Origin of the sequence: Mesorhizobium sp. CA7 (assembly GCF_020165015.1) — a bacterium.
Classification (GTDB): domain Bacteria; phylum Pseudomonadota; class Alphaproteobacteria; order Rhizobiales; family Rhizobiaceae; genus Mesorhizobium.
The window spans coordinates 109,982-165,257 of the sequence record NZ_JAIUHH010000008.1; the positions used below are offsets into that span (position 1 = coordinate 109,982).

At 63.8% G+C, this 55,276-nt stretch carries 58 protein-coding genes (2 of these 58 cut by a window edge); 21 read left to right on the forward strand and 37 right to left on the reverse strand.

The genetic code is table 11. From position 1 onward, the window contains the following. Nucleotides 1-99: the 5' portion of a YceD family protein gene (locus LB552_RS16795; protein ID WP_224608409.1), read on the reverse strand. 450 nt of this gene lie to the left of the window's left edge; only the first 99 of its 549 coding nucleotides appear in the window; it begins with the start codon at nucleotides 97-99; the stop codon falls past the left edge of the window. Nucleotides 100-110: 11 nt separating this feature from the next. Continuing rightward, nucleotides 111-653 carry a ubiquinol-cytochrome C chaperone family protein gene (locus LB552_RS16800; RefSeq protein ID WP_140541296.1) on the reverse strand — a complete coding sequence of 181 codons (543 nt, stop codon included), beginning with the start codon at nucleotides 651-653 and terminating at the stop codon, nucleotides 111-113. A gap of 117 nt (nucleotides 654-770) precedes the next feature. On the opposite strand from LB552_RS16800, the gene LB552_RS16805 reads away from it, so the two are divergent. The 3 genes from LB552_RS16805 to LB552_RS16815 all read left to right on the forward strand — a co-directional run bounded on the left by LB552_RS16805 (nucleotide 771) and on the right by LB552_RS16815 (nucleotide 2,970). Further along, on the forward strand, nucleotides 771-1,295 hold the full coding sequence (locus tag LB552_RS16805; protein ID WP_095767674.1) for an outer membrane protein assembly factor BamE: 525 nt from the start codon (nucleotides 771-773) through the stop codon (nucleotides 1,293-1,295). Nucleotides 1,296-1,433: 138 nt separating this feature from the next. Continuing rightward, nucleotides 1,434-1,979 (forward strand): dTDP-4-dehydrorhamnose 3,5-epimerase family protein, encoded by a 546-nt coding sequence (locus LB552_RS16810; RefSeq protein WP_224608413.1) that lies wholly within the window; start codon nucleotides 1,434-1,436, stop codon nucleotides 1,977-1,979. Between the two features lies 1 nt (nucleotide 1,980). Next, on the forward strand, nucleotides 1,981-2,970 hold the full coding sequence (locus LB552_RS16815; protein ID WP_224608416.1) for a glycosyltransferase family 2 protein: 990 nt from the start codon (nucleotides 1,981-1,983) through the stop codon (nucleotides 2,968-2,970). A gap of 82 nt (nucleotides 2,971-3,052) precedes the next feature. Here the strand turns inward: LB552_RS16815 and LB552_RS16820 are convergent, their stop codons facing one another. The 5 genes from LB552_RS16820 to LB552_RS16840 form a co-directional block, all read right to left on the reverse strand. Then, entirely contained in the window at nucleotides 3,053-5,194 is a 2,142-nt protein-coding gene (locus LB552_RS16820; RefSeq protein ID WP_224608419.1) for a sodium-translocating pyrophosphatase, read from the reverse strand. Nucleotides 5,195-5,437: 243 nt separating this feature from the next. Then, on the reverse strand, nucleotides 5,438-6,187 hold the full coding sequence (locus tag LB552_RS16825; RefSeq protein ID WP_224608422.1) for an ABC transporter permease: 750 nt from the start codon (nucleotides 6,185-6,187) through the stop codon (nucleotides 5,438-5,440). Next, nucleotides 6,184-7,122: an ABC transporter ATP-binding protein gene (locus LB552_RS16830; protein WP_224608424.1), complete on the reverse strand. Its 939-nt coding sequence runs from the start codon at nucleotides 7,120-7,122 to the stop codon at nucleotides 6,184-6,186. The genes LB552_RS16825 and LB552_RS16830 overlap by 4 nt, the downstream gene beginning before the upstream one ends. Continuing rightward, a complete protein-coding gene (locus tag LB552_RS16835; RefSeq protein WP_224608427.1) occupies nucleotides 7,119-8,282 on the reverse strand; it encodes an ABC transporter permease in 1,164 nt (387 codons plus the stop codon). The genes LB552_RS16830 and LB552_RS16835 overlap by 4 nt, the downstream gene beginning before the upstream one ends. 215 nt (nucleotides 8,283-8,497) lie before the next feature. Next, a complete protein-coding gene (locus LB552_RS16840) occupies nucleotides 8,498-9,409 on the reverse strand; it encodes an ABC transporter substrate-binding protein (protein ID WP_224608430.1) in 912 nt (303 codons plus the stop codon). 237 nt (nucleotides 9,410-9,646) lie between these two features. Here LB552_RS16840 and LB552_RS16845 point away from each other — a divergent pair, with 237 nt between their 5' ends. After that, on the forward strand, nucleotides 9,647-10,219 hold the full coding sequence (locus LB552_RS16845) for an NADPH-dependent FMN reductase (RefSeq protein WP_095767682.1): 573 nt from the start codon (nucleotides 9,647-9,649) through the stop codon (nucleotides 10,217-10,219). 57 nt (nucleotides 10,220-10,276) lie between these two features. On the opposite strand, the gene LB552_RS16850 is transcribed toward LB552_RS16845, so the two are convergent. The 13 genes from LB552_RS16850 to LB552_RS16910 form a co-directional block, all read right to left on the reverse strand. Next, a complete protein-coding gene (locus LB552_RS16850; RefSeq protein ID WP_224608433.1) occupies nucleotides 10,277-11,497 on the reverse strand; it encodes an MFS transporter in 1,221 nt (406 codons plus the stop codon). After that, complete coding sequence (nusB, locus tag LB552_RS16855; RefSeq protein WP_224608436.1) at nucleotides 11,494-11,976, reverse strand: transcription antitermination factor NusB; 483 nt, start codon at nucleotides 11,974-11,976, stop codon at nucleotides 11,494-11,496. The genes LB552_RS16850 and nusB overlap by 4 nt, the downstream gene beginning before the upstream one ends. Continuing rightward, entirely contained in the window at nucleotides 11,973-12,467 is a 495-nt protein-coding gene (locus LB552_RS16860; RefSeq protein WP_224608439.1) for a 6,7-dimethyl-8-ribityllumazine synthase, read from the reverse strand. The genes nusB and LB552_RS16860 overlap by 4 nt, the downstream gene beginning before the upstream one ends. Before the next feature lie 85 nt (nucleotides 12,468-12,552). After that, on the reverse strand, nucleotides 12,553-12,714 hold the full coding sequence (locus LB552_RS16865) for a hypothetical protein (protein WP_224608442.1): 162 nt from the start codon (nucleotides 12,712-12,714) through the stop codon (nucleotides 12,553-12,555). Next, nucleotides 12,714-13,331 (reverse strand): riboflavin synthase, encoded by a 618-nt coding sequence (locus tag LB552_RS16870; protein WP_224608445.1) that lies wholly within the window; start codon nucleotides 13,329-13,331, stop codon nucleotides 12,714-12,716. The genes LB552_RS16865 and LB552_RS16870 overlap by 1 nt, the downstream gene beginning before the upstream one ends. Before the next feature lie 61 nt (nucleotides 13,332-13,392). Next, nucleotides 13,393-14,520: a bifunctional diaminohydroxyphosphoribosylaminopyrimidine deaminase/5-amino-6-(5-phosphoribosylamino)uracil reductase RibD gene (gene ribD / locus LB552_RS16875; protein WP_224608447.1), complete on the reverse strand. Its 1,128-nt coding sequence runs from the start codon at nucleotides 14,518-14,520 to the stop codon at nucleotides 13,393-13,395. Between the two features lie 2 nt (nucleotides 14,521-14,522). Next, nucleotides 14,523-15,002, reverse strand: coding sequence for a transcriptional regulator NrdR (gene nrdR / locus LB552_RS16880; protein ID WP_059184872.1), 480 nt, complete (start codon nucleotides 15,000-15,002; stop codon nucleotides 14,523-14,525). Between the two features lie 139 nt (nucleotides 15,003-15,141). Then, a complete protein-coding gene (locus LB552_RS16885) occupies nucleotides 15,142-15,729 on the reverse strand; it encodes a hypothetical protein (RefSeq protein ID WP_411966191.1) in 588 nt (195 codons plus the stop codon). Between the two features lie 76 nt (nucleotides 15,730-15,805). Then, entirely contained in the window at nucleotides 15,806-17,119 is a 1,314-nt protein-coding gene (gene glyA, locus LB552_RS16890) for a serine hydroxymethyltransferase (protein ID WP_224608453.1), read from the reverse strand. Between the two features lie 361 nt (nucleotides 17,120-17,480). Continuing rightward, complete coding sequence (locus tag LB552_RS16895; protein ID WP_224608456.1) at nucleotides 17,481-18,734, reverse strand: murein L,D-transpeptidase; 1,254 nt, start codon at nucleotides 18,732-18,734, stop codon at nucleotides 17,481-17,483. Between the two features lie 478 nt (nucleotides 18,735-19,212). Next, complete coding sequence (ldtR, locus tag LB552_RS16900) at nucleotides 19,213-19,728, reverse strand: transcriptional regulator LdtR (RefSeq protein ID WP_040983294.1); 516 nt, start codon at nucleotides 19,726-19,728, stop codon at nucleotides 19,213-19,215. 301 nt (nucleotides 19,729-20,029) lie between these two features. After that, nucleotides 20,030-20,452 carry a DUF6163 family protein gene (locus tag LB552_RS16905; RefSeq protein WP_095767691.1) on the reverse strand — a complete coding sequence of 141 codons (423 nt, stop codon included), beginning with the start codon at nucleotides 20,450-20,452 and terminating at the stop codon, nucleotides 20,030-20,032. Then, nucleotides 20,449-21,492 carry an enoyl-CoA hydratase/isomerase family protein gene (locus tag LB552_RS16910; protein ID WP_224608458.1) on the reverse strand — a complete coding sequence of 348 codons (1,044 nt, stop codon included), beginning with the start codon at nucleotides 21,490-21,492 and terminating at the stop codon, nucleotides 20,449-20,451. Before LB552_RS16910 ends, LB552_RS16905 begins: the two co-directional genes overlap by 4 nt. 177 nt (nucleotides 21,493-21,669) lie before the next feature. Here LB552_RS16910 and LB552_RS16915 point away from each other — a divergent pair, with 177 nt between their 5' ends. Then, a complete protein-coding gene (locus LB552_RS16915; RefSeq protein WP_224608461.1) occupies nucleotides 21,670-22,482 on the forward strand; it encodes a DUF2066 domain-containing protein in 813 nt (270 codons plus the stop codon). Between the two features lie 218 nt (nucleotides 22,483-22,700). Beyond that, a complete protein-coding gene (hemB, locus tag LB552_RS16920; RefSeq protein WP_224608465.1) occupies nucleotides 22,701-23,732 on the forward strand; it encodes a porphobilinogen synthase in 1,032 nt (343 codons plus the stop codon). Here hemB and LB552_RS16925 read toward each other — a convergent pair. Then, complete coding sequence (locus LB552_RS16925) at nucleotides 23,689-24,324, reverse strand: GNAT family N-acetyltransferase (RefSeq protein ID WP_224530715.1); 636 nt, start codon at nucleotides 24,322-24,324, stop codon at nucleotides 23,689-23,691. The genes hemB and LB552_RS16925 overlap by 44 nt on opposite strands. Nucleotides 24,325-24,509: 185 nt before the next feature. Here LB552_RS16925 and LB552_RS16930 point away from each other — a divergent pair, with 185 nt between their 5' ends. Beyond that, entirely contained in the window at nucleotides 24,510-25,154 is a 645-nt protein-coding gene (locus tag LB552_RS16930) for a dihydrofolate reductase family protein (protein ID WP_224608469.1), read from the forward strand. A 179-nt stretch (nucleotides 25,155-25,333) separates the two neighbouring features. Here LB552_RS16930 and ppk2 read toward each other — a convergent pair whose 3' ends face one another. Continuing rightward, entirely contained in the window at nucleotides 25,334-26,254 is a 921-nt protein-coding gene (ppk2, locus tag LB552_RS16935; RefSeq protein WP_224608472.1) for a polyphosphate kinase 2, read from the reverse strand. A gap of 250 nt (nucleotides 26,255-26,504) precedes the next feature. On the opposite strand from ppk2, the gene LB552_RS16940 reads away from it, so the two are divergent. Further along, nucleotides 26,505-27,548, forward strand: a complete 1,044-nt coding sequence (locus LB552_RS16940) for an aldo/keto reductase (protein ID WP_224608475.1) — start codon at nucleotides 26,505-26,507, stop codon at nucleotides 27,546-27,548. A gap of 5 nt (nucleotides 27,549-27,553) precedes the next feature. Here LB552_RS16940 and LB552_RS16945 read toward each other — a convergent pair whose 3' ends face one another. Then, nucleotides 27,554-28,525: a glycosyl transferase family 90 gene (locus LB552_RS16945; protein ID WP_224608479.1), complete on the reverse strand. Its 972-nt coding sequence runs from the start codon at nucleotides 28,523-28,525 to the stop codon at nucleotides 27,554-27,556. A gap of 99 nt (nucleotides 28,526-28,624) precedes the next feature. Beyond that, entirely contained in the window at nucleotides 28,625-29,290 is a 666-nt protein-coding gene (locus LB552_RS16950) for a GntR family transcriptional regulator (protein WP_224608480.1), read from the reverse strand. Between the two features lie 130 nt (nucleotides 29,291-29,420). Between LB552_RS16950 and LB552_RS16955 the strand changes: the two genes are divergently transcribed. Both LB552_RS16955 and LB552_RS16960 read left to right on the forward strand, forming a co-directional pair. Beyond that, nucleotides 29,421-30,668, forward strand: coding sequence for an MFS transporter (locus LB552_RS16955; protein ID WP_224608483.1), 1,248 nt, complete (start codon nucleotides 29,421-29,423; stop codon nucleotides 30,666-30,668). A 38-nt stretch (nucleotides 30,669-30,706) separates the two neighbouring features. Beyond that, nucleotides 30,707-31,081 carry a DUF423 domain-containing protein gene (locus tag LB552_RS16960; RefSeq protein ID WP_224608486.1) on the forward strand — a complete coding sequence of 125 codons (375 nt, stop codon included), beginning with the start codon at nucleotides 30,707-30,709 and terminating at the stop codon, nucleotides 31,079-31,081. Nucleotides 31,082-31,100: 19 nt separating this feature from the next. Here the strand turns inward: LB552_RS16960 and LB552_RS29660 are convergent, their stop codons facing one another. Next, nucleotides 31,101-31,232: a hypothetical protein gene (locus LB552_RS29660; protein ID WP_263481655.1), complete on the reverse strand. Its 132-nt coding sequence runs from the start codon at nucleotides 31,230-31,232 to the stop codon at nucleotides 31,101-31,103. Nucleotides 31,233-31,289: 57 nt separating this feature from the next. Then, nucleotides 31,290-31,433 (reverse strand): hypothetical protein, encoded by a 144-nt coding sequence (locus LB552_RS16965; RefSeq protein WP_224608489.1) that lies wholly within the window; start codon nucleotides 31,431-31,433, stop codon nucleotides 31,290-31,292. Between the two features lie 178 nt (nucleotides 31,434-31,611). Here LB552_RS16965 and LB552_RS16970 point away from each other — a divergent pair, with 178 nt between their 5' ends. Further along, nucleotides 31,612-32,691: a LacI family DNA-binding transcriptional regulator gene (locus LB552_RS16970; protein WP_224608492.1), complete on the forward strand. Its 1,080-nt coding sequence runs from the start codon at nucleotides 31,612-31,614 to the stop codon at nucleotides 32,689-32,691. A 49-nt stretch (nucleotides 32,692-32,740) separates the two neighbouring features. On the opposite strand, the gene LB552_RS16975 is transcribed toward LB552_RS16970, so the two are convergent. Continuing rightward, nucleotides 32,741-33,976 carry an OpgC family protein gene (locus LB552_RS16975; RefSeq protein WP_224608495.1) on the reverse strand — a complete coding sequence of 412 codons (1,236 nt, stop codon included), beginning with the start codon at nucleotides 33,974-33,976 and terminating at the stop codon, nucleotides 32,741-32,743. 200 nt (nucleotides 33,977-34,176) lie between these two features. Here LB552_RS16975 and LB552_RS16980 point away from each other — a divergent pair, with 200 nt between their 5' ends. Then, nucleotides 34,177-34,842, forward strand: coding sequence for an alpha/beta hydrolase (locus LB552_RS16980; RefSeq protein WP_224608497.1), 666 nt, complete (start codon nucleotides 34,177-34,179; stop codon nucleotides 34,840-34,842). 116 nt (nucleotides 34,843-34,958) lie between these two features. Here LB552_RS16980 and sthA read toward each other — a convergent pair whose 3' ends face one another. Then, entirely contained in the window at nucleotides 34,959-36,347 is a 1,389-nt protein-coding gene (gene sthA / locus LB552_RS16985) for a Si-specific NAD(P)(+) transhydrogenase (protein WP_224608500.1), read from the reverse strand. 179 nt (nucleotides 36,348-36,526) lie between these two features. On the opposite strand from sthA, the gene LB552_RS16990 reads away from it, so the two are divergent. From LB552_RS16990 to LB552_RS17005, 4 genes are all read left to right on the forward strand, one after another. Further along, on the forward strand, nucleotides 36,527-37,210 hold the full coding sequence (locus LB552_RS16990; protein WP_224608504.1) for a methyltransferase family protein: 684 nt from the start codon (nucleotides 36,527-36,529) through the stop codon (nucleotides 37,208-37,210). 106 nt (nucleotides 37,211-37,316) lie between these two features. After that, the gene (locus LB552_RS16995; RefSeq protein ID WP_073989170.1) at nucleotides 37,317-37,787 is read left to right on the forward strand and encodes an RDD family protein; all 471 of its coding nucleotides are present in this window, start codon (nucleotides 37,317-37,319) and stop codon (nucleotides 37,785-37,787) included. 147 nt (nucleotides 37,788-37,934) lie between these two features. After that, entirely contained in the window at nucleotides 37,935-38,699 is a 765-nt protein-coding gene (locus LB552_RS17000) for an arginyltransferase (protein WP_095767708.1), read from the forward strand. Nucleotides 38,700-38,822: 123 nt separating this feature from the next. Continuing rightward, nucleotides 38,823-39,719 carry a DMT family transporter gene (locus LB552_RS17005; protein ID WP_224608507.1) on the forward strand — a complete coding sequence of 299 codons (897 nt, stop codon included), beginning with the start codon at nucleotides 38,823-38,825 and terminating at the stop codon, nucleotides 39,717-39,719. Here LB552_RS17005 and LB552_RS17010 read toward each other — a convergent pair. Both LB552_RS17010 and parC read right to left on the reverse strand, forming a co-directional pair. Beyond that, the gene (locus LB552_RS17010; RefSeq protein WP_224608510.1) at nucleotides 39,707-40,957 is read right to left on the reverse strand and encodes an AI-2E family transporter; all 1,251 of its coding nucleotides are present in this window, start codon (nucleotides 40,955-40,957) and stop codon (nucleotides 39,707-39,709) included. The genes LB552_RS17005 and LB552_RS17010 overlap by 13 nt on opposite strands. Nucleotides 40,958-41,177: 220 nt before the next feature. Beyond that, nucleotides 41,178-43,433 (reverse strand): DNA topoisomerase IV subunit A, encoded by a 2,256-nt coding sequence (gene parC, locus LB552_RS17015; protein WP_224608513.1) that lies wholly within the window; start codon nucleotides 43,431-43,433, stop codon nucleotides 41,178-41,180. Nucleotides 43,434-43,596: 163 nt separating this feature from the next. Here parC and LB552_RS17020 point away from each other — a divergent pair, with 163 nt between their 5' ends. Both LB552_RS17020 and LB552_RS17025 read left to right on the forward strand, forming a co-directional pair. Then, complete coding sequence (locus LB552_RS17020) at nucleotides 43,597-43,827, forward strand: hypothetical protein (protein ID WP_224530754.1); 231 nt, start codon at nucleotides 43,597-43,599, stop codon at nucleotides 43,825-43,827. Nucleotides 43,828-43,850: 23 nt separating this feature from the next. After that, nucleotides 43,851-45,041, forward strand: a complete 1,191-nt coding sequence (locus LB552_RS17025) for a hypothetical protein (RefSeq protein ID WP_140842644.1) — start codon at nucleotides 43,851-43,853, stop codon at nucleotides 45,039-45,041. A gap of 97 nt (nucleotides 45,042-45,138) precedes the next feature. Here the strand turns inward: LB552_RS17025 and aspS are convergent, their stop codons facing one another. Together aspS and LB552_RS17035 are read right to left on the reverse strand one after the other, a co-directional pair. Next, a complete protein-coding gene (gene aspS / locus LB552_RS17030) occupies nucleotides 45,139-46,929 on the reverse strand; it encodes an aspartate--tRNA ligase (protein WP_224547037.1) in 1,791 nt (596 codons plus the stop codon). A gap of 121 nt (nucleotides 46,930-47,050) precedes the next feature. After that, a complete protein-coding gene (locus LB552_RS17035; protein WP_224608516.1) occupies nucleotides 47,051-47,809 on the reverse strand; it encodes a DeoR/GlpR family DNA-binding transcription regulator in 759 nt (252 codons plus the stop codon). A gap of 112 nt (nucleotides 47,810-47,921) precedes the next feature. On the opposite strand from LB552_RS17035, the gene LB552_RS17040 reads away from it, so the two are divergent. Together LB552_RS17040 and rnd are read left to right on the forward strand one after the other, a co-directional pair. Next, nucleotides 47,922-49,130: an MFS transporter gene (locus LB552_RS17040; protein WP_224608519.1), complete on the forward strand. Its 1,209-nt coding sequence runs from the start codon at nucleotides 47,922-47,924 to the stop codon at nucleotides 49,128-49,130. 129 nt (nucleotides 49,131-49,259) lie between these two features. Next, a complete protein-coding gene (rnd, locus tag LB552_RS17045) occupies nucleotides 49,260-50,411 on the forward strand; it encodes a ribonuclease D (protein ID WP_224608522.1) in 1,152 nt (383 codons plus the stop codon). A gap of 204 nt (nucleotides 50,412-50,615) precedes the next feature. Here the strand turns inward: rnd and LB552_RS17050 are convergent, their stop codons facing one another. From LB552_RS17050 to LB552_RS17070, 5 genes are all read right to left on the reverse strand, one after another. Further along, the gene (locus LB552_RS17050; RefSeq protein WP_095767715.1) at nucleotides 50,616-51,035 is read right to left on the reverse strand and encodes an MAPEG family protein; all 420 of its coding nucleotides are present in this window, start codon (nucleotides 51,033-51,035) and stop codon (nucleotides 50,616-50,618) included. Between the two features lie 10 nt (nucleotides 51,036-51,045). After that, nucleotides 51,046-51,591 (reverse strand): hypothetical protein, encoded by a 546-nt coding sequence (locus LB552_RS17055; RefSeq protein WP_224530762.1) that lies wholly within the window; start codon nucleotides 51,589-51,591, stop codon nucleotides 51,046-51,048. A 46-nt stretch (nucleotides 51,592-51,637) separates the two neighbouring features. Then, complete coding sequence (gene guaB, locus LB552_RS17060; RefSeq protein ID WP_224530766.1) at nucleotides 51,638-53,140, reverse strand: IMP dehydrogenase; 1,503 nt, start codon at nucleotides 53,138-53,140, stop codon at nucleotides 51,638-51,640. A gap of 132 nt (nucleotides 53,141-53,272) precedes the next feature. Continuing rightward, entirely contained in the window at nucleotides 53,273-53,722 is a 450-nt protein-coding gene (locus LB552_RS17065; RefSeq protein ID WP_224608525.1) for a PIN domain-containing protein, read from the reverse strand. After that, a complete protein-coding gene (locus tag LB552_RS17070) occupies nucleotides 53,719-53,964 on the reverse strand; it encodes a type II toxin-antitoxin system Phd/YefM family antitoxin (protein WP_095767718.1) in 246 nt (81 codons plus the stop codon). Before LB552_RS17070 ends, LB552_RS17065 begins: the two co-directional genes overlap by 4 nt. Nucleotides 53,965-54,175: 211 nt before the next feature. Between LB552_RS17070 and LB552_RS17075 the strand changes: the two genes are divergently transcribed. Beyond that, on the forward strand, nucleotides 54,176-55,276 hold the 5' portion of the coding sequence (locus LB552_RS17075) for an MFS transporter (RefSeq protein WP_224530771.1). The gene runs 321 nt beyond the window's last position; only the first 1,101 of its 1,422 coding nucleotides appear in the window; it begins with the start codon at nucleotides 54,176-54,178; its stop codon lies off the right edge, out of view.

A 55,276-nucleotide genomic window follows, 5' to 3' on the forward strand; every position in this document is an offset into this window, starting at 1 on the left:
GCGCTCATCGGCCTCGACAAGGACCGGCAGGCCCTTTTGCGGCAGGCGCGCGACATTGGCGACGAAGGATACCGGGCTGCGCAGTTCGGCGTCTTTCATGCCGGCCTCCTTCACGCTGCCCCGGCCGCCGGGAACGCGGCGGTGCCGGCGGCGATCGATTCGGTCGGCTGGGCGGCAAGCTTGTGCGAGGCCTCGCAGACATAGTCCGCCAGCAGCGGCGCCTGCGGCCAGGGGCCGGAGTCCGGCCTGACGTTGCGGGCGAGCGCCGCCGCAAGCGCCACCCGATCGTCTTCCTTGAGCGCTTCGTCATAGGCAGCCGTACGGCCGTAAAACATCTTTGCCAGCTTCTTCATGCGTTTGGGCACGCCGACATCGCCAATGCCAAGTTCGCGCAGCGAATGCTCGACATCGAGGAAGAACTCGTCGATCAGCACTTGCGCGACCTCGGCGGCCACGCCTTGCCCGCCATGCAGCCGGTGCTGGACAAGATACATATGCAGCGACAGCATCTCGAAGCGGCCGAGCGGCGTATCCGGCACATTCCAGTCGGAATAAAACACCGTTTGCCGCGCCGCCGCCACGATTTGTGCGTAGAGCGCGTCGGTGATAGCGCGGTTGGCATTGCGTTCGCGGCCAAAAAGGCGCTGGAACATTGAGGGCGGTCTCCCGGGGACCTGTTGTTTGATTTGGCCTTGTTGCATCGGCATGCAAGCTGGTTTACCGGTTTTGCGGCCCAGCGCAAGTTGCGGGGATGTGATGGAGATTTGTTGTTGGGTGCGCTGAAATTCAAGTCGTTCTTTGCGCCCGCCCCAGTGGGCGCGGCTTCGCTGCTGGTAATGGTGTCAGCGCTTTCCGCCTGCAATTCGTCCAAGATGTTCGGAGATCTCCATCCGAGCGAGACGCTGACGAAAGGCTACGTCATCGACCAGCAGGCGATCGATTCGGTGCCGGTCGGATCGAGCCGCGAGCAGGTGCTTCTGGCGCTGGGCACGCCGTCGACGACGGCGACCTTCGACAACGAGGCCTTCTACTACATCTCGCAAACGCGCAAGCGCTATGTCGCCTTCGACAACCCGCGCATCATCGACCAGCACGTGCTGGCGGTCTATTTCGGCGCTGACGGCCGCGTCACCCAGATCGCCAATTACGGTCTCAAGGACGGCAAGGTCTTCGACTTCATCTCGCGGACGACGCCGACCGGCGGCAAGGACCAGAACTTCCTGAGCCAGGTCATCAGCGGCGCCAGCAAGCTGGCGCCTGGCATTCCCGGCGGCGGTAGCGGCGGTACGCCCTGAGTTCGCTCGCCCGGCAACCTGACTGAACGAAAGACTTCGATCGACGGTCTTTCGTCGCCTGCCGGCGACCGTCCGACTGCGCTTGCCTATGCCCGTATAGCCACGTATGACGCTTTGGCGATTTCCGGGGGGCTGGATATGAGCAACAACGATCGTACCGTACCGCAGGGCTGGATGGCGACCGGCACGCCTGACCAACAGACGGTGACGCCGGACTGGCTTGCCGTCGATGCGCCGCCGATCGAGGGCGTCACATTCAAGGAAATCAGACCCGTCGCGACTTCCAACGGCTACCTGACCGAGGTCTTTCGCGAGGAATGGGCTCTCGATCAATCGCCGGTCGGGCAAGTGTTCCAGCGCACCATGTATCCGGGCGCAGTGACGGGCTGGCACGCACATGCGGCGACCCTCGACCGCCTGTTCTGCTGCGCCGGCAGCGTGCGGATATCGCTTTTCGACGGGCGCAAGGCCTCGCCCAGCTTCGGCACGGTCTGGCACAAGATCGTCGGCGCCCTGCGACCGGCAATCATCACCATTCCGCCCGGCGTCTGGCACGGTGTCGTGACCCTCGGACCGGAGACAGCGTTGCTGCTCAACCTTGTCGACAAGGCTTACGCCTATGACGCGCCCGACCATTGGCGCCTGCCGCCCGATACGGAACAAATCCCCTACAAGCTGGTGTAGTGTGGAAAAGGGCGGTCAAGGCGCGCCAATCGGACCGATCGAACCGCTGGTCTCGATCGTGATGGCGACGCACAATCGTCCGGCGGTGCTGCATCAAGCCCTGAAGAGCCTCATTGGTCAGACCCTGCAGGACTGGGAGGCCATAGTCATCGGCGATGCGTGCCGCCCTGACACCGCGGCCACGGTCGCTGCATTCGAAGACGCCCGCATCTGCTATATCCATCTTCCCGTGAACTTCGGCGAGCAGTCGGGTCCGAACAATATCGGCTTTGCCCGGGCCCGCGGCCGCTTCATCGCCATCTTGAACCATGACGATCTGTGGTTTCCCGACCATCTGGCGTCCATGTGCGGCTGGATCGACGCCACCGGAGCCGATGTGGTGATCGCCCGAGGTGCAGTCATCGAGTCGTCCGCAAGCAAAGGCTCCAGGCATATGATCCTCGGGATGGGCCGGGACGGCTTCTACGACCCGGTTACCACTGTCGGATTCGGCTCCGCGCAAATGATCCGGCGCGCGTCGCTGCCAAGGCTTGGGCCATGGCGCCCGGCCAGCCAGTGCGTTTGCGAGAGTTCCCAGGACTGGCTGTTCCGTGCCTGGCGCAAGGGTGCGGTGATTGCGACAATGCCCCATCTAACCGTGCTCATGCTGCATTCGGGCAAGCGCGAAGGCAGCTATGCGCGAGATACGGCGCGGGAGCAGGAAGAACTGATGGACGCGATGGATGCGCCAGACGCGTTGCGGGTCAGGATTCTCGGCAACGCCGAGGAGCCTGCCCCCCTCAAGCGGTCCCGCTATCTCAAACGCAGGCTTCTGGCCATGTTTGGCATACATCCGCGGGCGCGGTCCTTCCGTCGCCAATATCGCCGCGGCGCGTTCATTGCCATGTTGCGCCGGACACGCGGCTTGCCGCCGATGCCCGAACGAGAACCAGACGCCAACGCGTTGCTGGCCCGCTATCGCCGTGACGGCGAAAGGCCGGAAGCCGGTTGAGTGCCCCGGAATGCATGATGTCATGCCGAAACACAAAGCCCGCGGGATCACTCCCGCGGGCTTTGTCGTGGAATAGCCGCAATCAGCCGTGCGCGAGCACGGCGAGCAGAAGCAGCGCGACGATGTTGGTGATCTTGATCGCCGGGTTGACGGCCGGGCCGGCGGTGTCCTTGTAGGGATCGCCAACGGTGTCGCCGGTGACCGAGGCCTTGTGCGCTTCCGAACCCTTCAGGTGCTTGACGCCGTCCTTGTCGGTAAAGCCGTCCTCGAACGACTTCTTGGCGTTGTCCCAGGCGCCGCCTCCGGAGGTCATCGAGATGGCGACGAAGAGGCCGTTGACGATGACACCGAGCAGCGAGGCGCCGAGCGCCGCGAAGGCCGAGGCCTTCGAGCCCGAGATCAGCAGCACGCCGAAATAGACGACGAGCGGCGCCAGCACCGGGAGCAGCGACGGGATGATCATTTCCCGGATCGCCGCCCTGGTCAGGATGTCGACGGCGCGCGCATAGTTCGGCTTCGAGGTGCCGGCCATGATGCCCTTGTCCTCGCGGAACTGCTTGCGCACTTCCTCGACGATCGAGCCGGCGGCGCGACCGACGGCGGTCATCGCGATACCGCCGAACAGATAGGGAATCAGGCCGCCGAAGATGAGGCCGGCGACGACATACGGGTTGGAGAGATCGAACGAGATCTCGCCCATGCCCTGGAAGTAGGGGTACTTATCGCCATTGGCGGCAAAGAACCTGAGATCATTCGAGTAGGCGGCGAACAGCACCAGCGCGCCGAGGCCGGCCGAGCCGATGGCATAGCCCTTGGTGACGGCCTTGGTGGTGTTGCCGACGGCGTCGAGCGCATCGGTCGAGTGGCGCACTTCCTTCGGCAGGCCGGCCATTTCGGCGATGCCGCCGGCATTGTCGGTGACCGGGCCGAAGGCGTCGAGCGCCACGATCATGCCGGCAAGGCCGAGCATGGTGGTGACGGCGATCGCGGTGCCGAACAGACCGCCGAGCTGGTAGGTGGCGATGATGCCGCCGACGATGACGATGGCCGGCAGCGCCGTCGATTCCAGCGAGACCGCGAGGCCCTGGATGACGTTGGTGCCGTGGCCGGTCACCGACGCCTGAGCGATCGAGTTCACCGGACGCTTGTTGGTGCCGGTGTAGTATTCCGTGATCACGACGATCAAGCCAGTCACAGCCAAGCCGATCAGGCCGCAGATGAACAGGTTCTTGCCGGTGATGACGATGCCGGCGACGGTGCCGACCTCGCCCCAGCCGAGCGTGGCCGAGGTAGCGGCGGCGAGGCCGACGATCGACAGCAGGCCGGTGACGATCAGGCCCTTATAGAGCGCGCCCATGATCGAGCCGTTGGAACCCAGCTTGACGAAGAAGGTGCCGACGATCGAGGTCAGGATGCAGGCGCCGCAGATGGCCAGCGGATAGAGCATCGCCGCCCCCAGCACCGCGGTGCCGCCGAAGAAGATGGCGGCGAGCACCATGGTGGCGACGACGGTCACCGCATAGGTCTCGAACAGATCGGCGGCCATGCCGGCGCAGTCGCCGACATTGTCGCCGACATTGTCGGCGATGGTGGCCGGGTTGCGCGGATCGTCTTCGGGGATACCGGCCTCGACCTTGCCGACGAGATCGCCGCCGACGTCGGCGCCCTTGGTGAAGATGCCGCCGCCGAGACGGGCGAAGATCGAGATCAGCGAGGCGCCGAAGCCGAGCGCGACGAGCGAGTCGATGACGACGCGGTCGTTCGGCTGCAGGCCCATCGGGCCGGTCAGGATGAAGTAGTAGATCGAGACGCCAAGCAGCGCCAGGCCCGCGACCAGCATGCCGGTGATGGCGCCTGACTTGAAGGCGATGTCGAGGCCGGCGGCAAGGCTGTTGGAAGCGGCTTGCGCGGTTCGCACATTGGCGCGCACCGAGACATGCATGCCGATGAAACCGGCGGCGCCCGAGAGCACCGCGCCGATCAGAAAGCCGATGGCGGCGGTGATCGAAAGCAGCCACCAGGCAAGCAGGAGAACGACGATGCCGACGATCGCGATGGTCGTGTACTGGCGCGCCAGGTAAGCCTGGGCGCCTTCGCGGATGGCGGCGGAGATTTCCTGCATGCGCTGATTGCCCTGATCGGACGCAAGGACCGAACGTGTCGCCCAGATGGCGTACAGAACTGACAGCAAGCCGCAGGCGATGACGGCGGTAATGATGGTCATTGCCGGATTTTCCTCGATTGATGGCCCAAAAGAACCCCTCCCTGGACCGTTGGAACGGAGATGGATGCCGCATGCGGAATCCACCCCTTGGCTGGGGTGTATGCGAAACAGGGCTTGGAACGTCAAGATATTGTTCGGTTTTTGCCCGGCTTTCGCCCAAAAGACGATGGTGCCAATAGCTGTGTCGGCGCAGGCTTCGAATTAGATCGATTGAAATGACGCCGGGTATTGCCGACCAACCAGCTACTCCGCCCCCTGTCCCATACGCCGCGCGGCGTAGCGTTCGATCGCCGACAGGCCGTCATAGATCAGCACGGCAAGCGCCGCGACGATCAGGCCGCCCTGCAGCACGAAGGCAAGGTTGTTCGAGATCAGGCCGGCAATTATCACCTCGCCCAGCGTCTTGGCGGCAACCGTCGAGCCGATGGTCGCGGTGGCGAGGCTGATGACCACCGAGAGCCGGATGCCGCCGAGGATCACCGGGGCGCTCAGCGGCAGCTCGACCTTCATCAGCCTTTGCCAGCCGGTCATGCCTGCGCCGCGCGCCGCTTCCATCACGTTGCCGGGCAGCGTGGTGAGCGCCGTCAGCGCATTCTCGAAGATCGGCAGCAGGCCGTAGAGGAAGAGCGCGATCAGCGTCGGCTTCTCGCCGAAGCCGACGGCCGGCACGGCAAGCGCCAGCACCGCAACCGGCGGGAAGGTCTGGCCGATATTGACCAGGCTGCGCGACAAGGGCAGGAACTCGGCGCCGGCCGGCCTGGTGACCAGGATGGCTAAAGCCACGGCCACGATCGTCGCCGCCACTGTCGCCATCAGCACGATCCGCAGATGCTGCAATGTCAGCGTCAGCAGGCTGCCCTGGTTGTAGATCGCCGGCGCGCCATTCTCGGTCAGCGGTTTCAGCAGCGGCTCGAACCAGTTCGGGCTGGTGATGAAGACCGCCAGCAGCAAGAGAACAGCCAGCCTCAGCAGCGCAGGCAGCCAGGCTTTCATTGCGGCCTCGCCGCACGTTTGACCAGGCCTTCGACGGTGACGCGGCCGAGCAGCTTGCCGTCGGCGCCTTTCACCGGCAGCGCCGGGCGGCCCGACCACAACAACTCGGCCAGGGCGTCGCGCTGCGTGGCTTCGCCGGGGATCGCCTCGCCTTCGGCACCGCCCGGCTCCACCGCATCGCGCACTGGCCCCAGCGACAGCAGCCGGAACGGCCTTTCGCTGGGGCCGACCAGTGTCTCGACAAAGCCGTTTGCCGGTCTGGCCAGAATCTCCGCCGGTCTTGCGTATTGCACCAGCTTGCCGGCATCCATGACGGCTATTTTGTCGCCCAGATGCACGGCTTCTTCCATGTCGTGGGTGACGAGGATGATGGTGGTGCCGAAGCGCTTCTGGATCGCCAGCAGATCCTCCTGCGCCTTGGTGCGAATGATCGGGTCGAGCGCGCCGAAGGGTTCATCCATCAAAAGCACGTTGGGCTCGGCGGCTAAAGCGCGGGCAACGCCGACGCGCTGCTGCTGGCCGCCGGAAAGCTCGTGCGGGTAACGCGGCCCGTAAGCCTGCGGGTCGAGCTGGTAGAGCGTCATCAACTCGTCGACGCGCGCCTTGATGCGGTCTCGGTCCCAACCGAGCAGCAACGGCACGGTGGCGATGTTCTGCGCTACCGTGCGGTGCGGAAACAGGCCATGCCCCTGGATGGCGTAGCCGATGCTGCGGCGCAGCTGATAGCCGGGCAGCGAGCGGTTGTCGGCGCCGTCGAGCTTGATCACGCCCGCGGTCGGCTCGACCAGCCGGTTGATCATCCTGAGCAGCGTCGTCTTGCCGGATCCCGACGTGCCGACGATGGTCGCGATGGTTCGGGGCTCGATGACCATCGAAACATCATCGACCACAGTCGTACTGTCATAGCGCTTGGTGATGCCTTCGATCTCGATCATGCCGTTTCGACCCTGCGCTTGGTGGCTGTCATCTCGACGACCGCGTCGAGGATGATCGCCGCAGCGAAGGCCATCGCCACGGTGGGCAACGCGCCGAGCAGCACGAGGTCCATCGCCGTCTGGCCGACACCTTGGAAAACGAACACGCCGAAGCCGCCGCCGCCGATCAGCGCGGCAATGGTGGCAAGGCCGATATTCTGCACCAGCACGATGCGGATGCCGGTCAGGATCACCGGAAAGGCGAGCGGAAACTCGACATCGAACAGGCGCTGGCGGTCGGTCATACCCATGCCGCGCGCGGCGTCGTTGGCCGCGCGTGGGACGCCGGCAAGGCCGACCACGGTGTTGGCTACCACCGGCAGCAGCGAATAGAGGAAGAGCGCGACGAAGGCCGGCGCAGTGCCGATGCCTCTGATGCCGACCGCGGCGGCACCCGGCACGTGCACGGCGACCCAGCCGAGCGGCGCGATCAGCAGGCCAAAGAGCGCGATCGACGGAATGGTCTGGATGATGTTGAGCACGTTCAGCACCCCTGCCCGCAGCTTCTCGACACGATGGCACAAGATGCCGAGCGGTATCCCGACCGCGACCGCGCCGGCCAGCGAGCCAAGCGCCAGCGTGACGTGCTTGGAAGCTTCGGCCCAGAAACTGTCGGCGCGGCCTGCATATTCCTTGAGGATGGAAAGACTGTCCCAACGTCCCGAAACGAGCAGCGCGGCAATGGCCAAAGCGGCAAGCACGAGCACGCCGACGCGCGCTCTGGGCGACAGGTTCAGCCTGGTCAGCACATCGGCGAGGAGCAAGGTGAAGGCAAAGATCAGCAGCCAGAAACCCGAAGCCGGCGAGACGCGAGCGAAAGTGTTGCCGGCGGGCGTCAGAAAACCGCCGGCAACACCGATCAGGACCGAGAGCGCGACCAGCGCCACGACGCCGGCGATCAGCCTGAGCAAAAGCGGCGTCCTGAGCAGGGCGACGATCGCAGCCGCTATCATTATCGCCAGCAATAGCATGCCTAGCATGGACGGCAGCGCTTCCAGGATCGAGCGCGCCTGCCCCGGCACGATACGGTTGGCGCGGAACGTGGCGAACGGGGCGAGGAACGCGGCGTAGGCCACGATCGCGGCAATGACGACGCCGAGCTTGTCGAGGCGGATGGTCATGACGCGCGTTTGCGCGAGGCGCCCCCCTCTGGCCTACCGGCCATCTCCCCCTCTAGGGGGGAGATCAGATGTCGCGAGGGCCTTCGCCAATCACCAAGGCCGGAGAAGGGAGCGAGGCGCAGCAACAGCCAATCTCCCCCCTTGAGGGGGAGATGTCCGGCAGGACAGAGGGGGGCGCCTCGCAACGACTTCTCGCTTTTCAAGGCGGGCTTATCTTACTTCAAAAACCCGTTCTTCTTAAGGAAATCCTCCGCGACCCCCTTCGCCGGCTCGCCGCCCAGCTGAACGCGGCCGTTGAGCCCCTGCAACGTGACGAGATCGAGCTTGGCGAAGACCGGCTTCAGCAGCGTCTCGATCTCGGGATGCTGCTTCAGGACCTCTTCCCGGATGATCGGTGCGGGCTGATAGACGGGCTGCACAGCCTTGTCGTCCTCGAGCACGACGAGGCCGGAAGGCTGGATGCCGCCATCGGTACCATAGACCATGGCGGCGTTGGCGCCGTTGGTCTGGTTGGCGGCGGCTGCGATGGTCGCCGCGGTATCGCCACCGGAGAGCGTGATCAGCTGGTCCGGCTTCAGCGTGAAGCCGTATGTCGTCTGGAAGGCCGGGAGCGCCGCCGCCGAATTGACGAACTCGGCGGAGGCCGCCAGCACAACCTTGCCGCCGCCCGCGACGTATTTGCCGAAGTCGGTCAAGGTGACGAGCTTGTTCTCGTCGGCCACTTCCTTGCGCAGCGCGATCGCCCAGGTGTTGTTGGCCGGCGACGGCGATAGCCAGACGATCTTGTTGGCATCATAGTCGAGCTTCTTGGCGGTTTCGTAGCCCTTGGCGGCGTCCTTCCAGACCGGATCGTCGGCCTTCTGGAAGAAGAAGGCGGCATTGCCGGTATATTCGGGATAGATGTCGATCTCGCCAGCGGTGATCGCCTTGCGCACCACGGGCGTCGCGCCGAGTTGGATCCGGTCGGTCGTCTTGATGTTGTTGGCGTTGAGCACGAGCTGGATGATATTGCCCAGCACCCCGCCTTCGGTATCGATCTTCGAGGAGACGACCACCTGGGCGCTGGCCGAGGCAGTGGCAAGGCCGAGCGCAATGGCTGCTACGGCGAGCTTTCCGATTGAAAACATTGTGAAATCCCTTGCTGTGAACCGATTAATCGGTGGCTGTATATGAGCACGGCTATGACGGGCAGTCGGGGTACACGGTTTCATAACTTGGGGGACAGGCGCAATAATTTTGTTCGATCCGACAAAAGCACTGTTCCACCCGACATAGCGCGATGCCGACCTGAGGCCGGCTGGCGGCTTACCCTGTTTTGCGAAATATTGGGAAAGGCGGGTCGGCGGCCAAAACAGGAGTGTGTCATGGCCAAGCACAAAGTCGGCTACCTCATCGGCAGCCTCGCCAAGGGTTCCATCAACCGCAAGCTTGCGAAGGCTCTCGTCAAACTGGCGCCGCCGGAACTTGAGATGACGGAAATCCCCTTCAAGGACTTGCCGCTCTACAGCTACGACTATGACGCCGCCTTCCCGCCTGTCGCCCTGGAGTTCAAGAAAGCCATCGCATCCGTCCAGGCGGTGCTTTTCGTCACGCCGGAGTACAACCGATCGATCCCCGGCGGCCTGAAGAATGCAATCGACTGGGCCAGCCGGCCCTACGGCAAGAACTCCTTTGCCCGCAAACCGACTGCCGTCATCGGAACATCGCCGGGCGCGATCGCAACCGCGGTCGCCCAACAGAGCCTGCGCAGCGTGCTCAGCTTCTGCAACGCGCCCCAGATGAACTCGCCCGAAGCCTACATTCAGTTCACCCCGGGGCTGATCACCGACGATGGCGAGGTGACGGTGGCGTCAACAGAGACATTCCTGCGCAACTATATGCAGGAGTTCCACATGTTCATCGCGCGGGTCCTGCAGGTGCTCCCCCCGGATGCCTGACGCCGGTCGTTCAGGCAGGTTGTTCAAGAGGCCGGAAGAGCTGGTCGGGCGCCTTCTTCAAGATTTGGGAGCGCCCACCAACTTCAACGTGCCGAGCGCGGCAAAGCAGAGCGCGACGACCGGGAAGACGATCCAGTTCAGCATGGTCCAGCCCCAGGCGTTGTAGATCGCGCCCGACATCAGCGAAGCGAATGCGACGGAGCCGAACAGGGCAAAGTCGTGGAAACCCTGGACCTTGCTCTTCTCGGAAGGCCGGTAGCTGGCGGCGACCATTGCGGTGGCACCGATGAAAGCGAAATTCCAGCCGAGCCCGAGCAAGATCAGCGCCGTCCAGAACTGCCACAGCGCCAGGCCGGAAAGCGCCACGGCAGCACAGCCGATCAGCAGGACAAGGCCAGTGGCGACGATGCGCTCGGCGCCGAAGCGATGGATCAGCGTACCGGTGAAGAAGCTTGGCCCGAACATGGCCATGACGTGCCAGGAGATGCCAAGCGTGGCATTGTCTTCCGACAGGCCGCAGCCGACCATGGCGAGCGGCGCGCCGGTCATGACGAAGCTCATCAGCGCGTAGCTGCCGACGGTGCAGAAAAGTGCTGCGACGAAGCGCGGCTGGGTGACGATCTCGATCAGCGGTCGGGCATCGCTTGCGGCGGCTTCGGTCACGGCGTTCGCATGTGCGGAAACCCGCAGGAACGACAGGATGAGCGCGCCGACCGCCGCCAGCGGCAGGATCGAGGCGAAGGATCCTGCGAACATCACCGGGGCCAGCAATTCGCGCGTGTAGATGACGATCTGGGGCCCGAGAATTGCGGTAATGATGCCGCCCGCCAGCACGAAGGAGATGGCGCGCGCCTTGAACTCCGGCGGCGCATTGTCGGCAGCCGCGAAGCGGAATTGCTGGACGAAAGCGCCACCGACGCCAATGACGCAGAGGCCGAAGGCGAACAGCCAGAAGCTTGCCTGGAAGAGCGCGAGCGTCGCGACCAGGCCACCGAGCGCGGTGACGATAGTGCCTGTCATGAAGCCGCCGCGATGGCCGAGCCGGCGGATGATGGCAGCGGCCGGCAAGGCTCCCAGCGCCACGCCGATATTGAAACCGGTGACCGGCGCCGTCGCGAGCGACTTGTCTGGACCGAGCAGATATTGCCCGGCGAGCGCGCCCAGCGAAATGGCGATCGGCGCGGCCGAACCGACGATCGCCTGCGCTGCGGCAAGCAGCACCGCCGTGCGACGCCCTTCCCTGCCGGTCTCGGCGAACGCGGCCGTTGCGGTCGTCACGAAGCGTCCTCGCCGCGAACCCGGCGCGAAACGCGATCCAGCACGGCGTTCACCAGCTTCGGCTCGTCTTCCTCGTAAAATGCCTTGGCGATGTCGACATATTCGGAGACGATGACGGCCACCGGCACGTCCTCGCGCTTCATCAGTTCGTAGACGCCGGCGCGAAGGATGGCGCGTAGCGTCGAATCCAGCCGCGACAGCGGCCAGTCCTCGGTGAGCGCCTGGCGGATGACGGGATCGATGGTCTTCTGGTTCTCGACGACGCCGGTCAGGATGGCGCGGAACCATTGCGCGTCGGCCTCGCGATAGAGCGCGCCGTCGACTTCCTTGCCGAGGCGGAAGGCTTCGTATTCGGCCGTGATCTCGAAGACGCCGCTGCCGGCCACATCCATCTGATAGAGCGCCTGGACGGCGGCAAGACGAGCGGCACCACGCTTGTTGGCGTGGCGCACCGCACCGGTCGAGGCGGGATCAGTCACGATTGGGCTCCGAATTTCTCTTTGAGCGCGATCATGGTCAGCGCCGCGCGCGCAGCGAAGCCGCCCTTGTCGCCTTCCGTCTTGCGTGCGCGCGCCCATGCCTGGGCGTCGTTCTCGGTGGTCAGAATGCCGTTGCCGATCGCGATCGCCTCCTGCACCGAAAGGTCCATCAGCGCGCGGCTCGATTCATTGGCGACGATGTCGAAATGATAGGTGTCGCCACGGACGACGGTGCCGAGCGCAACAAAACCGTCGTAATGCGTGCCGCCTTCGGCCGCTCCATCGAGCGCGAAGATTATAACGGCCGGTATTTCGAGTGAGCCGGGAACCGTCACCACGTCATAAGTGGCGCCGGCTTCGTCGAGCGCGCCTGTCGCGCCTTCGAGCAGGGCGTCGGCGAGATCGTCGTGAAAGCGCGCTTCGACAATGAGCAGATGCACCTTCGCCTTCGGGCGAATGAACGCTTTGCCGTGTTGGGATGTGCCAGCCATAAAAGTCTCCGGGGGGTTGCCGGTGACTTAGGCCGAAGCCGGGTTGACCGCAAGCGGAAGATGCTGCGGCGCGACGTTCTGTGACCTATTCAGGCTGACGCGTTGCGAGATCCGCGCGATCCACCAGGCTTTTGACCCAAGCCTCGACTTCCTGGTGTTTTATCACTCTGCCGGCATCGACATCCGCCAACGCGTCGAGAGTCATCTGCCGGCGCTCGACGGTCTCTTCAGCTCCTTTGGGATCCATCACAGCCCCTCTTTCGCGGCCTCGGCCAGGCGCGCGGCATAGCGGGCCATGGTGTCGATCTCGATGTTGACGCGGTCGCCGGCCTGGCGCTCGCCCCAGGTGGTGACGCTCAGCGAGTGATGGATGAGGAGCACGTCGAAGCGGGTCGCTTCGACCTTGTTGACGGTAAGCGAGGTGCCGTCGAGCGCGACCGACCCTTTGGGCGCGATGAACTTCGCCAGATGGCGCGGCGCCTCCAGCGTGAAGCGCACGGCATCGCCCTCTTCCTTGCGCTCGACGATTTCGGCGGTGCCGTCGACATGACCGGAGACGATGTGGCCGCCGAGCTCGTCGCCGATCTTCAGCGCGCGTTCGAGATTTATCCTGGTGCCGGGCTTCCAACTTGACGCGGTGGTCAGTCTGAGCGCTTCCTCCCAGGCCTCGACCTCGAACCAGCGCGCATTCGAGCCGTGCTCGGGCAGCGCCGTGACGGTCAAGCAGACGCCGCCGCAGGAAATCGAAGCGCCGATCGCAATGGTCTCGGGGTCGTAGGCGGTGTCGATGCGCAGGCCGATGCCTTGGGCGAGCGGCTTCACGCTCGCAACCGTACCAACATCAGTCACAATTCCCGTAAACATCAGAGAGCGTCTTTCGTATTGACCGTGATCTTATCCAAAAACCGGTTCCCACTTTTTGGGCTCATGGTCTTACCCACTCGGCGTAACTGTCCTCGCCGAAGCGCATGTCGCGCAGCTTGCGAAATCCAGCCGGGATGTGGTCGGCGTCGATGGGCGATGCAATGCCGTCCTCGCCAATGGCGTCCGGGCCTTGGAAGAGGACAATGCGGTCGACAAGATCCTCCTCGAGGAAGGCCTTGGCCACCGTGGCGCCGCCTTCGACCAAAACGCTCGCCATGCCGAGTGCCGCCAGATCCTCCAGCAACTCCGGCAAGGCTATCTCGCTTTCATAGGTTTCCGTGCCGATGAAGTGCACGCCTGCGCGTTCGAGCGACGCCCGCCGGTGCGCGTCGGCCTCTGGGCAAGCAGCGACATAGAGCGGCACGCGGTCGACGCCCGAGACCAGCTTCGACGTCTCCGGCAACCGGATCTGGCGATCGAGGACGATGCGCGCCGGCGAGCGGTTCTCCAGTCCCGGCAGGCGCACGGTCAGCGCCGGATCATCCTCCAGCACGGTGCCGATGCCGACCAGGATGGCGTCGGACTCGGCGCGCATCAGATAGACATCGCGCCGTGCGACCTCGCCGGTGATGGCAACCTGGCCGGCGCCTTTGCGACCGATCTTGCCGTCGCTCGAAAGCGCAAGCTTCAGCGTCACTTCCGGACGTTTTTTCAGGGAACGAGTCAGGTAGCCGGCCATCTGCTCGGCGGCCTCGGCGGCCAGCACCTTCTCCACCACCTCGACACCGGCGGTGCGCAGGATGGCGTAGCCTTTGCCGGAGACGCGCGGATCGGGATCGCTCGCCGCACCGACGACGCGGGCGATGCCGGCATTGACCAGCGCGTTGGCGCAGGGCGGCGTGCGGCCGTGATGGGCGCAGGGCTCCAAAGTCACGTAAGCTGTAGCGCCGCGCGCAAGCTCGCCGGCCTCGGCAAGCGCTTCGGTCTCGGCATGGGGGCGGCCGCCCACGGCCGTCACGCCGGTGCCGACGATCATCGGACCGGCGCCGTCGTCGCGCACGATGATGGTACCGACAGAAGGGTTGGTCGAGGTGCGGCCGGCATTCCGCCGCGACAGCCTGATGGCCGCGGCCATGAAACGGCGATCAAGGGCCGCCCGCGCGGCCTCGTCCAGTCGCTGTCCCGCCATGATCAGCCGGCGTCCTCTTCGGTCTTCTCCTCGTCGCCCTTCAATTCGCCCAGCAGCTCGTGAAAATCCTTGGCCTCGCGGAAATTGCGGTAGACCGAGGCGAAGCGGACATAGGCAACGTCATCGAGCGATTTCAGCGCCTCCATGACCAGCCGGCCGACCTCGCCCGAGGCAACCTCGGTTTCGCCGGAGCTTTCGAGCTGGCGCACGATGCCGGTGACGGCGCGGTCGATGCGCTCGGGATCGACATTGCGCTTACGCACCGCGATCTCGACCGAGCGCAGCAGCTTGTCGCGGTCGAACGGCACCTTGCGCCCGGACTTCTTGATAACCACGAGGTCACGCAATTGCACGCGCTCGAAGGTGGTAAAACGACCACCGCAATCAGGGCAGACGCGGCGTCTGCGGATGGCGGCGCCATCCTCGGCCGGACGCGAATCCTTCACCTGCGTATCTTCGGACTGGCAATAGGGACAGCGCATGGGAAGCTTTCGGTTTGGCGATTCTGTAGGATGCCGGAAGGCTTAGTTTGTTTTGCCGCTATGGCAAAGCGCGGAGCCCTCCTATCAGAGATAGCGAGGCGCAAGCACAATTGCCAGCGCCCTGCCAAGGCCGGCAACGTCAGGGCGCGACGTCCGTGGTCGAAAACCCGCAGGACGTGCCGAGATTGCGATAAGCCTTGGTGAAGCCATCCATCGGAATGCTGGCGACGGCCTGTTTGCCGAAAGTCACATCGAGCGAGGTGACCTTGCGCATGGCGCGCAGCAAGGCCAGGCTGGTCTTGGCCTGGTTGTCGACCAACCAGCTCGGGCGGCCGCCGGCGGCGGCGTTGGAGGTGACCGTCGCGGCGACCTTCACGCCGGGGTCGCCGAAGGTCGCGGCGATCTTGTCGCCGGTCGGCAAGGTCTTGTTGTCGACGATGAACATGATGGCCGGATAGGCATCCGGCGGCAGCGCGTCGCCGGTCGAGATCGACAGCGTCAGGGAGCCTGCGTTACCGGCGCCGTCGAGGAAGGCCGTCGAGGCGGCGCAGGTCTTGTGCGCGTCCTGCCCGGTATCGAGCGTATCGATGATGGTGGTCCACCTGCCGAAAGTATTGGTGGCGGGCAGATCAGTATTCGGCTTGGTTTCGTCCTGAGCCATCGCGGCGGAGGCGGCGAAGGCGGCAAGCGGGCCAAGCAAAGCCGCGGCGAGACGGGAAGTACGCATCATCGGATCTCCAGTAAGCCGCGCCGCCCAGAGGAGCGGCGCAAGCGCAGGATAAAAGATGACGCGCGGCGCCCGGTCAACCGAGATAGGGATAGAGCGGGAAGCGGTCGGTCAGCGCCGTGACCTTGGCCTTCACAGCGGCCTCGACCGCCGCGTTGCCTTCATCGGAATTCGCCGCCTTCAGCCCGTCCAGCACCTCGGCGATCAGCTTGCCGATCTCGCGGAACTCGGCCTGGCCGAAGCCGCGCGTGGTGCCGGCCGGCGTGCCGAGGCGCACGCCAGAGGTGACGAACGGCTTTTCCGGATCGAATGGGATGCCGTTCTTGTTGCAGGTGATGTTGGCGCGGCCAAGGGCTGCCTCCGCGCGCTTGCCGGTGGCGTTCTTCGGACGAAGGTCGACCAGCATCAGGTGATTGTCGGTGCCGCCCGAGACGATGTCGAGGCCAGTCTCCTGCAAGCTGGAGGCCAGCGCCTTGGCGTTCGCGACGATGCTTTCGGCATAGGCCTTGAAGCTCGGCTTCAGCGCTTCGCCGAGCGCCACCGCCTTGGCGGCGATGACATGCATCAGCGGCCCGCCCTGCAGGCCCGGGAACACCGCCGAGTTCATCTTCTTGGCGATTTCCTCGTCATTGCACAGGATCATGCCGCCGCGCGGGCCGCGCAGCGACTTGTGGGTCGTCGTGGTCACGACATGGGCGTGGGGCAGCGGCGACGGATGCATGCCGCCGGCGACGAGACCGGCGATATGCGCCATGTCGACCATGAGATAGGCGCCGATCGAATCGGCGATCTCGCGGAAACGCTTCCAGTTCCAGATGCGCGAATAGGCGGTGCCGCCGGCGAGGATCAGCTTCGGCTTCGTCTCATGCGCGGTCTTCTCGATCGCGTCCATGTCGAGCAGGTGATCGTCCTTGCGCACGCCGTAGGAGACGACCTTGAACCACTTGCCGCTCATGTTGACCGGCGAGCCGTGAGTGAGATGGCCGCCCGAATTCAGGTCGAGACCCATGAAAGTGTCGCCGGGCTGCAGCAGCGCCAGGAACACTGCCTGGTTCATCTGGCTGCCCGAATTCGGCTGGACATTGGCGAAGTTGCAGCCGAACAGCTTCTTCGCGCGCTCGATGGCCAGTTCCTCGGCCACGTCGACGAACTGGCAGCCGCCATAGTAGCGCTTGCCTGGATAGCCCTCGGCATATTTGTTGGTCATGATCGAGCCTTGCGCCTCGAGCACGGCGCGCGACACGATGTTTTCGGAAGCGATCAGCTCGATCTCATGGCGCTGGCGGCCGAGCTCATTGCGGATGGAGCCGAAGATTTCCGGATCGGCATCGGCAAGCGTGGTCTCGAAGAAGGATTCGAATTTGGTGGAGGCTGCCGCGGCATTTGACATGGCTTGCTTTCCCTTGGGGCCGGAGGTCTGCGAGGTCGCCGCGCATTAACACAGTTGTTTTCGGCCCGCCACGTTTGGGGCGCGAAATTTGCTGGCCGGTTTGCGCCAAGACAAGCGCACCCGGTTCTAATCCCGCGGTTCGCCGCCCTTGAGGTCGTTTCGGAGAAGGTGATCTCGGTGAACAGCTTGCACGCCGTGTGGTCGTTGATGCCACCAGGACGAAGCATGGCCTGCAGTTCGGCGCGCTCAGCCTCGATGCCCGCCAGTCTGAAGCCGAGTTCGATCCCTGATCAAACCCTGCGGCTGGCCTGAACAAAAAAGACCGCTACGAGAGCGGCCTTTTTCTTCTTAGATCGAATGCTTAAAGCGCGGAGCTGATCTGCAGCTCGCTGGCGCCGTCGAGGCCGTAGATGTCGTCGCGGAATTGCACGACGCCCGGGGCGGTCGACCACGCCGACAGATAGAGGAAGTGAACCGGCACCGGGTTGACCACATTTATCGGGGTGTTCTCGCCGGTCTTGATCGCTGCCTCGAAATGCTGGCGGTCCCAGCCGGGCGTGTCGCGCAGGATCCAGGTGACGAGGTCGCGCACGTTCTGGACACGCACACAGCCGGAGGAATCGAAGCGCATCAGCTTGCCGAACAGGCTCTGCTGCGGCGTGTCGTGCATGTAGACGCCGTCCGGGCTCGGGAAGTTGATCTTGACCGAGGCCATGGCGTTGCCGGCGCCGGGATCCTGGCGGAAACGGTATTTCGCGGCGTCGTCCGTCGACCAGTCGATGGTCATCGGATCGACCTCGCTGCCATCCGGCGCGAACAGGCGGATGTGGCTGTCCTTGAGGTAGTTCGGGTCCTTCCGCATCAGCGGAATGATGTCCTTGCGCACGATCGAGACCGGCGCATTCCAGTATGGGTTGACGATGATCTCGTTGATCTTCGAGTTCACGATCGGCGTCTGGCGGTCGATCTTGCCGACGATCGCGGTGTGGCGCAGCACGACGCGGTCGTTCTCGACCGCTTCGACCTGGGCGCCCGGAATGTCGACCAGCACGTAACGGTCGCCCAGCGTGCCGGCCTTTTCCTTCAGGCGCTGCAGGTTGGTCTGCAACTGGCCGAGCCGGATCTGCGCCGAGACATTCATTGCCGTATAAGTGTATTTGCCCATGGCACCGTCGGCCGGCAGGCCATGACGGAGCTGGAAGCGCTTTACCGCCGAGTCGACATAGGAATCGAAGGCCGTCGAAATGCCGGCGCTCTGCGGCAGGTCGCCCGAGACCATCAGGCGCTTGCGCAACGGCACGACATCCGGATCGTCGTCGCCAAGCTGCAATTTCTTGGTGGCCGGAACCTGCTCCCAGCCGCCCTGGGAGACGATGTTCTGGTACTGCGCCACCGCCTGCTCGGTGAAGGCCACCGTCTGCAGGCTGAAGATCGGCAGCGTCGAAGCGACCTTGTTGGTGTCGGTGCCGCGGGCGTCGAACTGGTCGTCCCAGTTGCCGCGGGTCGAGGATTTCAGGATGTCCCCGATCACGTCCTGGGCGCTCGCTTGGCCGGCGACCATTGCGGCGGCAAGCGCGGAGGCTCCGGTGAGGAAGAAACGGCGGCTGGTTCTCATGGCAGACATTCTTGGCTATTCGCTCTCGCTCAATCGCTTGCCGGGCGGCTTGTCCGCACTCTAGGGGTGGCAAACTTAACAATTCGCCAACCATGACCCGCATCGGTCGGCCGCCAGAAACGCGCTGCCGCAACGCAGGTTCCAAGGAGCGCAAGGTACAGGCCCGCAGCGTCACTCACAAACCGCATTGACCGCGATTATGGCGGCAACGTGGCCTTGGCCCGCGATTTGCATGCGGCGGCAAGGTGAAAGGAAGGGCGGCGATGCTTTTTTGCATCGCGCGAGCTGGCGCGTCCTTGCGAAGTAAGCACCCTGCCCTTCAGGCGCGGAGCTTCAATGCGCAGAGCGACGGTCAAACTCCCGCAGATGCCCGCCTTCGCCAAAAGGATAGGACCGGTGCGCTTCAAGCACCGATCCCCTACTCTTCTCCCGGTCGCGCTTCTTCGGCGCGGCTTTCCCGTCCCCAATTGCGAAGCGCTCACATCCGGTAAGCGATCGTATCGTTCCAGAAGCGGTCGAGCCGCTGCAGCGCGCGGTTCATCTGCTTGAACTCGTCGGTGTTGATGCCGCCGACCGCCTCGATCGAGCCGACATGGCGCTCGTAGAGGCCGGCGACGACGTCGGCCACCTCGTTGCCTTTCGGCGTCAGCGAGACGCGGACCGAACGGCGGTCGATGCGCGAGCGCTGGTGGTTGATGAAGCCGAGGTCGACCAGCTTCTTCAGATTGTAGGAGACGTTGGAGCCGAGATAGTAGCCACGCGAGCGCAGCTCGCCGGCGGTCAGCTCCGAATTGCCGATGTTGAAGAGCAGCAGCGCCTGGATGGCGTTGATGTCGGAGCGGCCGTTGCGGTCGAACTCGTCCTTGATCACGTCAAGCAGGCGGCGGTGCAGACGCTCCACCAGCTGCAGCGATTCCATGTAAAGCGAGCGGATAGCCTCGCGGCGATCGTCGGATACGTTTGCGGTCTTCGCCGCCGGACGCGAATTGATCATTGTCTTTGCCTCTCGTTTGTCGCCTTGGTGATTTTTTGTTTTTCACCTTGATCGCGACACTATCGAATACTCATAAAATTCGACTTAAACGCCAGGGCTAACAAGAGCTTACCGGTAAGAGGTTTCGGAAGACGCTTAACGATCGGTCACCCGAGCAAGAACAATTAACCTAAAGATTTAGCCAATTGATTTTCCAGTGAAACGGGGCCGCGAAATCGGCCCCGAAGGCCGGCCCTCGGCCGGCTTTATGGGTGGAGCATGATATCGTCCGAAAACCGCTTCACACTTTTCGGCATCATGCTCATTGGCGGAGCCGGCGCTTCTGCAGCCAGATGGTGACGCGAAAGACGATGTAGAGCAAGGCCACGCAGGCGTGCGATACGACAATCAGCAGCCGGTGGCCGAAGAGATCGGGGAAACCGGCATACATCACCGTCTCGGTCGCGGCGCAGATGAACCAGATCACCGGCCCCCACGATGCCAGCATCCAGAGGCCGGCGGCGGCGAAGGGAAAGAACACCGCGAGCATAGCCGCCGCCACCTGCCAGTGCACCGGCATCAGGTCGAAGCGCCACATCTCGCCCGGATAAATGCCGATGAGGCGGATCCAATAGAGGATGCCGAACAACAGGCAGTAGCCGGCGATGACGCGCTGGAACCAGGCGAAGATGACCTCGGTGGTCGAGGGCTGCAGCACCACGCGCCTGGAGGTGACCTCGCTCACAGGACAAGCTCCTTGTCCCCGAGCGGCGCGAAATAGGCGTCGATGTCGGCCGTCCGGACCTCATCCAGGCGTGCGGGCCGCCACTCGGGCTTCGAGCCTTTTTCGATGATGGCGGCGCGGATGCCTTCATAGAAATCATGGCCGGCAAGCATGCGGTTGAGGATGCGGAACTCCATCTTCATGCATTCGTCCATCGACAGTGTCGAGCCGGCGCTGATCTCGCGCCAGGCGACGTTTAGGCTGGTCGGCGAACGGGTCTTGATCATGGCAAGCGTCCTGGCGGCGAAAGCATCGCCGGCGGCGGCCTCCTCGAGGCTGGCGATGATATCGGCAAGCGAGCTTTGCGAAAAATGGCGTGCGATCGAATCCAGGTCCTGCTGCTCCGTCTCGCGTTTTGCCGGGACGGAGAAATTGCGCAGCTCGGCATCCGGATCGTCGCTGGTCGCCAGCTCGTCGAGCAAGCCCACCTGGTCCTGCGCCTTGATGGTGTGTGTGGCCAACCCCGACCACAGCGCATCGCCGTAGCGGATGCGATTTCCGGTCAGCCCGAGATACATGCCGAAGGAGCCGCCGAGATCCGGCAGCAAATGGCTGGCGCCGACATCCGGGAAAAAGCCGATGCCGACCTCCGGCATGGCGAACTGCGCGTTTTCGGTCAGCACGCGATGCGAGCCATGGAAGGAAATGCCGACGCCGCCGCCCATGACGATGCCGTCGATCAAAGCGATATAAGGTTTTTTGAAGCGCGCGATGCGGGCGTTGAGCCGGTACTCGTCGGCGAAGAAATCGACCGGAGGTTCGCCGGCGCGGCCGGCCTCGTAAATATGCAGGATGTCGCCGCCGGCGGAAAACGCCCTGCCCTTGGCCTTGACGACGACGACATCGACGCCCGTGTCCTGCTCCCAGGCGTCGAGCGCCCTGCCGAGCGCCTTGACCATGTTGTGCGTGACGGCGTTGAGAGCCTTGGGGCGGGTCAAAGTGACCACACCCGCTCTGCCCAGCCGCTCGAAGCGGATCTCGTCGCCTCCGCCAAAATCCATCACCAGAGAATCCCTCTCTCCGCCCGCCGGGGGAGAGAAGTGCTAAAGGCGGCATGGAGACGCGTCAATGGCGGCGGTTACTGGGGGGCGCTCCTTGCGCTGGCGGGCGGCAGCGCCAGATGTTAGGTAACCGGCAAAGCACTGTGCCCGCGCCCGACAGGTTTCGAGCAGATCGACATGCCTGGAATTTCCCGCTTCGCGGTTGGATTGGTCGGTCTCCTATGTCTGGGACTGCCCGTCCGCGCCGCGACAATCGCCGAGCTCTACCAGGCGCAGGCGATCGTCACCGGCACCGGCGAGGCAAATCGCGAGATCGGCTTCAAGGATTGCCTCGACAAGGTGCTGGTCAAGGTCTCGGGCGACCAGCGCCTGACGCAGAAGACGGAGATGCTGGCTCTGCGCGACAAGGCGGCCGACTTCGTGCAGTCCTTCCGCTATCACGACCGCCTCGAAGGCATCCCGATCCATGACGAGCAAGGCACGCATGACAGGCCGCATGATCTCACCTGCCTCTACAAGCCAGCTGTCATCGACAAGCTGCTGGCGCAGCTCGGCAGCAGGGCCTGGCTCGGCGAGCGGCCGCCTATCGCCGTCTTCATGACCGCCGAGCAGGGCTCGCGGCATTTCGTGCTGACGGCGGATGAGGACCTGGGCAAGACCATGAGGGAATCCTTCGCCAACGCCACAAGTCCACTGCTGATGCGCATTGTCTTTCCAAAGGCCAGCCAGCTTGGCGGCCTGGACGAAAGGGCGCTCGCGGCCGCCGATATGGCAAAGCTCGACAAGCTCGCGAAGAAAGCGGGAGCGGCCCGGGCGCTCGCCGGCAGCATCGTGTGGAGCGACAAGGAGCTTGGCTGGATCGCCGACTGGCGGCTGGCCGATCGCGGCAGGACCTATCGCTGGCAGGCGCGCGGCGTCAGCTTCGACGAGGCGTTCCGTGTGGCGATCAGGGGCGCGGCGCAGATCTTGTCGGGGCACGGGCAGCCGTGAGGGTTCCTCGCCCCACGCAGTGGGGAGAGGTGGCTCGGCGAAGCCGAGACGGAGAGGGGAGCGCCCTACGAAGGCCCCCTCTCCGTCCGCTTCGCGGCCACCTCTCCCCCGCCTTTGGCAGGGGCGAGGAACTCGCGCTTCGACGCTGGCACAATCGCGTCGCATTGGTCAGCAGCGGAGACGCGTGGTAAAAGCCGGCGCAAAAGAGAGTTTCGGCGATGAACAAATTCACTCCCGCAAAGCCCGCCGGCGCGCGCAGCGTCGATGAGATCACCGGCAGCCGGCGGCTGCGGCGCATGCGCAAGGCCGACTGGTCGCGACGGCTGGTGCAGGAGAACCAGCTTTCGGTGGACGACCTGATCTGGCCGATCTTCGTCATCGACGGCAAGAACACGCGCGAGCCGATCGCCGCGATGCCGGACGTCTATCGCCTGTCCCTCGACCTCGCGGTGAAGGAAGCCGAGCGCGCGGCCAAGCTGGGCATCCCGGCCATCGCCACCTTCCCCAATGTCGAGCTTGCGCTGCGCGACCAGACCGGATCGCACATCCTCGACCCCGACAATGTCATCAACCGCGCCACGCGCGCCATCAAGGACGCGGTGCCGGAGATCGGCATCATCACCGATGCGGCGCTCGACCCGTTCACCAGCCACGGCCATGACGGCATCCTGCGCGACGGCATCATCGTCAATGACGAGACGGTGGAGCAGGTCGCCGCGGCTGCCGTCATTCAGGCCGCCTCGGGCGCCGATATCATCGCTCCGTCCGACATGATGGACGGCCGCGTCGGCGCCATCCGCGACGCGCTCGACGCCAACGGCTTCCAGGACGTGGCGATCATGTCCTATGCGACGAAGTTCGCCTCGGCCTTCTACGGACCCTATCGCGAGGCGGTCGGCACGGCCGGCCTGCTCAAGGGCGACAAGAAGACCTACTATATCGACCACGCCAATTCCGACGAGGCCGTGCGCGAGGCCGAGCAGGACCTCGCCGAGGGCGCCGACATGCTGATGGTCAAGCCCGGCCTGCCCTATCTCGACATCATCCGCCGGCTGAAGGACGAGCTGCGGATGCCGACCTTCGCCTATCAAGTGTCGGGCGAATATTCGATGATCAAGGCAGCGGCCGCCAATGGCTGGATCGACGGCGAAAAGGCGATGCTGGAATCGCTGCTTGCGCTGAAGCGGGCGGGCTGTGACGGCGTGCTCACCTATTTCGCGCCGGTGGTGGCGGAGATGCTGAGGGGCTAGCCTCGAACGCCCGCTCGGTTTTCGTGCGGGTAAGCCGCATGATTGGCCGTTCCCTCGTTGGAGACGGCACGCGGACGAAACCCATGCGCTCGAAGGTCGAGACATAGCCGCTGCTTGACGCACTGGGCGACAGCTCCGCGTCTATCGGATAGGCCTCCACGGCTGGCGCGCCGCTCTTGAACGCAAGCGCCACCGCGCCTTCGATCAATGCGGTGGCGATCCCTCGCCTGCGATAGCCGATGCGAATATAGAGACAAGACAGCGACCATACCGGCACATCGTCGCCAGCCCTCAGCCGCCAGACCCTGCCCAGATGCGGCAAGGCACTGCGCGGCGTTATCTGACACCAGCCGACGGCCTTTTCCCTTTCGAATGCAAGCAAACCTGGCGGCGGTCCTCTTTCCACCACCGTCTTGAACGCCGACCGGTTGCGATCAGCCGGTTGCTTGCGGTAGCCGGCGCCGATGCGCCAGTACATGCACCAGCATCCCGCCGCCGCGCCCTTTTCGCCGAACAGGTCCTCGAGCGCGGGCCACAACTGCGGTGTGAGCACCCGTATGGCAAACTTCTGATCCTGGGGTCGAGCGGTCATCGCGCAGGCATAACGTTACCCTGACCGGAGAAACGCTGTCACAGATCGCCTCGAGGAACAACCGGGTCGGCAGGATGGCCCATCTGAAAGTCGTCAGCCTGCTGGAATAAAACTGCTTGCAATACGCAATCAGTTAAGCTATCCCAAAGACTGATTTCGAATTACAACTGGTTTAGGAGGCAGCCATGTCCAAGTTGCGTGTCAACGCTTTCACCTTGTCGCTCGACGGTTACGGCGCCGGTCCCGACCAAAGCCTCGACACGCCGCTGGGCGTCGGTGGCGAAAATCTGCACAAATGGATGATCAAGACCCGCTCTTTCCACCAGATGATCGGCAAAGATAGCGGGACCACGGATACCGACAACGATTTTGCGGTCCGCAGCTTCGAGAATGTCGGCGCGTGGATCCTCGGCCGCAACATGTTCGCGCCGAGCCGCGGCGAATGGCCGGACGACAAATGGAAAGGCTGGTGGGGCGACAACCCGCCCTATCATGTACCGACTTTCGTGCTGACGCACTACAAACGCGCACCGATCGAGATGGAAGGTGGCACGACTTTTTACTTCGTTACTGACGGCATCCATTCGGCGCTCGAACAGGCAAAGGCAGCGGCCGGCGGCAAGGATGTGCGGGTCGGCGGCGGCGTCTCGACCGTTCGGCAGTATCTGCAGGAGAGCTTGATCGACGAGATGCATCTGGCCATCTCGCCTGTCCTGCTCGGCTCGGGCGAGCATCTGTTCGCCGGGCTCGATATGCTGAAGCTGGGGTATCAGTGCATGGAACAGGTTGCCACGGCGGATGCCACGCATGTGATGATCGGGCGGGCGTAGGCCAGGCTTCTCCTTCTCCCCTTGTGGGAGAAGGTGGCCTCGCGAAGCGAGGTCGGATGAGGGGTGCTCCAGCTTGGCAACGAACTGGAAATCGTCACCGCCTCATTCCAACACCCCTCATCCGTCTCGGCGCTGCGCGCCGATCCACCTTCTCCCACAAGGGGAGAAGGAAAGACTCTTCAATACTTCTCCGGCACGTAGAGTTCGCGCGGCAGGACCTGGCGCTCATATTCTGGATTGAAGACGCGCTCCGGCAGCGTGATTTCCTCGTGCGGAACCTCCTCATAAGGCATCTGCTGCAACAGATGGTCGATGCAGTTCAGCCGTGCCCGCTTCTTGTCGTTGCCCTCGACGATGAACCAGGGCGCTTCCGGAATGTTGGTGCGGGCGAAGGTCTCTTCCTTGGCCTTGGTGTATTGCTCCCAGCGCACACGCGACTGCAGGTCCATGGGCGAGAGCTTCCACTGCTTCATCGGATCGTGGATACGCATCAGGAAGCGCATCTGCTGCTCCTCGTCGGTGATCGAGAACCAGTATTTCACCAGGGTGATGCCGGAACGGACCAGCATGCGCTCGAATTCGGGCACGTCGCGGAAGAACTCCTCGACTTGGTCCCCATTGGCAAAGCCCATCACCCGCTCGACGCCGGAGCGGTTGTACCAGGAGCGGTCGAACAGCACGATCTCGCCGCCCGCGGGCAGATGCGGCACGTAGCGCTGGAAATACCATTGCGACTTCTCGCGCTCGGTCGGCGCCGGCAATGCCACGACACGGGCGATGCGCGGATTGAGCCGCTGCGTGATGCGCTTGATGACGCCGCCCTTGCCGGCGGAATCGCGGCCTTCGAAAACCACTACCAGTTTCTTCTTGTGGTAGGCGACCCAGGACTGCAGCTTGATCAGCTCCGACTGCAGCCTGAGCAGCTCGCGAAAATAGGTCATGCGCTCGATGGAGGGCGGATGCGACTTCTTGTAGATCTTGGCGATCTCGAGCGAGAGCGCCGGCTCGGACAGCTCCAGCTCATAGTCCTCGTCGAGCGTATCCTCGAGCTCGGCCTCCAGCCAGTCCTTGGCCCCGGAATTCGGTATCAGTTCATTCATCGCGCTGCTCCGTCTGCCTGTCAGCCATCACCGCTTCGGAAGCCCCGGCCGGACGCTCCGTAAGCCGACTGAGATACAGAGGCGCAATGACGGTTTTATTGCAATCGCCCGGCAGCTGCATCGATATGGAAGATATGTGATCGACCCCGTATCGATAGCGGGCGACAAGCGGCGGGAATTGTCCTACAAATCCCTCGCTCTTTCCGGCGCTCGCCACGGCGCTTCTTCAAAACAAATTGCGAGGACCGACATGGAATACCGCACGCTCGGCCGATCCGGCTTGAAAGTCTCGACATTGACGCTTGGCACCATGACCTTCGGCGGCACCGGTCCGTTCGCCGCCGTCGGCAATTCGGATCTTTCGGAAGCCAAACGCATCATCGACACCTGCATCGATGCCGGCATCAACCTCATCGACACCGCAAACGTCTATTCCAGCGGGTTGTCGGAAGAGATCATCGGCGAGGCGCTTGGCGGCAAGCGCAAGAACGATGTGCTGATCGCCTCGAAGGCGCGCATGCGTATCGGCACCGGCCCCAATGACGAAGGCCTGTCGCGCCATCATCTGATCCGCGAGTGCGAAAAGAGCCTGAAGCGGCTCAGGACCGACGTCATCGACGTCTATTTCGTCCACCAATGGGATGGGCTCACCCCGGTCGAGGAGACGGTCGCGGCGCTCGACACCTTGGTCAATCAGGGCAAGATCCGCTATATCGGCTGCTCCAACTGGTCGGGCTGGCAGGTAATGAAGGCCCTTGCCGTCAGCGACAGCCGCCATCAGGCCCGTTTCATCACTCAGCAGATCCACTACACGCTGGAAGCGCGGGAGGCCGAATACGAATTGCTGCCGATCTCGGTCGACCAGGGCCTCGGCGTGCTCGTCTGGAGCCCGCTTGCCGGCGGACTGCTCTCCGGCAAATACCATCGCGACAGCCCGACCGCGCGCCAGATCGGCGGCTGGACGGAACCGCCGATCCGCGATGAGGATCGCCTGTGGCGCATTGTTGACGTGCTCAACTTCATCGGCAAGGCACGCGGCGTGTCGGGCGCGCAGGTGGCGCTTGCCTGGCTGCTCGGCCGGCCGGCCGTAAGCTCGCTGGTGATCGGCGCGCGCAACGAGGCGCAGCTCAAGGACAACCTCGCCGCGGCAAGCCTGTCGCTCACCGAGGACGAACGGCAGCGTCTCGACGTCGTCAGCCGGCCGCCGGTGCTTTATCCCTATTGGCACCAGCAGTTCACGGCCAGGGATCGTTTCGGGCCGGCCGACGAGGTGCTCGACCGCTCTCACGCTTAAAACGCTCAGCCGGCGATAAAGCGCCAGACTTCCGCGTCGGGCTTTACCTGTCCGCTCAGCACGAAATATTTATAAAGGACGAGCAGCGAGATCGCCTGCTCGTCCTGCTCATTGCCGAATCTGCGGCAATAGGCATTGGCGGCGGCTGTTATCCGCCCAGCCTCGTCGGGATGTTTTTCGAAATAGGCCACCTTGTCGAGCAGGTCGGAGAAATCCGGCTGCAGCGGCACGTAATGGACGTTGGGCTCGACCTGGGCTTCGGCGAACCAGGTTTCGTAGGTCGGTTCCGGCATGAGGCAGAGTGAATTGGAGCTCATGATCCATTTCAGGTTCGTCGCGACATCATTGCCTTCGAGCGAGACGATGTAGCGATACTGCCGCTGCTGCTCGATGTTCAGGAACGGCTTGCGGTATCCGTCCGGCGCATCGGCCCTGTGGGAACCCGCATCGCAAATCGGCAGGTCGGCGGCTTTTTCGACGAAGCGGGTGCGAATCGGATTGTTGAGATGACCGCGCCAGACCACCATCGGACGCTTGGCGGCGAAAGACAGTTTGTCGGGGGGCATGTAGAAGTGACGGAACTTGTTCAGCTTCATCAGCACGCCGTTCGCATTGTCGCCGCCGATGGGCCGGTCCTTGACGATCCTCGGGAACTCCGGAACCCCAACAACGTCGCCGAATTCGAAATCGATCAGCAGGCCGGGATCGAAATAGCGCGCGAATTCCTTGAGGTCGTAATAATACATGCTGGAAGAGGACGGCAGCTTGCCGACGGCCATGGCGTCCGGACTGGGCACGAACGGGTGTTCCAGCTTGTTGTAGTAGTTCAGCCGCTCGCGAACCGTCTTGCCCGAAAGCATGGCCTGTTCAAGCCGGCTGGCGAGGCGGTCGCGAAACAGGGACTGCGGTGCGCGGTCGCGCGCGAAATTGCGCGCGTAATAGAACAGCTTTGCGGCGGTTCGAGAGAGTGTGGCCATACGTCCGCGAGTTCAGCAAGTTCCCCTCGTCTCCTACAGCATTCTCCCGGCCATGTTGCAAGCCCGCTAATGCAACCGGCGTTGTGTTGACGCTTTCCCTCAAGCCGCGACCACGGCAAACCCGCGTGCGCGCAAACCGCGCCGGTCGTCATGCAATGAGGTGACCAGCCGATCTCGGCTGCCGGCGATGTGAGCGGAAAGCAGCCGCGCCGCTTCATCGGCATCGGCGCTCCTGACGGCGGCGAGGATGGCATGATGTTCGGCCCAGGCACGGCCGAGCGCCTTCTCATCGCGCACCTCCAGCCAGCGCGCACGCGACAGCCTGGTCATCGCGTCGCGCACGGCCCGGAGCAGAAACTCGTTGCCGGAAAGCCTTGCCAGCTCGATGTGGAAATCCATGCCGACGCGATGCCACTCCTCGCGCGGCGTCCCGGCATCGCAGGAATCGAGCATCGCCGCGATCATGTCGATGTCGCTACGGTCTTCGAGCGCCGCCGTGAGGCGAACTGCCGCGACTTCGACCGCCTCGCGGTAGACGGCGATCTGCCCGAGTTCGGCAAGGTTGATCGGCGCCACCGTCCAGCCGCGGCCGTCGCGGCCGATCAGCCCTTCCGTCTCCAGGCGCAGCAATGCGGCTCGCACCGGCGTGCGCGACGCGCCGAAGCGGCTCTCGATCCAGCGCTCGGTCAGCCGCTCGCCCGGGCCGATCTCCAGCCCAAGGATCATCTCGCGAAGCTGTCTTTCGACATTTTGCATCTGCGACATTTGTCGTCCCGTTTTCCAAGCCGCGCTGACAGCGCCCGCATTGACAGCGGCCGGTGTCAGGTCCATGACGGATACCAGCTTGGTATCCCAAATTGGTATCCGCAACAACCCCAGCATTGGTACGCATGACATGACGCCCAAGGAACCCGAACAGAGCGGCTTCAACATCCATTGGCGACGCAATCTCGCCGTCTGCTTCGCCGGCTCGTTCAGCACGCTTGTCGCCATGACGCTGCTTCTTCCGTTCCTGCCGCTTTACGTCGAGCAGCTCGGCGCCGAGGGCCACGCGGCGATCGTGCAGTGGTCGGGCATCGCCTATGGCGCGACCTTCTTCGCGGCCGCGCTGGTCGCGCCTTTGTGGGGACGGCTGGGCGATCGCTACGGCCGCAAGCTGATGCTGGTACGCGCTTCGTTCGGCATGGCGATCTGCATGTCGCTGACCGGCATGGTTGAAAGCGTCTGGCAGCTGGTGCTGCTTCGATTGCTGATCGGTTTTGCCGGCGGTTATTCATCGGGTTCGACGATCCTGGTGGCGATGCAGACGCCCAAGGAGCGCTCCGGCTGGGCGCTGGGCGTGCTGGCGGCGGGCATCACGGCGGGCTCGCTGGTCGGACCGCTGCTGGGCGGCCTGCTGCCGCCGCTGATCGGCATCCGCGCGACCTTCCTGCTGTCCGGCGCCGTCATTTTCCTGGCCTTCCTGGCGACGACTTTCCTGATCAAGGAGAACCCACCGGCGCCCAAGCCCGCCTCGACGACGAAGCCGAAAAGCGGCTGGTCGCAGATCCTGGACAAGCGGCCGATCGTCGCCATGCTGGCCACCGGCATGCTGCTCGCCTTCGCCACCATGTCGATCGAGCCGATCATCACCGTCTATGTGCAGCAACTCATTGAGGACCAGAGCAAGGTGACCATGGTCGCAGGCGTCGTCATGTCCGCGGCGGCGCTGGGTACCATCCTGTCCTCGTCCTGGCTGGGGAAACTCGCCGACCGCGTCGGTCACTGGAACGTCGTGGTCGGTGCCCTTGCCGTCTCGGCATTGCTGCTCATTCCGCAAGCCTACGTCACCAATGGCTGGCAATTGATCGGCCTGCGCTTCCTGATGGGCCTGGCGCTGGGCGGACTGTTGCCCTGCATCACCAGCGTGATCCGCCACAACATCCCTGACGGGATCGGCGGCAATGTGCTTGGCCTGGCAATCTCGGCGCAATATGTCGGCCAGGTCGCGGGGCCGCTGTCCGGCGGCTTCGTCGGCGGGCATTTCGGCATGCGCTCGGTGTTTCTGGGCACGGCGGCGCTGATGGCGCTGGGTGCTGCCTACAACTGGATTGTCCAGTCGCGCCGGGCGCGGCATATGCTGGTTGAGGCCGGCGAATCCTAACCGGCGCCTCCACCTCAACCGCTACATGGAGATCCAGGATGAGCCTTACCGGGCAAGTATCAAACGGCGGGAGCCGGATCCTCGTGCTGGCAGCCGGCCTCGTCGGCGCGGCCGGCGTGGCGCTGTCGGCGGCGGCCGCGCATCGCGGCGCCGCCTTCACCGGCACGGCGGCCAATTTCCTGCTGATGCATGCGCCGGCGTTCCTTGCCATCGGCCTTGCCGGCGGCAATCGCTGCCTCAAGATAGCCAGCCTCGTCCTGCTCGCGGGCCTGCTTCTGTTCTGCGGCGATCTTCTCGCCCGCGACTTTCTTGGCTCGCGGCTGTTCCCGATGTCGGCGCCGATCGGCGGTACACTTTTGATCGCCGGCTGGGTGGCGATCGCCGTCTCGGCGCTGTGGCGTCCTCGACCGTAGGTATTTCCGGCGAGCGTTTTTAACTCGCGCGCCGCTTGCGCTTGCGCGAAGGCAGGTCGTTGGCGCGGCGCCGCTCGGGCTGCTCGGTTCTACGCGTGATCCCCCAATAGTTGCGGTAGATATCCTGAAACAGATGACCAATCGGATGCATGACTGCTTCTCCTCAAGTTGAATCGATCCAATTGGTGGACCGAAAAATGGCCGCGGTTCAGCCGCGCTTGCGCTCCACGAGGAAGCGCGGTTCGCGGCGCCAGGGACCCGCTCTGCCGCGCCGCTTCTGGCTAATGGCGGCCGAGGCGATGCCCCAGTCGTTGCCGTAAATGTCCTCGAACAAGTAACTCACCGGATGCATGGCACCCTCCTGTTGAAACCGCTCCGTCAAAAAAAAGCGGATGACTTGGATCGATTCAAATCATAGGCCTCAATCACGCGATGTCAAGCGGAATTTGAATCGATCCAACAAAAATGTTAGATGACCAGCGACAATTCAGCGGTCATGTTCTTCCCGTGACCGGATTCGGAGGAACGACATGGCATCACTCCTCGAAGGCCAGGCAAGACCGATCAGGCTGGCCGACATCGCCAAGGCCGCCGGCGTCTCGCATGGCACGGCCTCGAATGTTTTCAGCCGCCCCGAGATCGTGCGCACCGAGGTGCGCGAGCGGGTCAAGGCGGTGGCGGAGCAGATGGGTTATGCCGGTCCAGACCCGAAAGGCCGCTTGCTGCGCGCCGGCAAGGTCAACGCCATCGGCGTCGCCACGACCGAGCCGCTCTCCTACTTCTTCGACGATCCGTTCGCCCGCGTGATGATGGCCGGCATTTCTGAAGCCTGCGACGCCACCGGCGCGGGCATCGCGCTGGTCTCGGCCGCCAATCAGGAAAAGCTCGCCTGGAACATTCAGAGCGCGCTTGTCGACGGCTTTGTGCTGTTCTGCATCGAAGGCGGCTCGCGGCTTGTCGACCTGACGCGCGAGCGCAGGTTGCCCTTCGTCGCGCTTGAGCTCGGCTTCCAGGACGAGACCGTATCGGCCATCGGCGTCGACAATGTCGCCGGCGCCAGGCTCGCCGCGCGCCATCTCGCCGAGCTTGGCCATCGCCGTTTCGCCGTCCTGTCGCTGGGCTTTGCCGACAATCGCACCGGCTTCGTAACGCCGGAGGTGGTGCGCAGCGCGGTCTACACCGGAACGCGCGATCGCCTTGCGGGCTATTTCGAGGAGCTGTCCCGCTTCGGCATCGATACGGCGAAGATCCCGGTCTATGAGACCGAGAACGAGGAAAAAAGCACCAGGGCCGGCCTCGAGGCGATCTTCGCCAGCGGCGAACCGCCGACCGCCATCCTGGCGATGTCGGACCGCATGGCCCTGATCGCCATCGACTGGCTAAGAGCAAGGGGGCTCGACGTTCCCGGCGATGTCTCCATTGTCGGCTTTGACGGTGTGCCGGACGGCGCGCTGTCCACACCGCCGCTGACCACCATCGCCCAGCCGATCACCGAGATCGGCCGCCGCGCCGCGCGCATGATTCTCGACCATGATGGCGCGGTGCGGCGCGAAACGATGGGCGTCGAGTTCGTCGTCAGAGGTTCGACCGGGCCGGCACCGAAAGCCTGAGCGGGCTGAGGCAATTCGGATAGATCGTAGGCATTTCTTTGCCCTGCGGTCAGTAGCCGCCCGCCCGCGCCGGCAGCGGCTGCACGCCGAATGTCGCACGCGCAGGCTCCTCGCGCACCGGCTTGGCGCGGGATGGGCCGAGGCTGGCAAGCCATTCGAGGTAGAGCGCAAGCGCGAGCTGCATAGCGATGCCTGCCGCGATCAGCAGCGTGTCGTAGGCCGGGCCGCCCGGGTTGATCAGCTTCAGCACCTGCGCCGCCATGGCGAGCAGCGTGCCGGCGATGAACACCGGCAGCGAGCGCTTGCCCAGGATCGCGAGCGGATTGTCGGGCCGGACGCGGAAGAGGTTGGAGACCGCCGGCAGCGCGACGATCAGGTAGCTGACCGCAAGAATGTGCAAGAGCCGCGGCAGCGACAGGAAGGTCTTGTCGAAGCCGCCGATCACCACCGGCAGGTTGAACCAGGTGATCTGACCCCAGAGCGGAGTGTGCACCCAGATCGCCGCGCCGCCCACATAGATGCCGGCGGCGCCAAGCAGCCACGGATTGACCGGGATGCGCCCGCCGCGCTTCACATGCAGCATGGCGGCAAGGCCTATGTTGAACAGGAACTGCCAGGACAGCGGATTGAGGAACCAGAGGCCGGGCTCCGGATAGTTCGGCGGCGCGATCTGCCAGATGCCGGCGACGAGCCACAGCAGGCCGGACGCGATCAGCGCCGGCACGGGCCGATAGCTGACGAACAGCACGAAAGCAGGCGCCGCCAGAAGCAGCGCCGCATAGACCGGCAAGATGTTGTTGTAGCCGAGCTGGTGGCCGAGCGTGACGATGCCGAGCAGGGCCTGCGGCGTGTTGCGCATCAAGGGTTCTATGTTGATCATCGCCAGCATTTCCGGCCGGTGCGCGAACAGCGCGGCGGCGCTAAACAGCGCGATCACCACCATCGTGATGACGATGTGGGAGATGTAGAGCACCCCGGCGCGCCGCCACATCTTCAAGGTCGCGAGCAACCGGCCGCCCGGCTTGAACTTCGTGCCATAAGCCAGCGCCACCGAGATGCCGGAAATCAGCACGAAGGCTTCCGCCGCGTCGGAAAAGCCGAAATTTTTGTAGGTCCAGTTCTCGAAAACGGTGCCAGGCACATGGTCGACGAAAATGGTGAGCAGCGCGAGCGCGCGCAGCACGTCGATACGCGTGTCACGATCGATACGTGTGTCACGATCGTTGATGCGCGTATCGCGCTCTCCGACACGCTTATCGCGGTCGTTGGGAACAGGGGTGGTCATCGACAAAAGGCCTCAAAGCTGGTTGTTCATAGCCAGCAAATGCGACCCCCGGGGCGCACCGCTTCGATTCCTCCCACGGGGGAGTGTATCGGCGGAAAAACGGCCCGAATTGCGCCTGGTTCAATCAACTTTCGCGGAGCGCGAAAATATTCCGTTTTGAAGCCGGCAAATCAATAAATCTCTTATGGAATCAAATGGATATGAGCGCTTCCGAATATAGCGATAAAAACAGTATCCTGCGCCGGGACCTCGCCTTTCCTTACCGTCTGCTGAGGCCGGCGAACGCAAGCGGCGAGTGCCTGTTCGTGCTGCACGGGTCAGGTGTCGACGAGACGACCATGCTGCCGCTGGCAAGGCAGATCGCGCCGCGTTCGGTGATCGTCGCGGCGCGCGGCCGCATTCCACAGGAGGACGGATTTCGCTGGTTCGAGCGAATCACGCCGACCAGTTTCGAGCAGGTCTCCATTCATGCCGAGACGGCCGCCTATGCCCAGTTCGTGACGGACGTCGCGGAGGTGCAGCGGCTCGACCTGCAACGCGCGACCTTCCTTGGCTATTCGAACGGCGCCAATGTCGTCTCCAGCCTGATGCTGCTCCATCCCGGCATTGTCAGACAGGCGGCGCTGTTGAGGGCGATGCCGGTGCTCGACATCTCGCCGACGGCCGACCTCGGCGGCAGCCGCGTGTTGATCATTGCCGGTGCCGCCGACCAGACCTATGGCCCGTTCGCCCCTGCCCTGGTGACGCTGTTCAGCGAACGCCAAGCCGAGGTTGACGCGCGCATTGTTGCCTCGGGCCACGAGTTTGGCGATGCGGACGCCGCGATCCTGCGGCAGTGGCTGGCAGCGCCTGTCGCGGTCGCCTGACTGGGCCAGGCGGGCCCGGTGCGGCCATCAACGATCGAGACCATCCCGGCATGTTATAGGAACATCGTCCAGACACGCGTCGAGGGGGCTACTCGACCGGCCTCGCCCGATCCCCCTCACCCATGTCCCATCCGGTTCCAGGCGTCCAGGCCGGCGATCTTGTAGGCCTCGGCCAGCGTCGGGTAGTTGAAGGTGTTGTTGACGAAGAAGTCGACCGTGCCGCCGAGATTGATCACCGCCTGGCCGATATGGATGAGCTCGGTGGCGCCCTCGCCGACGATATGGGCGCCGAGCAGGCGGCGCGTCTCGACCGAGAACAACAGCTTCAGGAAACCGCTGCTGACGCCCATGATGTGGCCGCGCGAGGTCTCGCGGAAGCGCGCCAAGCCGACCTCGTAGGCTGCGCCGCTGTCGCGCACCTGCTCTTCCGACAGGCCGACCGTCGAAATCTCGGGCACGGCGTAGATGCCATAGGGAAAGCTCTCCGGCGGCGGCGGCAGGTGAACCCCGAAGGCGTGGCAAGCCGCCACCCGGCCCTGCTCCATCGACGTCGAAGCCAGGCTCGGGAAGCCGATAACGTCGCCGGACGCGTAGATGTTCGGCACGCTGGTCTGGAAAGTCTGCGGATCGACCTTGATGCGGCCGCGGGCGTCGGCCTCGATGCCGACCGTGTCGAGGCCGAGGCTGGCGACGTTGCCGGTGCGGCCGGCGGCGTAGAGCACCATCTCGGAGCGGATGGTGCGGCCGTCGGCCAGCGTCACCTCGGCATGGTCGGGCTTCGAGGCGATCTCCTTCACCGTGCTGCCGAGGCGGATGGTCATGCCGCGGTCGCGCATCTGGTGGATGAAGTCGTCGACGATCTCGCGATCGATGAAGTCGAGGATGGTGTTGCGCGGCTCGACCAGTGTCACCGGCACGTCGAGGGCGGAAAAGATGGTAGCGTATTCGACGCCGATGACGCCGGCGCCGATCACCGTCAGCGTGCGCGGCAGATGATGGAGCTCCAGCATCTCGTCGCTATCGACGACGCGCTTCTTGTCGAAGGGCACGTCGGCCGGGCGGTGCGGCCTGGTGCCGACGGCGATCAGCGCGTTGGCGAATCCGACTTCGCTATAGTCGCCATTGTCGGCGGTCAGGCTGACCTTGTTCGGCGTAAGGAACTTCACCGCGGCGCGCGCGCTCTTCACCGTGTTGCGCATGAATTGGTGCTGCAGCACCTCGACCTCATGGTCGAGCGTCTTGTGCAGCCGGTCGACCAGGTCCGAGATCGAAATGTCCTGCTTGACCCGGTAGCCGCGTCCGTAAAAGCCGCGTTCGCGCCAGCCCGAGAGGTTGAGCACCGTCTCGCGCAGCGTCTTCGACGGGATGGTGCCGGTATGCACCGAGACGCCGCCAAGGCGCCGGCCCCTGTCGACCACCAGCACCGACTTGCCGAGCTTGGCCGATTGCACCGCGGCGCGGCGCCCCGAAGGGCCGCTGCCGATGACCAGCATGTCGTAGTCCATGTCCCGTCCCCTTTGTGCGCCGCAGCAAGCTAGACCGGGAAGAATGTTATGTTCAACAGGCAACACCATTCCCTCGGCAGGCGAATCCGCCGACGCAACCAAAAGCATGCGAAACCTTAACCGGACGGCAAGGCTTGCGTGCAATGGTCCATGTTGAGGGGACCATCGGGGTAACAGAGTTGGCGATTTCCAAAAGCGATGCGCTGCCTGGCGCAGAGACCGGTTTCTGGTCCGGCCTTCAGAGCAGCGCGGTTCTCACCGACCTGCGCGAGGGCATGTTCCGTTTCATCGCGCTGGTGGTCGCCGCGGTCTTCGTCTATCGCGGTGCGCGTCACCTCGTCATCGATCCGGGCCGGCTGAATATCCTGCTGCTCATGATCTCCGACGTTCTGACCTTTACCTGGCTGCTGCTGGCGCGCCGGCCTATTGTCCGCGACTGGAGCCCTTTCACGGTATTCATCTCGGTGACGGCCGCTTTCGGTTCGGGTTTCGTATCGTTCCAGGATGGAATCGCCGTCATCCCGCTCTATATCGCGGCGCCGCTGCAATTCCTGGCGCTGTGGCTGGTGATCTGGGGTAAGATGTCGCTTGGCCGCTCCTTCGCCATCCTGCCGGCCAACCGCGGCGTCGTCACCGGCGGCGCCTATCGGTTCGTGCGGCACCCAATCTATGCCGGCTATCTGGCAGGGCACATCCTGTTCCTGCTGTCGAGCTTCTCGCTCTACAATTTCGCCGTCTACGCGATCATTACCCTGTTCCAGGTCCATCGCATCCTGCGCGAGGAGCGCATCCTGGCGCTGACAGAGGAGTATCGCGACTATCTCGGGCGGGTTCGCTACAGGCTCTGTCCCGGCATCTTCTGACGTCGCGCCCGGCGGTGGCGGGCACGTTCCTTGAATTCCAGGCCGCCCTCACCATTTGAAAAGGCGGCAGGCATTCCCACGGGGGTGCTGCGATCGAGGAACGGATATGAACGCACGCGTATTGGACGGCGAGATCATTACGACGAGGTTTGAGGACACCCGCGCATATCGTGGGGTGCGGACAAGGCGCATTTTCGCCTTCCTGCTCGACTATTTCTTCGTCGCGCTGCTGACCATTCCCTTCGCCATCCTGGTCGCCATTCTCGGCCTGTTGACCTTTGGCCTCGGCTGGGCGCTGTTTTCCGTGCTGGTGCCGATGGTCGCCATCCTCTACATCTGGAACACGCTGGGCAGCCGCGACCAGGCGACGACTGGCATGAAGATCATGGGCATCCGCCTGGAGAAGCTCGACGGCAGCCGCATCGACGGCATGACGGCTGTGGTTCACTCGGTGCTGTTCTGGGCCGGCAACGTCATCCTGACGCCGCTAGTGCTCCTGGTCACACTGTTCTCCGACCGCAAGCGCACGCTGCACGACCTGCTGCTCGGCACCGTCGTAACCCGCACCGATATCTGACGGATTCACGGCCGCGCGCATCAAGCCGCCGCGTCGCCCGTGCTTAAATATGAACAGGCCAAGGCCATCGCGGCAGCATAATCCTGTTGAATTTTTCGGCGACCGGGCCAAAGGTAGGGCGATTCGCAGGAGCGTTTCCAAGATTAGATGACGCAGCATCCGACCCAGTCGCCGCAGTTCTTCCTGACCGCGCCGTCGCCGTGCCCTTACCTGGAGGGACAGTTCGAGCGCAAGGTGTTCACGCACCTTGTCGGCGACAAGGCGCCGGAGATGAATGACCTGCTGACGCAAGGCGGCTTCCGGCGCTCGCAGAACATCGCCTACCGTCCGGCCTGTGAATCGTGCCGCGCCTGTGTGTCGGTCCGCATCCTGGCACAGGAATTCAGTCCCAGCCGCAACATGCGCCGCGTCATCCAGCACAATGCCGACCTTGTCGGCGCCATGCATGACGCGCAGCCTTCGACCGAGCAATACTCGCTCTTCCGCAGCTATCTCGACGCCCGGCATCGCCGCGGCGGTATGTCGGACATGACCGTGCTCGACTATGCGATGATGGTGGAAGACACCCATGTCGACACTAAGATCATTGAATACCGGCGTCGCGGCCCCGACACGTTCATCACCGGCAAGGGCCATGGCGAGCTGATAGCCGTCGCGCTCACCGACAAGATGGCCGATGGCCTGTCGATGGTCTATTCCTATTTCAATCCCGACTTCGAGGACCGCTCGCTCGGCACCTTCATGATCCTCGATCACATCGCCCGCGCCAAGGCGATGGGACTGCCCCACGTCTATCTCGGCTACTGGGTCAACGGCTCGCGCAAGATGAATTATAAGATGCGCTTCATGCCGCAGGAGCATCTCGGCCCGAAAGGCTGGGAGCGCTATGACCACGAAGCGGTCAGTCGCTGAACGCCCCACGCTTCGCCCTTAAATGTTTCAAGGAGGAGGACGCCGGTCTTTCGGCCCTCAGGCTGGAACGAACGCGGCGTGCCGCTGTGCGCCTCCTCAAGACTTGCTTTGCGAGATGCCCAAGTGTCCACCCATACCGACCACCAGAAAGGTCTCCTGATCACCGCCATAGGCGGCCTCACACTGACCGCCGACATACCGCTGATCCGGCTCGCCGACGGCACACCCTGGACGATCATGATGTTGCGCACCGCCACCACCTTGCTGGCCGGACTGGTGGTATGGGCCGTCTGGCGGTCGTTCGACCGGACCGCACCCCGGCTCATCCCAGGCTGGTCGGGACTTGCCGTGGCCTTTTGCTACGGCATGACTGGGATATGCTTCGTCACGGCGGTCTATCACACCTCGACGGCCGACCTTGTCTTCATCCTGGCCTTCAACACCGTGTTCGCGGCGCTGCTGTCATGGCTCTTCCTCAAAGAAAGACCGCAGCCTGCAACCGTCATCGCCATGCTGGCGATGATCTTCGGCGTGCTGATCATCGTCGGCGGCTCCGTCGGCACCGGGCATCTGTTCGGCGATTTCATGGCGCTGTGCTCGACCTTCTTCGTCGCCCTCGCCATCACCATTTCGCGCGCCAGCGGCGAGGACATGGGCTTCACCGCGCTGGTCGGCGTCATCCTGCCGCTGGCACTCGCCGTCTTCATGGTTTCAGGCGAAGGCGTTCACGTGAACGCGCCGTGGTGGATCGTCTTCAACGGCGCCGTGATCATGCCGATCTCGTTCTTCTGCCTTGCCAACGGACCGAAATACATTTCAGGCCCGGAAGTGGCGATGTTCTATCTGCTGGAGACGGTGCTGGCGCCGGTCTGGGTCTGGCTGATCTTCGCCGAGGAGCCGACGCGCAACAGCCTGATCGGCGGCTCGATCCTGATCGTGACGCTGGTCGCGCATTCGCTGTGGCAATTGCATGAGGGCCGCAAGCGCCGTGCTGCGCTAGCCGTGGTTCACCCGGCCTGAACTTTCCTCGGCTCGGCCGCCGCTTCGATCTGCGGCGGCGCGGCGGCCTCGTCGGCGACAGGCGGAAGCTCGTCCATGATCTCGACCTCGCGTAGCCATTCGCGCCAGATGGCGACGAGCAGCGCCATCAACACCGGGCCGATGAACAGGCCAAGAAAACCCATCGTCTTGACGCCGCCGATCAAGCCGAAAAAGGTCGGCAGGAAGGGGAGTTTGATCGGGCCGCCGACCAGCTTGGGCCGCAGCGTCTTGTCGACGATGAAGAGCTCGACCGCGCCCCAGATGAACAGGGCCGCGCCGGCGAAAAGCTTGCCGCTGGCGGCGAGGTAGATCGACACCAGGGTGAAGGAGAGCGGCGCGCCGCCCGGGATCAGCGCCATGATGCCGGTAAGCGCGCCGAGCGTCACCGGGGATGGCACGCCGGCCAGCCAATAGGCGATGCCGAGCACAAGGCCCTCGCCGATGGCGATGATGGTCATGCCCGTCACGGTCGAGGAAATGGTTGCCGGCACGACGCGCGAGATACGTTCCCAGCGCGTCGGCAGGATGCGTTCGCCGAGGCGATCGACCTGGGCCGCGAAAGACTCGCCGTCGCGATAGGCGAAGAACAGCGCGATCATCATGAACAGAAGCGTCAGAATCAGGCTGAAGGCGCTGCCACCGGCGGCCAAGGCGCCGCGATAGATGCTGCCGATGTTGGAGCCGCTGATCAGCTGGATCAACTCGCCGATGCCGCCTGGGTGGCCGAGATAGGCCGTCCACTGCTCGTTCAGCCACTGGCCGACGACCGGTATGGCGGCGATCCAACCCGGTGTCGCCGCGCCGTGGCGATTGGTCTCGATCGCCCAGGTGACCCACTCGCGCAGCTCGTTGATGGCATAGGTGCCGGCAAGCGCGATCGGCACCACCAGGAAGGTGAGGATGAAAAGGATCGCCAAGGTCGCGCCGACCGTGCGGTTGCCGCCGACACCAACGAGCAGCCGGCGGTACAGCGGCCAGCTGGCAAAGGCGATGACGAGCGCCGCCAGCACCGGGAACAGGAAGCCGTGGAAGAAATAGACGCCGGCAGCGACGATCAGCACCAGGAGCCAGCGCGCCGCCGACAGCGGTGGGATGACGGCCGCCCTCAGCGGCGTCGACAGGCCGAACAGGCGCTGCCCCGGCTTCTGGATCTCGGCGCGCTTCAACCCGGCGTTGCTCCCTGCCTGATGGTTCGATGGATGCTTATGCACCATCATAGTGCAGCAATCGTGACGATAGTCCAAATAGTGCCTTTCCTTCTCCCCTTGTAGGAGAAGGTGGATCGGCGCGCAGCGCCGAGACGGATGAGGGATGTTTCAGCGGGGTGAGGCGTTGGCGGCATCCAACGCAGCTCAAGTCCGTGTCAAGCTGGAACACCCCTCATCCGTCGCCTTCGGCGACACCTTCTCCCGCAAGGGGAGAAGGAAAGGTGCTGCTTCACCCAAATTTCCCCGTCCTGGGAAAACCCTTCGGCACCATGCGGCCGGCGGCGGCGCGGGCTCCGATCCACTCGGACAGCTCCTCGCGCGACTTGGTGAAGGTGCGATCGGCCGAATCCTGCCAGGAGAGCCCCGTCGCCAGGGTGAAGGTCTTCAGGTCCAGCACGCCGCCGTCCTTGTATTTCTGCAGGCGCACACCCTTGCCGCGCGCCATTTCCGGAATTTCGGCCAGGGGGAAGACCAGCATCTTGCGGTTCTCGCCGACAATAGCGAGATGGTCGCCCGAAACCGGGATGCAGCGCTTGGCCTCGTCCGGCGCCTTGACGTTCATCACCTGCTTGCCCTTGCGGGTGTTGGCAACGACCTCTTCCTCCGAAACGACAAAACCGTTGGCGTCGTAGGAAACGAGCAACAGCTTGCGCTTCGGATCATGGACGAAGGCAGTGACGATGTCCTGGTCGTTCTCCATGTCGACGATGATGCGGATCGGCTCGCCATGGCCGCGCCCGCCCGGCAGCCGGTCGGCGCCGATGGTGTAGAACTTGCCGCCGGTGGTGAAGACCAGGATCTTGTCCGTGGTCTGGGCATGGAAGGCGAGCTTCAGGCTGTCGCCTTCCTTGAAGGTGAGCTGCGAATGGTCGGTCAGGTGGCCCTTCATGGCGCGCAACCAGCCCTTTTCCGACACAACGACGGTGACCGGCTCGCGCTCGATCATCGCATGCGCGATGTCGGTCAAGTCGTGCTCGGGCGCATCGGCAAACTGGGTGCGACGCTTGCCGAGCTCGGTCTGCGGACCGAACGTGTCACGGACCTTGGCGACTTCCCACTTGATCGTCGACCATTGCTTGGCGTCGGAAGCCAGCAGGGCCTCGATCTGCTTCTTCTCGGTGGTGAGGCCGTCAAATTCCTTGCGGATCTCGATCTCTTCTAGCTTGCGCAAGGCGCGCAGGCGCATGTTGAGGATGGCTTCGGCCTGGTTGTCGGTGAGCGACCAGCGGGCCATCATCACCTGCTTGGGCTCATCCTCCTCGCGGATGATCCTGATGACCTCGTCGATGTTGAGATAGGCGATCAGGTAACCGGCGAGGATTTCCAGCCGCTTCTCGATCTCGCCGAGCCGGTATTTCGAGCGGCGGATCAGAACCTCACGGCGGTGGTCGAGCCACTCCTTCAGCACGCCCTTCAACGACAGGACGTTCGGCACCTTGCCGCGCGACAGCACGTTCATGTTGAGCGGGAAGCGGCTTTCGAGCTCGGTGAGCTTGAACAGCGATTCCATCAGGATGCCGGGATCGACGGTGCGGCTCTTCGGCACCAGGACGATGCGGACGTCCTCCGCACTCTCGTCGCGGATGTCTTCGAGCAGCGGCAGCTTGCGTGCCATCAAAAGCTCGGCGATCTTCTCGATCAGCCTGGCCTTCTGCACGCCGTAGGGGATCTCGGTGATGACGATGCTCCAGGTGCCCCTGCCCTGGTCCTCCTGGCCCCATTTGGAGCGCACGCGGAAACCGCCGCGGCCCGTCTCATAGGCTTCGAGGATCGAGGCGCGGCTGTCGACGATGATGCCGCCCGTCGGGAAATCCGGCCCCTGGACGAAATCCATCAACTTCGCCACCGGCGCTTCGGGATGCTCGATCAGATGGAGCGCTGCGTCGCAAAGCTCGGCGGCGTTGTGCGGTGGGATCGAGGTCGCCATGCCGACGGCAATGCCCGACGAGCCGTTGGCGAGCAGGTTCGGGAAAGCGCCCGGCAGGACGGACGGCTCCTCGTCCTCTTCATTGTAGGTCGGCCGAAAATCGACGGCGTCCTCGGTGATGCCGGCAAGCAGCTCGCTCGCCACCTCGGTCATGCGCGCTTCGGTGTAGCGCATGGCCGCGGCGTTATCGCCGTCGATGTTGCCGAAATTGCCCTGCCCGTCGACCAGCGGGTAGCGCATCGAGAAATCCTGCGCCAGCCGCACCAGGGCGTCGTAGATCGACTGGTCGCCGTGCGGATGGAACTTGCCCATCACGTCGCCGACGATGCGGGCGCATTTGGCGAAGCCCTGATCGGGGTTGAGTCTCAGCAGCCGCATGGCGTGCATGATGCGGCGATGGACCGGCTTCAGTCCGTCGCGCACATCGGGCAGCGCCCGGTGCATGATGGTCGACAGCGCGTAAGCGAGATAGCGCCGCTCGAGCGCTTCCTTCAGATCGACCGGTTCGATTTTATCGCCGCCGCCATTGTCATCAGGCGGCAAAAGCCTTTTTCCCATGAATTTGGACTAGCCGAGCGGGTGATTCGCGGCAAGCGCCGCGTGAACGTCGGCGCATTCGCCGTGGCTACAGACACGCAGCCGGCGGTGTGAAGGATTTCACGGAAGCGGCGCCACGGCAGCTGCAACTTGCCGCCGATCTGCAACAGGCTTGGTCGGCAACATGACGCCGACCAACATCAATCCGTTACATGCGGCCGCTATCTGGCAATGCAACGCGCTGGCGGAGGAAAGCCGCGGTCTTCATGACAAATTCACCGCATCGGGCAATAGCTGCCGACCGGCGTTTGCTTTTCATCGCCGTTTTCGACAAATGGGCCCGGAAATGCCTTTTTCCCGTCCCGTTCGTCACGGAATGGTGATGGAGCAGATGTCAAAAATAATTTCACAATAGCCAATCAGGACAGGGAACTCGCCATGACAATCCAACGCTCAACACTCAAGAAACTGGCCTTTTCGACCTTTCTGCTGACGCTGCCGCTCAATTCGGCCTTCGCCGCCGATCCGGCGGTGGCCGAGCGCATCAAGGCGGCCCTTGCCGCCCAGGGCGTCGAGATTTCCTGGACAGGTGTCTCCGGCGACGATTCGAACGCCGTCCTGCAAGGTGTTTCCATCAAGCCGGCGGCCGAGAAGGAAGCGCTGCCGATCGGCGACGTGAAGCTGGAGGGGGTCAGCGAAGCCAATGGCGGCTATGAGATCGCAACCCTCTCGACCTCGCCTTTCGAGCACAGCAAGGATGGCGTGACGCTCAATCTCAGCCCGGTGGTCGTCCACGACATGAAGGTCCCGGCCGAAGGCGGCACCGATCCGCTCGGCTCGCTGATGATGTACAAGTCGGCGGAACTCTCCAACATGACGGTCAAGGTCGGCGACAAGACGGCTTTCGCGATGGACGGGCTTGCCGTCCAGATCACCCCGCCGGCCGACGGCAAGGCGATGGACTTTACCGCCAACACCGAAAAATTCACCGCCGACCTGTCGCTGGTCGACGATCCGAAGTCCAAGGAAGCGATCGACGCGCTCGGCTACCAGAACATCTCGGGCAACATCGCGATGGCCGGCACCTGGCAGCCGAGCGACGGCAAGATGGAGCTGTCGAAATATGACATCTCGGTCGAGAACGCCGGCACGCTCGGCATGACCTTCAATCTCGGCGGCTACACGCTCGACTTCATCAAGTCGATGCAGGAGATGCAGAAGAAGCTCGCCGCCCAGCCGGAAGGCGCCGACAATTCCGCGCAAGGCATGGCCATGCTCGGCCTGATGCAGCAGCTTTCGTTCAACGGCGCATCGGTGCGCTTCGAGGACGATTCGCTCACCGGCAAGGTGCTCGACTATGTCGGCAAGCAACAGGGCATGTCGGCCAAGGACGTCGCCAACCAGGCCAAGGCGATCGTGCCGTTCGGCATGGCGCAGCTCAACAATCCCGAGCTGACGGCGGAAGTCTCGGCGGCAGTCAATACCTTCCTCGACAATCCAAAGAGCCTGGAAATCTCGGCCGAGCCGCCGTCGTCGGTGCCGTTCGCGCTGATCATGGCCGGCGCCATGTCCAACCCGCTCGACCTGCCGAAGACGCTTGGCGTCAAGGTCAAGGCGAACCAAGACTGATCGGACAGTCAGCTGCAAAGAAAAGCCCGGCAGCGATGCCGGGCTTTTCTTGTTGAAGGCGATTCTTGTAGGAAAAAGAAGATCCTGGCTACGGCTTTTAGCCTTCCTTCTTCGCCGCAGCGACGCGCAGCGACAGCTCGCGCAGCTGCTGCGGAGTCGCTTCCGAAGGCGCGTTCATCAAAAGGTCGTAGGCCTGCTGATTCATCGGGAACATGGTGATCTCGCGCAGGTTCTTGGCCCCCACGAGCAGCATGACGATGCGGTCAACGCCGGCCGCCATGCCGCCATGCGGCGGCGCGCCATACTGGAAGGCACGATAAAGGCCGCCGAAGCGCTCCTCCACGGTTGCGCGGTCGAGACCGACCATCTCGAAAGCCTTGACCATGGTTTCCGGCAGATGGTTGCGGATGCCGCCCGACGCTATTTCGAAGCCGTTGCAGACCATGTCGTACTGGAATGCCTTGATGCTGAGGGGCTCCTGGCCGTTCAGCGCATCGATGCCGCCCTGCGGCATCGAGAACGGGTTGTGGGCGAAGTCGATCTTCTTCTCGTCCTCGTTCCATTCGAAGAACGGGAAATCGACGATCCAGCAGAGCTCGAAACGCTCGCGATCGACGAGGTTCAGCTCCTCGCCGGCGCGGGTGCGCGCGGCGCCTGCGAAGGTGACGAACTTCTTCGGGTCGCCGGCGACGAAGAAGGCGGCGTCGCCATCGGCAAGGCCGAGCTGCTGGCGGATCGCCTCGGTGCGCTCCTCGCCGATGTTCTTGGCGATCGGACCCGCGCCTTCGAGTTTTTCGCCTTCCTTGCGCCAGAAGATGTAGCCGAGGCCAGGCTGCCCCTCGCCCTGCGCCCAGGAATTCATGCGGTCGCAAAAGGCGCGGCTGCCGCCGGTCTTTGCCGGAATGGCCCACACCTCCGCTTTCGGATCGTTGGCAAGGATGTTGGCGAAGACCTTGAAGCCGGAGTCGCGGAAATGATCCGAGACCGCCTGCATCTCGATCGGGTTGCGCAGGTCAGGCTTATCGGTGCCGTAGGTGCGCATCGCCTCGTCATAGGGAATGCGGCGGAATTCCTGGGTCACCGGCTTGCCGGCGGCAAAGGTCTCGAAGACGCCGCGCAGCACCGGCTCCATGGTGGAGAGCACGTCGTCCTGCTCGACGAAGCTCATCTCGAGGTCGAGCTGATAGAATTCGCCAGGCAGGCGGTCGGCGCGCGGGTCCTCGTCGCGGAAGCAGGGCGCGATTTGGAAATAGCGGTCGAAGCCGGAGACCATGATCAGCTGCTTGTACTGCTGCGGCGCCTGCGGCAACGCGTAGAAGGTGCCGGGGTGGATGCGCGACGGCACCAGGAAATCGCGCGCCCCTTCGGGCGACGACGCGGTGAGGATCGGCGTCGAAAACTCGGTGAAGCCGACCTCCCCCATGCGCTTGCGCATCTCGGCGATGATTTTTGTCCGCGCGACGATGTTCTTGTGCAGTGTCTCGCGGCGCAGATCGAGGAAGCGGTATTTCAGGCGGATGTCTTCCGGGTAGTCCGGCTCGCCGAACACCGGCAGCGGCAGCTCCTTGGCGGCCGACAGGACTTCGATCTCGCGCGCGAAAATCTCGATTTCGCCGGTCGGCAGGTTCGGATTGACGGTTTCCGGCAGCCGCGCCTTGACCTCGCCGTCGACGCGGATCACCCATTCGCCGCGCAAGGTCTCGGCGGCCTTGAAGGCCGGCGAATCCGGATCGGCGACGATCTGGGTCAGGCCGTAATGGTCGCGAAGATCGATGAAGAGCAGTCCGCCATGGTCGCGCACGCGATGCACCCAGCCCGACAGGCGGACGGAATTGCCGACGTCGTTCTTTCTCAACTGGGCACAGGTGTGGCTGCGGTAACGATGCATAGTCATGGGGTAAAGTCCGGAAATTGCGGGCGTCGGCCCGGCTCGAAAATTGGCGCGAAAAGCGCATGAGAGGCCGGCTTTGTCAAGGCAAGCGGTCACACAGGCGCGCCGCTGCGACCGTTCAGGCAAAGTGGACTTGCACACCCCGGCTTTGGAAATCGGCGAGCGTGGCAGCAGGCGCGGTCCTTTCCACCACGAGATGGCGGATCGCATCCGCCCCTGCCACGCGATAGGGCGCAGCGGTGGCGAGCTTGTCGTTGGTGACTGCGATGACGATGCCGGCGCTGTTTTTCGCCATGGCGCGTTTCACCTCGGCTTCGGCCGAATCGAAAGCGGTAACGCCGCGCGTGATATCCAGCCCGCAGGAGCCCAGAAAGAACAGATCGGCGCCGAGCTGCGCCACAGCGGCCAGCGTATCTGTCCCGACGCAGGTTCCGAGATCGGGCACATAGCGGCCGCCGAGCACGATCAGCTCGACCAGGGGAAGGTCCGTCAGAGCCGAGGCGACGCCCAGCGAATTGGTGGCGACGGTCAGCTCCAGATCGCGCGGGATCGCCCTGGCGATCGCCTCGTTGGTCGTGCCGCCGTCGATGAACAGCGACTGCCCTGAACTAAGCAGTCCAACCGCCGCCCGGGCGAGCCGCGTTTTTTCCTCGACCGCATGACGGCTGCGCTGGCTGAGCGCCGCGGCGGCAAAAGGCGCGGAGGCGACCGCGCCGCCATAGACGCGACGCAGCTGCCCGGCCTTCGCCAGTTCCCTCAGGTCGCGGCGCACAGTGTCCTCCGACACGCCGAAACGGCTGGCGAGCTCGCCGGCCAGCACTTTTCCGTCGGCCGCAAGCTGGTCGCGAATGAGTTGGTGGCGTTCTTCGGTGAGCATGCGCGATCCTGTTTATTTGTGCACGTTGTTGCATGTTTTGCCGGTTCATGCAAGAAACAGAGTCGCCGCAGCCTGAGAGCCGCCGCCAAAATCTCCTTATCGGATTTGCCTGATGACCCTTGGCCTGAAACTCGCCCCCCAGCACCGCGTCTATGCCGGCTTCGCGATCCATTCCTTTGCCATGGGCAATATCTTTCCGCGGCTGCCCGACATCAAGCGGGCCATGCAGATCGAGGACGGCACGCTCGGTCTCGCCCTGATCGGAACGCCGATCGGCACTCTGATCGCGCTGACGCTGGCGACGCCGATCCTGGAGCGCGTCGGCTTCCGCCGCGCGCTGCTGTGGCTGGTGCCTCTGCTTGGCTTCGCCTATGCCGTCGCGGTGCATGCGTCAGGCCCCGCGGCCCTGTTCCTGATGCTGCTCCCGGTCGGATTGATGATCGGCAGCATCGAGATCATCTTGAATGTCGAGGCGGACAGGACCGAGTTCCTGCTCAAGCGCCGGATCATGAACCGGGCGCATTCGTTCTGGAGCATCGGCTTCTTCGGCGCAGGCCTGTTCGGCGGCGCGCTGGCGCATCTCGGCCTGTCGCCGCAACTGCATCTGGCGCTGGTGGTGCCGACGGTGGCGGTTGCGATGGCGCTGTTCCTGGGCGGCTTCGAACCCGCGCCTGCCCGTTTCGCCGCGACCGGCGACAAGCCGCCGATATTCGCCCGTCCGACGCTGCCGATCCTGATCCTCGTCGCGGTGACACTGTCGGCAATGCTGATGGAAGGGGCCAGCATGGACTGGTCCGCCATCTATATGCGCACAGTGTTCGACTCGGGCCCCTTCGTTGCCGGCTTCACCGTGGCGCTGTTCGCCTTCTCGCAGGCAACGACACGCTTCTTCGCCGACAGCTTTGTCGACCGCCATTCGCCGAGCGGCGTAGCGCGCGTGCTGCTGGCGACAATGGCGGTCGGCGTGTTCATCGTCTTCTTCTCGCCCCTGCCCTTCATCTCGATGCTGGGCTTTGCGCTTCTAGGCATCGGCAGCAGCGCCATCTTTCCGCTGGCGATCTCGGCTGCGGCGCAGCGTACCGACCGTCCGGCGGCGATCAATGTCGCGGCCCTGTCGCAGATCTCCTTCGTCGCCTTTCTGCTTGGCCCGCCGCTGCTCGGCTTCGTGTCGGACCACTGGGGCATCCGCTCGGCCTATGGCATCGGTATCCCCTTCATCCTGCTCAGCCTGGCCACAGCCGGCGTGCTTGGCCGACGGCCATCGGCCGAAGCCGCGGATACCGCAAGGCAAAGCGTGGAGGCGCAGGCCGGCGAGGCCTGAACCGCGCCGCCGGGCCATCGCATATCGCCATCGCGCGAAACTAGCGGTGCGTGACGACGTCGCGGCGCTTGACGAATGCCCGCGCGGCTGAAATTGAAAGAGGCCTAATATTGTGCCAAAAGCGATTTGATGCAGGTCATCACCACACAAGAAGAACTCGAGAGCGTTGTCGCAGCGTTCGAAAAGTCGGAATTCGTTACCGTCGATACCGAATTCATTCGCGAGACAACCTTCTGGCCGATCCTTTGCCTTATCCAGATCGCCGCGCCTGGGATTGAGGCGCTTATCGATCCGTTATCGCCCGGCATCGACCTGAAACCGTTTTTCCGGCTCATGGCCAACGAAGCGGTGCTGAAGGTTTTTCACGCGGCGCGCCAGGACATCGAAATCATCGTCCATCTCGGCGATCTGGTGCCGCATCCGGTGTTCGACACCCAGGTGGCGGCGATGGTCTGCGGCTTCGGCGACAGCGTTTCCTACGACCAGCTCGTGCAGAAGGTCACCGGAGCCCGGCTGGACAAGTCCTCGCGCTTCACCGACTGGCGGCACCGGCCGCTCTCCGACAAGCAGCTCGAATACGCGCTTGCCGACGTCACCCACCTGATCGAGGTCTACCAGCATCTCAGCGCCGAGCTGAAGCGCGAGAATCGCGGCCACTGGCTGAACGAGGAGATGGATGTCCTCACCTCGCGCGACACTTACGATCCGCATCCCGAGGATGCCTGGAAACGGCTGAAGATGCGGCTGCGCAAACCGCAGGAGCTGGCGATCGTGCAGGCGGTGGCGGCCTGGCGCGAACGCGAGGCGCGCGAGCGCGACGTGCCGCGCGGCCGCGTGCTCAAGGACGACGCGATCTATGAGATCGCCCAGCAGGCGCCGCGCGATGCGGCCGCGCTCGGCAAGCTACGCACCACGCCGAAAGGCTGGGAACGCTCCGCCACGGCAACCGCGCTGCTCGGCGCGGTCAACGCGGCGCTGGCGCTGCCCAAGGACGCGATGCCGAAACTGCCGAAAAGCGTGCAGCCGCCGGAGGGGTCGAGTGCGGCGGCGGAACTGCTCAAGGTGCTGCTCAGGATCGTCGCAGAGAAGGAAGGCGTGGCCACCAAGGTGCTTGCCTCCAGCGACGATATCGACCGCATCGCCGCCGAGGGCGACGAAGCCGACGTGGCGGCATTGCAGGGCTGGCGGCGCGCCGTTTTCGGCGAGCAGGCGCTGAGGCTGGTACGCGGCGAGATCGGCATCAAATTCGACAAGCGCCGGATCGCGTTGTTCGAGCTGTAGCGGCTTTCCCTTCTCCCCTTGTGGGAGAAGGTGGATCGGCGCGCAGCGCCGAGACGGATGAGGGGTGTTCCGGCGGAGTGAAACGCTGGCGATCTCCTATCGCGGCATCCAACGCTGGCTTAAGTCCCTGTCAAACTGGAACACCCTTCATCCGGCCGCTGCGCGGCCACCTTCGTCCACAAGGGGAGAAGGGAAAGGCGAGCCTCACACTACCTCGAGCAGGTGGAGCGCGAACCAGATCCAGGCGATGAGAAGTATGCCGGCGCCAAGGAAGAAGGCGCGGCTGCGGTGCAGCACATGGTTTCTGTCGAGATGCACCCAGGCGTGGACATAGCGCGTGACTATGAACAGCCACATTAACGCTAGCGTCAGGTAGTTCACGCCATTGGTGACGAACAGCGCCAGGCACAGCACGTGAAAGAGAACCGGCAGCTCGAACTGGTTGATCAGGTTGTTGGCGACGGTGACGCTCGAGGCCGGCTCGGTTGAGCGGACCTTGTACTGGCCGATCCTGGCTTCGCCGGACTTAACAGCGAGATAGCGCCGCTTGAACATCACCAGATAGACGACATAGACGAGAAGAACATGCGCCAGCATCGGCCAGAAGATGGCTGTCTGGCGCATCTGCTTGTCCTCAGCGTCGCCGCCCGGCCAGCGCGAAGACCGCGATGACGAAGACCGGAATCGCCAGCAGCGCGAATTTGCTGACGGTCAGCAAAGAGGCGAAGGCCAGCGAATCGGGATTGGCCAGCTGGAAATCGGAGAGCAGCCGCGCCATGGCAAAATTCTGGGTGTAGTCGGCGACCGCATAAGGAGCCACCAGCACCAGCGAGAACAAGGCCTGCAGCTGCGTCGGCAAGGCGCGGAAGGTGCTGAGTCGCCGCCCGAAGACGAGGATAAGGCTGACCAGCGTCAGCGACAGCAGCGCCGGGAACAAAAGATCGAAGGTCAAATAGTGCCAGACGATGATGATCTCGCCGCCGCGCCGGCCGAGCGCGGTGAGCCACGCCATGCCTTCGTCGGGCGTGAAGCCGGCGACGCGCATGTCGAGCGAGGCCAGGCCGCCGCTCAAGCGCTGGAAATAGAGAAACTCCAGCGCCGTCATGAGGAGGAACAGCGCAATCGAGGCGATGGAGAGCGCTGCCGCGTGACGCGACAGCCGCAGCACCGCCACGCTCAAGTCACGCCACAGTCCCCGCCGGCAGTCAGGCCGATCGGTCTGCCGATCAAATTCCGCCCGGGTAATTGGGGCTTTCGCGGGTGATCGTGACGTCATGGGCATGGCTTTCACGAAGTCCGGCGTTGGATATGCGCACAAAAGTGGCGCGCTCGCGGAAATCTGCAAGATCACGTCCACCCACATAACCCATAGCGGCTTTCAGGCCGCCTGCAAGCTGGTGCAGCACGCCAGCCACAGGTCCTTTATAGGGAACCTGCCCTTCAATGCCCTCCGGAACCAGCTTCAGCGTGTCGCGAACTTCAGCCTGGAAGTAGCGGTCGGCCGAGCCGCGCGCCATGGCGCCGACCGAACCCATGCCCCGATACGCTTTGAAGGAGCGGCCCTGGTGGAGATAGACCTCGCCGGGGCTCTCGTCGGTGCCGGCAAGCAGCGAACCGATCATGGCCGCGCTTGCGCCGGCGGCGAGCGCCTTGGCGAGATCGCCTGAATATTTGATGCCGCCATCGGCGATGACGCTGACGCCGGCCCTGCTGGCCGTCTCGACCGCCGACATGATTGCCGACAGCTGCGGAACACCGACACCGGCGACGATTCGGGTGGTGCAGATCGAACCCGGGCCGATGCCGACCTTGACGGCGTCGGCGCCGGCATCGATCAGCGCCTGCGTGCCCTCGGCCGTGGCGACATTGCCGGCCAGGATGCGCACGGAGTTCGACAGCTTCTTCGCCCGCGTCACCGCATCCAGCACGCGCTGCGAGTGGCCATGCGCGGTGTCGATGACGAGCAAGTCCACGCCGGCGTCAATCAGGCGCTCGGCGCGCTCGAACCCGTCATCGCCGACGCTGGTGGCGGCCGCCGCGCGCAGGCGCCCCTGCGCGTCCTTGGTGGCGTGCGGGTTGAGCTGCGACTTCTCGATGTCCTTGACGGTGATCAGGCCGACGCAATTGCCGTTCCTGTCGACCACTACCAGCTTCTCGATGCGATGCTTGTGAAGGAGACGCTTGGCTTCGTCCTGGTCGACATTCTCCTTGACCGTGATCAGGTTCTCACGCGTCATCAGCTCGTAGACCTTCTGCGCCGGATCGGAGGCGAAGCGCACGTCGCGGTTGGTGAGGATGCCGACGAGGCGGCCGACCGTGTGGCCGCCGGTGCCGCCATTTTCGACCACCGGGATGCCGGAAATCGAATAGGTGCGCATCAGCGCCAGCGCATCGGCCAGCGTGGCGTCGGGGCCGATGGTGACTGGGTTCACCACCATGCCGGATTCGAATTTCTTCACCTGCCTGACCTGCTCGGCCTGTTCGGACGGCGAGAAATTGCGGTGGATGACGCCGATGCCGCCGGCCTGCGCCATAGCGATCGCCAGCCGCGCTTCGGTGACGGTGTCCATGGCTGCCGACAGGATCGGCACGTTGAGATCGATGTCGCCTGCAATTCGGGTGCGGATGTCGGTCTCGCCAGGCATGACTTCGGAATGGCCGGGCTGCAAGAGCACGTCGTCGAAAGTCAGCGCCAGCGCGCCGGTGGACGTTTCGATGATTTTTGCCATGACCAGTCCTTTTGAATGCGGAAAAGGCGCCGGGCCGATTGGCCAGCGCCGACTCTCTTCTTCCCTTTCAGGATTGGCGCTGGCTGGTAACACGTCCTGTCGCGGTTGAAAAGCCGATCGTTGCGAGACGGCCTATTCGATGCCGAGAAGAGCATCGAGCAAAGCGTGGCGCGGCAACTCAAAAGGATTGACGACAGTTACGCCGCCCCACGTAAAACCGTCTTGAAGATCTTCTGACAAAAGGAGCCGGCAACCCGCTTGCGAAGCGGCGGAAAGAATGACGGCATCCCAGACGCCGAAACGATGGTCCGCAGCAAGATCGACAGCCGTCATCATCACTTCCGGCGTTGTTTCAATAACCGGGAAGGCGTCGCGCCAGCTAAGCAGTGTATCGCGAGCCTCCTGGGGCGACCTTCTAGCTTTGCGAAGCAGAACATTGAACAGTTCACCCAGCACCTGGACCGGAACAACCACAGCGCCTTGCGGAACGTTCCGTAGCAATTCGAGGGCGAGGTCGCGCTTCTCAGGATCATTGGCGCCCTCCGCGTAGGCAAGGACGTTGGTATCCAGCGCGATCTTCACGGGTTATCCTCATAAAGATCCTCGCGAGTCCAGCGTCCTGCATTGACGATCGGCTGCCTTTCGAGTCGCGACAGCAGAGCTGCGCGCGACCGGGAGGCCACGCCCTCGTGCTTGTCCGCAGGCACGATCCGCGCCACTGGCCGCCCATGGCTGGTCACGACGTAGCTCTGCCCCTCGCGTACTTCACGCAGGATATGAGAGAATCTGCGATTGGCGTCGGCTGCAGAAACAGTTTCGTCCATGGCTGCACCTATAATGTAGTTATTATTACTACATAGCGGCCGGCCTTGCATTTGACAAGTCCGCGTACCGTGACGCCAACCAGGACTGCGCTCCCGCAAAACTGACAGCAATTTAATGCGACATCCGGGGCGAAGCGTGATAACCGCCCGGTCGCACCGGTTCGCCCCCAAGCCGGGCCTAGATTCGCGAAGACAGATCAGAGCGTTTCCCTTGAACCGCATCATCCCGCTCATACTGGCGGTCGCATTGTTCATGGAGAACATGGATTCGACCGTGATCGCGACGTCGTTGCCGGCGATCGCCGTCGACATCCACACGAGCCCGATCGCGCTGAAGCTGGCGCTGACGGCTTATCTGGTGTCGCTGGCGATCTTCATTCCGATCAGCGGCTGGATGGCCGACCGGTTCGGCGCCAAGAACGTCTTTCGCGCTGCGATCGGTGTCTTCATCGCCGGCTCGGTTGCCTGCGCGTTTTCCAATTCACTGCCGGCTTTCGTTGTGTCGCGCTTCCTGCAAGGCATGGGCGGGGCGATGATGACGCCGGTCGGCCGCCTGGTGCTGGTGCGCGCCACGCCCAAGAGCGAGCTGGTCGCGGCGATGTCCTGGCTGACCGTGCCGGCGCTGGTCGGCCCGCTCGTCGGCCCGCCGATCGGCGGCTTCATCACCACATACTTCACCTGGCACTGGATTTTTCTGATCAACGTGCCAATCGGCTTTATCGGCATGTGGCTCGCCACCCGCTATCTGCCCAGGACGGAGCCCGCCGAGACGCCGCCGCTCGATTTCCCGGGCTTCGTGCTCTCCGGCCTTGCCGCTTCCGGCATCGTCTTCGGCCTTTCCGTCGTCAGCCTGCCGGCGCTGCCGCCGATGGCCGGCTTCATCACCATTGTAGTCGGCGTGGTCTCGGGCGCGCTCTATCTCCTTCATGCGCGGCACGCCAGGAATCCGCTGCTGGCGCTGGAGCTGTTCCGCAACCAGGTTTTCCGGTCCTCGGTGCTCGGCGGCTCGCTGTTTCGCATCGGCATCGGCGCGGTGCCGTTCCTTTTGCCGCTGATGTTCCAGATCGGCTTCGGGTTGACGCCCTTCCAGTCCGGCATGATCACCTTCGTCTCGGCGATCGGCGCCATCGGCATGAAGTTCGTCACCGCGCTGATCTTCAGGCTCGCCGGCTTCCGCCGCGTGCTGATCTGGGGCTCGCTTGTCGCGGCCGCATCGATCGCCATCTACGGCCTGTTCACGCCGCAGACGCCTTACGCCCTGATGCTGGCGATCCTTTTGGTCGGCGGCTTCATCCGCTCGATGTTCTTCACC

Coding starts and splice junctions, on each gene's coding strand:
- LB552_RS16840 (WP_224608430.1), bottom strand. CDS start 9,409: ATGTTTTCAATCGGAAAGCTCGCCGTAGCAGCCATTGCGCTCGGCCTT.
- LB552_RS16940 (WP_224608475.1), top strand. CDS start 26,505: ATGGAATACCGCACGCTCGGCCGATCCGGCTTGAAAGTCTCGACATTG.
- LB552_RS16975 (WP_224608495.1), bottom strand. CDS start 33,976: ATGACCACCCCTGTTCCCAACGACCGCGATAAGCGTGTCGGAGAGCGC.
- LB552_RS16810 (WP_224608413.1), top strand. CDS start 1,434: ATGAGCAACAACGATCGTACCGTACCGCAGGGCTGGATGGCGACCGGC.
- LB552_RS16945 (WP_224608479.1), bottom strand. CDS start 28,525: ATGGCCACACTCTCTCGAACCGCCGCAAAGCTGTTCTATTACGCGCGC.
- LB552_RS16800 (WP_140541296.1), bottom strand. CDS start 653: ATGTTCCAGCGCCTTTTTGGCCGCGAACGCAATGCCAACCGCGCTATC.
- nrdR (WP_059184872.1), bottom strand. CDS start 15,002: ATGCGCTGTCCCTATTGCCAGTCCGAAGATACGCAGGTGAAGGATTCG.
- parC (WP_224608513.1), bottom strand. CDS start 43,433: ATGGGAAAAAGGCTTTTGCCGCCTGATGACAATGGCGGCGGCGATAAA.
- glyA (WP_224608453.1), bottom strand. CDS start 17,119: ATGTCAAATGCCGCGGCAGCCTCCACCAAATTCGAATCCTTCTTCGAG.
- LB552_RS16870 (WP_224608445.1), bottom strand. CDS start 13,331: ATGTTTACGGGAATTGTGACTGATGTTGGTACGGTTGCGAGCGTGAAG.
- LB552_RS16930 (WP_224608469.1), top strand. CDS start 24,510: ATGTCCAAGTTGCGTGTCAACGCTTTCACCTTGTCGCTCGACGGTTAC.
- LB552_RS29660 (WP_263481655.1), bottom strand. CDS start 31,232: ATGCATCCGATTGGTCATCTGTTTCAGGATATCTACCGCAACTATTGG.
- LB552_RS17040 (WP_224608519.1), top strand. CDS start 47,922: ATGACCCTTGGCCTGAAACTCGCCCCCCAGCACCGCGTCTATGCCGGC.
- LB552_RS16845 (WP_095767682.1), top strand. CDS start 9,647: ATGGCCAAGCACAAAGTCGGCTACCTCATCGGCAGCCTCGCCAAGGGT.
- LB552_RS16965 (WP_224608489.1), bottom strand. CDS start 31,433: ATGCATCCGGTGAGTTACTTGTTCGAGGACATTTACGGCAACGACTGG.
- LB552_RS16860 (WP_224608439.1), bottom strand. CDS start 12,467: ATGGCTGGCACATCCCAACACGGCAAAGCGTTCATTCGCCCGAAGGCG.
- guaB (WP_224530766.1), bottom strand. CDS start 53,140: ATGGCAAAAATCATCGAAACGTCCACCGGCGCGCTGGCGCTGACTTTC.
- ppk2 (WP_224608472.1), bottom strand. CDS start 26,254: ATGAATGAACTGATACCGAATTCCGGGGCCAAGGACTGGCTGGAGGCC.
- LB552_RS16995 (WP_073989170.1), top strand. CDS start 37,317: ATGAACGCACGCGTATTGGACGGCGAGATCATTACGACGAGGTTTGAG.
- LB552_RS17020 (WP_224530754.1), top strand. CDS start 43,597: ATGACGCCGACCAACATCAATCCGTTACATGCGGCCGCTATCTGGCAA.
- LB552_RS16895 (WP_224608456.1), bottom strand. CDS start 18,734: ATGAGAACCAGCCGCCGTTTCTTCCTCACCGGAGCCTCCGCGCTTGCC.
- LB552_RS17010 (WP_224608510.1), bottom strand. CDS start 40,957: ATGATGGTGCATAAGCATCCATCGAACCATCAGGCAGGGAGCAACGCC.
- LB552_RS16820 (WP_224608419.1), bottom strand. CDS start 5,194: ATGACCATCATTACCGCCGTCATCGCCTGCGGCTTGCTGTCAGTTCTG.
- LB552_RS16955 (WP_224608483.1), top strand. CDS start 29,421: ATGACGCCCAAGGAACCCGAACAGAGCGGCTTCAACATCCATTGGCGA.
- sthA (WP_224608500.1), bottom strand. CDS start 36,347: ATGGACTACGACATGCTGGTCATCGGCAGCGGCCCTTCGGGGCGCCGC.
- rnd (WP_224608522.1), top strand. CDS start 49,260: ATGCAGGTCATCACCACACAAGAAGAACTCGAGAGCGTTGTCGCAGCG.
- LB552_RS16915 (WP_224608461.1), top strand. CDS start 21,670: ATGCCTGGAATTTCCCGCTTCGCGGTTGGATTGGTCGGTCTCCTATGT.
- ribD (WP_224608447.1), bottom strand. CDS start 14,520: ATGGCGGGACAGCGACTGGACGAGGCCGCGCGGGCGGCCCTTGATCGC.
- LB552_RS16980 (WP_224608497.1), top strand. CDS start 34,177: ATGAGCGCTTCCGAATATAGCGATAAAAACAGTATCCTGCGCCGGGAC.
- LB552_RS17025 (WP_140842644.1), top strand. CDS start 43,851: ATGACAATCCAACGCTCAACACTCAAGAAACTGGCCTTTTCGACCTTT.
- LB552_RS17035 (WP_224608516.1), bottom strand. CDS start 47,809: ATGCTCACCGAAGAACGCCACCAACTCATTCGCGACCAGCTTGCGGCC.
- hemB (WP_224608465.1), top strand. CDS start 22,701: ATGAACAAATTCACTCCCGCAAAGCCCGCCGGCGCGCGCAGCGTCGAT.
- LB552_RS16910 (WP_224608458.1), bottom strand. CDS start 21,492: ATGGATTTTGGCGGAGGCGACGAGATCCGCTTCGAGCGGCTGGGCAGA.
- LB552_RS16970 (WP_224608492.1), top strand. CDS start 31,612: ATGGCATCACTCCTCGAAGGCCAGGCAAGACCGATCAGGCTGGCCGAC.
- LB552_RS16950 (WP_224608480.1), bottom strand. CDS start 29,290: ATGTCGCAGATGCAAAATGTCGAAAGACAGCTTCGCGAGATGATCCTT.
- LB552_RS16960 (WP_224608486.1), top strand. CDS start 30,707: ATGAGCCTTACCGGGCAAGTATCAAACGGCGGGAGCCGGATCCTCGTG.
- LB552_RS16885 (WP_411966191.1), bottom strand. CDS start 15,729: ATGCGTACTTCCCGTCTCGCCGCGGCTTTGCTTGGCCCGCTTGCCGCC.
- LB552_RS17050 (WP_095767715.1), bottom strand. CDS start 51,035: ATGCGCCAGACAGCCATCTTCTGGCCGATGCTGGCGCATGTTCTTCTC.
- ldtR (WP_040983294.1), bottom strand. CDS start 19,728: ATGATCAATTCGCGTCCGGCGGCGAAGACCGCAAACGTATCCGACGAT.
- LB552_RS16865 (WP_224608442.1), bottom strand. CDS start 12,714: ATGGATCCCAAAGGAGCTGAAGAGACCGTCGAGCGCCGGCAGATGACT.
- LB552_RS16835 (WP_224608427.1), bottom strand. CDS start 8,282: ATGACCATCCGCCTCGACAAGCTCGGCGTCGTCATTGCCGCGATCGTG.
- LB552_RS17000 (WP_095767708.1), top strand. CDS start 37,935: ATGACGCAGCATCCGACCCAGTCGCCGCAGTTCTTCCTGACCGCGCCG.
- aspS (WP_224547037.1), bottom strand. CDS start 46,929: ATGCATCGTTACCGCAGCCACACCTGTGCCCAGTTGAGAAAGAACGAC.
- LB552_RS16825 (WP_224608422.1), bottom strand. CDS start 6,187: ATGAAAGCCTGGCTGCCTGCGCTGCTGAGGCTGGCTGTTCTCTTGCTG.
- LB552_RS17070 (WP_095767718.1), bottom strand. CDS start 53,964: ATGGACGAAACTGTTTCTGCAGCCGACGCCAATCGCAGATTCTCTCAT.
- LB552_RS16925 (WP_224530715.1), bottom strand. CDS start 24,324: ATGACCGCTCGACCCCAGGATCAGAAGTTTGCCATACGGGTGCTCACA.
- LB552_RS16830 (WP_224608424.1), bottom strand. CDS start 7,122: ATGATCGAGATCGAAGGCATCACCAAGCGCTATGACAGTACGACTGTG.